The 57,671-nt window shown below is 48.6% G+C and carries 52 protein-coding genes, 1 pseudogene and 1 riboswitch (2 of these 54 only partly in view); of the genes and pseudogenes, 24 read left to right on the forward strand and 29 right to left on the reverse strand.

The features are described from left to right. The 3 genes from ASL14_RS09765 to ASL14_RS09775 form a co-directional block, all read left to right on the forward strand. A protein-coding gene (locus ASL14_RS09765; RefSeq protein ID WP_134911434.1) for a GntP family permease crosses the window boundary here: on the forward strand, positions 1 to 849 show its 3' portion. The gene continues 513 nt to the left of window position 1, outside the view; only the last 849 of its 1,362 coding nucleotides appear in the window; its start codon lies beyond the left edge, outside the window; it ends in the stop codon at positions 847 to 849. A gap of 41 nt (positions 850 to 890) precedes the next feature. Continuing rightward, positions 891 to 2,444 carry a gluconokinase gene (gntK, locus tag ASL14_RS09770; protein ID WP_134911435.1) on the forward strand — a complete coding sequence of 518 codons (1,554 nt, stop codon included), beginning with the start codon at positions 891 to 893 and terminating at the stop codon, positions 2,442 to 2,444. A 109-nt stretch (positions 2,445 to 2,553) separates the two neighbouring features. Beyond that, positions 2,554 to 2,736, forward strand: coding sequence for a hypothetical protein (locus ASL14_RS09775; protein WP_044646279.1), 183 nt, complete (start codon positions 2,554 to 2,556; stop codon positions 2,734 to 2,736). Between the two features lie 169 nt (positions 2,737 to 2,905). On the opposite strand, the gene ASL14_RS27985 is transcribed toward ASL14_RS09775, so the two are convergent. The 3 genes from ASL14_RS27985 to ASL14_RS09785 form a co-directional block, all read right to left on the reverse strand. After that, complete coding sequence (locus ASL14_RS27985) at positions 2,906 to 3,004, reverse strand: YjcZ family sporulation protein (protein ID WP_412177974.1); 99 nt, start codon at positions 3,002 to 3,004, stop codon at positions 2,906 to 2,908. Between the two features lie 139 nt (positions 3,005 to 3,143). Beyond that, positions 3,144 to 3,959: a serine/threonine protein kinase gene (locus tag ASL14_RS09780; protein ID WP_134911436.1), complete on the reverse strand. Its 816-nt coding sequence runs from the start codon at positions 3,957 to 3,959 to the stop codon at positions 3,144 to 3,146. A 175-nt stretch (positions 3,960 to 4,134) separates the two neighbouring features. Further along, positions 4,135 to 4,992, reverse strand: a complete 858-nt coding sequence (locus ASL14_RS09785) for a MerR family transcriptional regulator (RefSeq protein WP_134911437.1) — start codon at positions 4,990 to 4,992, stop codon at positions 4,135 to 4,137. Positions 4,993 to 5,672: 680 nt separating this feature from the next. On the opposite strand from ASL14_RS09785, the gene ASL14_RS09790 reads away from it, so the two are divergent. Further along, a complete protein-coding gene (locus ASL14_RS09790) occupies positions 5,673 to 6,629 on the forward strand; it encodes an L-lactate dehydrogenase (protein WP_134911438.1) in 957 nt (318 codons plus the stop codon). Between the two features lie 633 nt (positions 6,630 to 7,262). Here the strand turns inward: ASL14_RS09790 and ASL14_RS09795 are convergent. From ASL14_RS09795 to ASL14_RS09815, 5 genes and pseudogenes are all read right to left on the reverse strand, one after another. Beyond that, on the reverse strand, positions 7,263 to 7,991 hold the full coding sequence (locus ASL14_RS09795) for an ABC transporter permease (protein ID WP_134911439.1): 729 nt from the start codon (positions 7,989 to 7,991) through the stop codon (positions 7,263 to 7,265). Next, the gene (locus tag ASL14_RS09800) at positions 7,991 to 8,707 is read right to left on the reverse strand and encodes an ABC transporter permease (protein WP_134911440.1); all 717 of its coding nucleotides are present in this window, start codon (positions 8,705 to 8,707) and stop codon (positions 7,991 to 7,993) included. Before ASL14_RS09800 ends, ASL14_RS09795 begins: the two co-directional genes overlap by 1 nt. Beyond that, positions 8,704 to 9,621 (reverse strand): ABC transporter ATP-binding protein, encoded by a 918-nt coding sequence (locus ASL14_RS09805; RefSeq protein ID WP_134911441.1) that lies wholly within the window; start codon positions 9,619 to 9,621, stop codon positions 8,704 to 8,706. The genes ASL14_RS09800 and ASL14_RS09805 overlap by 4 nt, the downstream gene beginning before the upstream one ends. Positions 9,622 to 9,680: 59 nt before the next feature. Continuing rightward, positions 9,681 to 11,110: pseudogene (locus ASL14_RS09810) on the reverse strand (sensor histidine kinase). After that, entirely contained in the window at positions 11,110 to 11,784 is a 675-nt protein-coding gene (locus ASL14_RS09815; protein ID WP_134911442.1) for a response regulator transcription factor, read from the reverse strand. Before ASL14_RS09815 ends, ASL14_RS09810 begins: the two are co-directional and overlap by 1 nt. 152 nt (positions 11,785 to 11,936) lie before the next feature. Here ASL14_RS09815 and ASL14_RS09820 point away from each other — a divergent pair, with 152 nt between their 5' ends. Further along, complete coding sequence (locus tag ASL14_RS09820) at positions 11,937 to 13,700, forward strand: alpha-glycosidase (RefSeq protein ID WP_134911443.1); 1,764 nt, start codon at positions 11,937 to 11,939, stop codon at positions 13,698 to 13,700. 138 nt (positions 13,701 to 13,838) lie between these two features. Then, entirely contained in the window at positions 13,839 to 15,215 is a 1,377-nt protein-coding gene (locus tag ASL14_RS09825; protein WP_134911444.1) for a tetratricopeptide repeat protein, read from the forward strand. A 79-nt stretch (positions 15,216 to 15,294) separates the two neighbouring features. Here the strand turns inward: ASL14_RS09825 and ASL14_RS27345 are convergent, their stop codons facing one another. Beyond that, positions 15,295 to 15,447: a hypothetical protein gene (locus ASL14_RS27345; protein WP_187644946.1), complete on the reverse strand. Its 153-nt coding sequence runs from the start codon at positions 15,445 to 15,447 to the stop codon at positions 15,295 to 15,297. Positions 15,448 to 15,854: 407 nt separating this feature from the next. Between ASL14_RS27345 and ASL14_RS09830 the strand changes: the two genes are divergently transcribed. The 3 genes from ASL14_RS09830 to ASL14_RS09840 all read left to right on the forward strand — a co-directional run bounded on the left by ASL14_RS09830 (position 15,855) and on the right by ASL14_RS09840 (position 18,103). Continuing rightward, positions 15,855 to 16,295: an alpha/beta hydrolase gene (locus ASL14_RS09830; RefSeq protein ID WP_223264277.1), complete on the forward strand. Its 441-nt coding sequence runs from the start codon at positions 15,855 to 15,857 to the stop codon at positions 16,293 to 16,295. 62 nt (positions 16,296 to 16,357) lie between these two features. Then, positions 16,358 to 16,741 (forward strand): MerR family transcriptional regulator, encoded by a 384-nt coding sequence (locus tag ASL14_RS09835; RefSeq protein ID WP_134911445.1) that lies wholly within the window; start codon positions 16,358 to 16,360, stop codon positions 16,739 to 16,741. Between the two features lie 258 nt (positions 16,742 to 16,999). Then, positions 17,000 to 18,103 (forward strand): WG repeat-containing protein, encoded by a 1,104-nt coding sequence (locus tag ASL14_RS09840; RefSeq protein WP_134911446.1) that lies wholly within the window; start codon positions 17,000 to 17,002, stop codon positions 18,101 to 18,103. A gap of 71 nt (positions 18,104 to 18,174) precedes the next feature. Here ASL14_RS09840 and ASL14_RS09845 read toward each other — a convergent pair whose 3' ends face one another. The 3 genes from ASL14_RS09845 to ASL14_RS09855 all read right to left on the reverse strand — a co-directional run bounded on the left by ASL14_RS09845 (position 18,175) and on the right by ASL14_RS09855 (position 20,549). Then, positions 18,175 to 18,498 carry a hypothetical protein gene (locus ASL14_RS09845; protein WP_223264278.1) on the reverse strand — a complete coding sequence of 108 codons (324 nt, stop codon included), beginning with the start codon at positions 18,496 to 18,498 and terminating at the stop codon, positions 18,175 to 18,177. A 366-nt stretch (positions 18,499 to 18,864) separates the two neighbouring features. Further along, the gene (locus ASL14_RS09850; protein ID WP_044646264.1) at positions 18,865 to 19,530 is read right to left on the reverse strand and encodes a methionine ABC transporter permease; all 666 of its coding nucleotides are present in this window, start codon (positions 19,528 to 19,530) and stop codon (positions 18,865 to 18,867) included. After that, complete coding sequence (locus ASL14_RS09855; protein WP_134911447.1) at positions 19,527 to 20,549, reverse strand: methionine ABC transporter ATP-binding protein; 1,023 nt, start codon at positions 20,547 to 20,549, stop codon at positions 19,527 to 19,529. The genes ASL14_RS09850 and ASL14_RS09855 overlap by 4 nt, the downstream gene beginning before the upstream one ends. A gap of 383 nt (positions 20,550 to 20,932) precedes the next feature. Between ASL14_RS09855 and pdaA the strand changes: the two genes are divergently transcribed. Both pdaA and ASL14_RS09865 read left to right on the forward strand, forming a co-directional pair. Continuing rightward, entirely contained in the window at positions 20,933 to 21,730 is a 798-nt protein-coding gene (gene pdaA / locus ASL14_RS09860; protein ID WP_134911448.1) for a delta-lactam-biosynthetic de-N-acetylase, read from the forward strand. Between the two features lie 127 nt (positions 21,731 to 21,857). Continuing rightward, positions 21,858 to 22,172 (forward strand): hypothetical protein, encoded by a 315-nt coding sequence (locus ASL14_RS09865; protein WP_420873697.1) that lies wholly within the window; start codon positions 21,858 to 21,860, stop codon positions 22,170 to 22,172. Here the strand turns inward: ASL14_RS09865 and ASL14_RS09870 are convergent. Continuing rightward, on the reverse strand, positions 22,136 to 23,836 hold the full coding sequence (locus tag ASL14_RS09870) for a glycoside hydrolase family 13 protein (protein ID WP_134911449.1): 1,701 nt from the start codon (positions 23,834 to 23,836) through the stop codon (positions 22,136 to 22,138). The genes ASL14_RS09865 and ASL14_RS09870 overlap by 37 nt on opposite strands. Positions 23,837 to 24,055: 219 nt before the next feature. Here ASL14_RS09870 and ASL14_RS09875 point away from each other — a divergent pair, with 219 nt between their 5' ends. Next, positions 24,056 to 25,147: a hypothetical protein gene (locus tag ASL14_RS09875; RefSeq protein WP_134911450.1), complete on the forward strand. Its 1,092-nt coding sequence runs from the start codon at positions 24,056 to 24,058 to the stop codon at positions 25,145 to 25,147. Between the two features lie 265 nt (positions 25,148 to 25,412). Here ASL14_RS09875 and ASL14_RS09880 read toward each other — a convergent pair whose 3' ends face one another. From ASL14_RS09880 to ASL14_RS09905, 6 genes are all read right to left on the reverse strand, one after another. Beyond that, positions 25,413 to 26,201, reverse strand: a complete 789-nt coding sequence (locus tag ASL14_RS09880; RefSeq protein WP_134911451.1) for an SDR family oxidoreductase — start codon at positions 26,199 to 26,201, stop codon at positions 25,413 to 25,415. A gap of 17 nt (positions 26,202 to 26,218) precedes the next feature. Further along, positions 26,219 to 27,376, reverse strand: coding sequence for an SMP-30/gluconolactonase/LRE family protein (locus ASL14_RS09885; protein WP_134911452.1), 1,158 nt, complete (start codon positions 27,374 to 27,376; stop codon positions 26,219 to 26,221). 31 nt (positions 27,377 to 27,407) lie between these two features. Continuing rightward, positions 27,408 to 28,421, reverse strand: a complete 1,014-nt coding sequence (locus ASL14_RS09890; RefSeq protein WP_134911453.1) for a zinc-dependent alcohol dehydrogenase family protein — start codon at positions 28,419 to 28,421, stop codon at positions 27,408 to 27,410. A 398-nt stretch (positions 28,422 to 28,819) separates the two neighbouring features. After that, the gene (locus ASL14_RS09895) at positions 28,820 to 29,881 is read right to left on the reverse strand and encodes an EAL domain-containing protein (RefSeq protein ID WP_134911454.1); all 1,062 of its coding nucleotides are present in this window, start codon (positions 29,879 to 29,881) and stop codon (positions 28,820 to 28,822) included. A 271-nt stretch (positions 29,882 to 30,152) separates the two neighbouring features. Then, on the reverse strand, positions 30,153 to 32,258 hold the full coding sequence (locus ASL14_RS09900; RefSeq protein WP_134911455.1) for a bifunctional 2',3'-cyclic-nucleotide 2'-phosphodiesterase/3'-nucleotidase: 2,106 nt from the start codon (positions 32,256 to 32,258) through the stop codon (positions 30,153 to 30,155). A gap of 222 nt (positions 32,259 to 32,480) precedes the next feature. Continuing rightward, the gene (locus ASL14_RS09905) at positions 32,481 to 32,915 is read right to left on the reverse strand and encodes a pyridoxamine 5'-phosphate oxidase family protein (protein ID WP_134911456.1); all 435 of its coding nucleotides are present in this window, start codon (positions 32,913 to 32,915) and stop codon (positions 32,481 to 32,483) included. Between the two features lie 266 nt (positions 32,916 to 33,181). Continuing rightward, positions 33,182 to 33,291, forward strand: a riboswitch (TPP riboswitch). 193 nt (positions 33,292 to 33,484) lie between these two features. On the opposite strand from ASL14_RS09905, the gene ASL14_RS09910 reads away from it, so the two are divergent. The 5 genes from ASL14_RS09910 to ASL14_RS09930 all read left to right on the forward strand — a co-directional run bounded on the left by ASL14_RS09910 (position 33,485) and on the right by ASL14_RS09930 (position 37,732). Next, complete coding sequence (locus ASL14_RS09910; RefSeq protein ID WP_134911457.1) at positions 33,485 to 34,531, forward strand: ABC transporter substrate-binding protein; 1,047 nt, start codon at positions 33,485 to 33,487, stop codon at positions 34,529 to 34,531. 269 nt (positions 34,532 to 34,800) lie between these two features. Continuing rightward, positions 34,801 to 35,094 (forward strand): MTH1187 family thiamine-binding protein, encoded by a 294-nt coding sequence (locus ASL14_RS09915; protein ID WP_134911458.1) that lies wholly within the window; start codon positions 34,801 to 34,803, stop codon positions 35,092 to 35,094. Next, complete coding sequence (locus ASL14_RS09920) at positions 35,091 to 35,867, forward strand: ABC transporter permease (protein WP_134911459.1); 777 nt, start codon at positions 35,091 to 35,093, stop codon at positions 35,865 to 35,867. Before ASL14_RS09915 ends, ASL14_RS09920 begins: the two co-directional genes overlap by 4 nt. 63 nt (positions 35,868 to 35,930) lie before the next feature. After that, a complete protein-coding gene (locus tag ASL14_RS09925; RefSeq protein ID WP_134911460.1) occupies positions 35,931 to 36,887 on the forward strand; it encodes an ABC transporter ATP-binding protein in 957 nt (318 codons plus the stop codon). Next, positions 36,884 to 37,732 carry a TatD family hydrolase gene (locus tag ASL14_RS09930; protein ID WP_134911461.1) on the forward strand — a complete coding sequence of 283 codons (849 nt, stop codon included), beginning with the start codon at positions 36,884 to 36,886 and terminating at the stop codon, positions 37,730 to 37,732. The genes ASL14_RS09925 and ASL14_RS09930 overlap by 4 nt, the downstream gene beginning before the upstream one ends. Before the next feature lie 182 nt (positions 37,733 to 37,914). Here ASL14_RS09930 and nfsA read toward each other — a convergent pair whose 3' ends face one another. The 5 genes from nfsA to ASL14_RS09955 form a co-directional block, all read right to left on the reverse strand. Continuing rightward, positions 37,915 to 38,658, reverse strand: a complete 744-nt coding sequence (nfsA, locus tag ASL14_RS09935) for an oxygen-insensitive NADPH nitroreductase (protein WP_134911462.1) — start codon at positions 38,656 to 38,658, stop codon at positions 37,915 to 37,917. Between the two features lie 291 nt (positions 38,659 to 38,949). Beyond that, positions 38,950 to 41,406: a heavy metal translocating P-type ATPase gene (locus ASL14_RS09940; protein WP_134911463.1), complete on the reverse strand. Its 2,457-nt coding sequence runs from the start codon at positions 41,404 to 41,406 to the stop codon at positions 38,950 to 38,952. Between the two features lie 114 nt (positions 41,407 to 41,520). After that, positions 41,521 to 41,721: a copper ion binding protein gene (locus tag ASL14_RS09945; protein WP_025683234.1), complete on the reverse strand. Its 201-nt coding sequence runs from the start codon at positions 41,719 to 41,721 to the stop codon at positions 41,521 to 41,523. 58 nt (positions 41,722 to 41,779) lie between these two features. After that, entirely contained in the window at positions 41,780 to 42,130 is a 351-nt protein-coding gene (locus ASL14_RS09950; RefSeq protein ID WP_044646242.1) for a metal-sensitive transcriptional regulator, read from the reverse strand. 115 nt (positions 42,131 to 42,245) lie between these two features. Then, positions 42,246 to 43,475 (reverse strand): multidrug effflux MFS transporter, encoded by a 1,230-nt coding sequence (locus ASL14_RS09955; RefSeq protein ID WP_134911464.1) that lies wholly within the window; start codon positions 43,473 to 43,475, stop codon positions 42,246 to 42,248. Between the two features lie 202 nt (positions 43,476 to 43,677). Between ASL14_RS09955 and ASL14_RS09960 the strand changes: the two genes are divergently transcribed. From ASL14_RS09960 to ASL14_RS09980, 5 genes are all read left to right on the forward strand, one after another. Then, a complete protein-coding gene (locus ASL14_RS09960) occupies positions 43,678 to 44,271 on the forward strand; it encodes a DUF5317 domain-containing protein (RefSeq protein ID WP_134911465.1) in 594 nt (197 codons plus the stop codon). Between the two features lie 283 nt (positions 44,272 to 44,554). Then, positions 44,555 to 46,405, forward strand: a complete 1,851-nt coding sequence (locus ASL14_RS09965; protein WP_134911466.1) for a bifunctional diguanylate cyclase/phosphohydrolase — start codon at positions 44,555 to 44,557, stop codon at positions 46,403 to 46,405. Between the two features lie 226 nt (positions 46,406 to 46,631). Next, on the forward strand, positions 46,632 to 48,350 hold the full coding sequence (locus tag ASL14_RS09970) for a copper resistance CopC/CopD family protein (protein WP_134911467.1): 1,719 nt from the start codon (positions 46,632 to 46,634) through the stop codon (positions 48,348 to 48,350). A gap of 29 nt (positions 48,351 to 48,379) precedes the next feature. Continuing rightward, entirely contained in the window at positions 48,380 to 49,129 is a 750-nt protein-coding gene (locus ASL14_RS09975; RefSeq protein WP_134911468.1) for a YcnI family copper-binding membrane protein, read from the forward strand. Positions 49,130 to 49,599: 470 nt separating this feature from the next. Beyond that, positions 49,600 to 50,847 (forward strand): stalk domain-containing protein, encoded by a 1,248-nt coding sequence (locus ASL14_RS09980; protein ID WP_134911469.1) that lies wholly within the window; start codon positions 49,600 to 49,602, stop codon positions 50,845 to 50,847. A gap of 109 nt (positions 50,848 to 50,956) precedes the next feature. Here ASL14_RS09980 and ASL14_RS09985 read toward each other — a convergent pair whose 3' ends face one another. Then, positions 50,957 to 51,340, reverse strand: coding sequence for a winged helix-turn-helix transcriptional regulator (locus tag ASL14_RS09985; RefSeq protein WP_134911470.1), 384 nt, complete (start codon positions 51,338 to 51,340; stop codon positions 50,957 to 50,959). A 187-nt stretch (positions 51,341 to 51,527) separates the two neighbouring features. On the opposite strand from ASL14_RS09985, the gene ASL14_RS09990 reads away from it, so the two are divergent. Then, entirely contained in the window at positions 51,528 to 52,202 is a 675-nt protein-coding gene (locus tag ASL14_RS09990) for an NAD(P)H-dependent oxidoreductase (RefSeq protein WP_134911471.1), read from the forward strand. A gap of 201 nt (positions 52,203 to 52,403) precedes the next feature. Next, a complete protein-coding gene (locus ASL14_RS09995) occupies positions 52,404 to 53,555 on the forward strand; it encodes a response regulator (protein ID WP_134911472.1) in 1,152 nt (383 codons plus the stop codon). A 96-nt stretch (positions 53,556 to 53,651) separates the two neighbouring features. Here the strand turns inward: ASL14_RS09995 and ASL14_RS10000 are convergent, their stop codons facing one another. From ASL14_RS10000 to ASL14_RS10005, 4 genes are all read right to left on the reverse strand, one after another. Then, entirely contained in the window at positions 53,652 to 56,207 is a 2,556-nt protein-coding gene (locus ASL14_RS10000) for a hybrid sensor histidine kinase/response regulator (protein WP_223264279.1), read from the reverse strand. A gap of 176 nt (positions 56,208 to 56,383) precedes the next feature. After that, positions 56,384 to 56,722 carry a hypothetical protein gene (locus ASL14_RS27995; protein ID WP_223264280.1) on the reverse strand — a complete coding sequence of 113 codons (339 nt, stop codon included), beginning with the start codon at positions 56,720 to 56,722 and terminating at the stop codon, positions 56,384 to 56,386. After that, positions 56,719 to 56,859 carry a hypothetical protein gene (locus ASL14_RS27350; RefSeq protein WP_187644977.1) on the reverse strand — a complete coding sequence of 47 codons (141 nt, stop codon included), beginning with the start codon at positions 56,857 to 56,859 and terminating at the stop codon, positions 56,719 to 56,721. The genes ASL14_RS27995 and ASL14_RS27350 overlap by 4 nt, the downstream gene beginning before the upstream one ends. A gap of 41 nt (positions 56,860 to 56,900) precedes the next feature. Further along, positions 56,901 to 57,671 carry the 3' portion of a DUF445 domain-containing protein gene (locus ASL14_RS10005; RefSeq protein ID WP_134911473.1) on the reverse strand. Its footprint extends 486 nt past the window's final position, so the window shows 771 of its 1,257 coding nt (coding positions 487–1,257); the start codon falls outside the window, past its right edge; its stop codon occupies positions 56,901 to 56,903.

A 57,671-nucleotide genomic window follows, 5' to 3' on the forward strand; every position in this document is an offset into this window, starting at 1 on the left:
ATGATCGCGATTGAAGCCTTTAACGCCAATATCGGACGCACGATAGGGTATGCGCTCATCGTCGGTATTCCTTCCGCTATTATTGCAGGTCCGGTCTTCGGTGCCTGGATTGGCAAAAAAATTATGGTCAGACCCTCCGAGAAGCTGGACGAGCAGTTCACCAATACAACAGGACGGCCGTTGCCGCCTTTTTGGATTACCTTGTTTACTATTTTGCTGCCTGTTATCCTGATGCTCAGCGGATCGGTCGCTGAAATTGTGGACCCGTCCAATACGCATCCACTTACGGTATTTTTCAAATTTATCGGTGATGAGGTTATGGCGTTACTGATTGCGGCTGTATTTTCGTTTTTCTCACTTGGTTACGCACGCGGCTTGAAGAAAGAGGATTTATCCCGTTTTACCAGTGAATGTCTGGCACCCACAGCCTCTATTATTTTAATCATCGGCAGTGGGGGCGCATTTAAAACCGTATTGATCGACAGCGGCGTAGGTCAGGCCATTGCAGCGGTGGCTACGGGGGCGCATATGAATGTAATCGTGTTTGCTTTTCTGGTCGCTGCGCTCATTCGTGTGGCCACCGGGTCCGCTACGGTTGCGATGACGACAGGCTCCGGTATTGTCGCACCTGTGCTGGCACTTACACCCGGCGTGAATATCGAGCTGGTTGTCCTTGCTACAGGGGCGGGATCGCTGATCCTTTCGCATGTGAATGACGCCGGTTTTTGGATGATCAAAGAATTTTTCAACATGACGGTTCCCCAGACTCTCAAATCATGGACCGCGATGGAAACCATCCTCTCCCTGGTCGCCTTCGGTTTGATTATGCTGCTGAGTGTGTTAATTTAACGATAATGAGCTAATAACGGTAAGTGAAGGGGAGATTGAATATGACAGACACTCGGTATATGATCGGCGTTGATATCGGTACGACCAGTACCAAGGCGGTGCTTTTCGAAGAAAACGGCAATATTGCTGCCCAGCATCATGTAGGCTATCCGCTGCACACACCTGAGCCGGATGCGGCGGAACAGAACCCGGAGGATATTTTCAAAGCCGTCGTGACAACGGTGCAGGAGGTCATGAAACAAAGCGGAGTAGCAGCCGAGCATGTGTTGTTCGTCTCCTTCAGTTCGGCCATGCACAGCGTTCTGGCGGTGGATAAGAACGGCAAGCCGCTGACCGCCTCCATCACATGGGCAGATAACCGCAGCGCTAAATGGGCTGAAGCGCTCAAGCATGAATACAACGGACATGACATTTACTTGCGCACCGGGACACCCGTTCATCCCATGTCGCCGCTGACGAAGCTGATGTGGATTACACGGGATTTGCCGGATATTGCGGCACAAACGTACAAATATATTTCTATCAAGGAATACGTATTTGTCCGGTTGTTCCAGCAATATGTCGTGGATCATTCGATTGCCTCCGCTACCGGCCTCATGAATTTGGAGCAACTGGATTGGGACGAGGAAGCACTGCGTATTGCCGGTGTGACGAAGGAGCAGTTGTCTGAGCTGGTGCCTACGACTCATGTCCTGAAGGGACTGGATGCGACCTATGCGCATGACATGGGCTTGCTGGAGACGACTCCTTTTGTCATCGGAGCCAGTGACGGTGTCTTGTCCAACCTTGGTGTGAATGCCATCAAACCGGGAGTTGTCGCTGTCACGATCGGTACCAGCGGAGCCATCCGCACTGTGGTCGATAAGCCGTTGACCGATGCCAAGGGACGCTTTTTCTGCTACGCATTGACCGAAAAGCTGTGGGTGATCGGCGGCCCGGTGAACAATGGCGGCATCGTTTTCCGCTGGATTCGCGATGAATTTGCAGCCTCCGAGGTGGAAACCGCCAAACGATTAGGGCTTGATCCGTACCATGTGCTGACCCAAATCGCGGAACAGGTACGCCCCGGCTCGGACGGCCTGCTCTTTCTCCCGTATCTGTCCGGAGAACGTGCACCCCTGTGGGACCCGAATGCCCGCGGCTCCTTCTTCGGCTTGTCCCTGCGTCACAAAAAAGAGCACATGATCCGCGCCGCTCTGGAGGGTGTGCTGTTCAACCTGTACACGGTTATGCTGGCCATGGAAGAGGTCATCGACAGACCTTCGGTCATTCACGCCACTGGCGGATTCGCACGCTCGGAGCTGTGGCGACAGCTTATGGCGGATATTTTCGATCAGGAGGTCATTATCCCGGAAAGTCTGGAAAGCTCCTGTCTTGGCGCAGCTATTTTGGGCTTGTACGCACTGGGACGAATTGATTCGCTGGACGCTGTATCCGATATGATCGGCACCACTCACCAGCATAAGCCCGTGGCGGAGCATGTGGATATTTACCGTGATTTACTGCCAATCTATATCCGCATTTCGCGTAAATTTGAAGAGGAATTCAAGGATATTGCCGAGTTTCAGGCCAAATCCTTAAAACCTTTAAATTAGTGGAACCCATTCCAACACCGCTGCGTATTACCGTTTCATAAGAACCTGTCTATGTCAGAAAATGATCTAAAAAAATCAGTCGGACAGGATTAAGAAGGAGGATTAGACGATGCTCAAAAAATTATTGCACCGCCTGCTACATTCCACCTCTCATTCTCATAAGCGGAAATACAGTAGCTCGGACCGTTATTACGAACGTAAACGCCGCTCTTCATCCGATTTAGGATACAAGAACAGCCATAACGGGCACCAATATTACAAGGACAAACGCCGTCATTACTCCAGTTCGTAAGTAAAGAACTGCGACGAATGAAACCAGGCATAGGAAGGAAGCCAGTGGCTCCTTCAAACCCTATAAAGCGAAGACCCTTCTCATCAAGGGCCTTCGCTTTATTGTTGTGCGCCCGGCGCTATGCAGGGCAACATCTCTGCATTTTACAGGAAACCGTCTATTAACAAAATTACAGAAATAGAGTTTTGGAGATAATTACCAGCAAAATAAACAGAACCAGAATCGCTCCTACAGAGGTCCAAGCTCCGCCGTACCCCATACCACCCATTCCACACATATGACTCATTTACAACACTCCTTTCGCTCATTTACAGGATCATTGTATGTAGATATGGTCAGATGCGTAAGGGGGGCATTCCCCCATTTTTGCGGCGAATGCCCGTATTTTTATGGACGATCTTTATGGACTAGCCCTCCTGCTGCACCAACGCCTTCTCCAGCTCCAGCATAAACTGGCGACTATGTTCATACCTGGGGCCAATCTGAAAAAGACGTTCCAGCAGATGGCGTACAGGTGGACTCAGCTTCAATTCTTCCTGCCAGCTTCCCGGCGGTTGATCCGGTTGAGGCTCGTAACTGCTGTACAGCATAAAAAGCATCAAATGCCCGACATCGTACAAATCGCTGTAGATAGCGACATCCTGCCGTTCGGCTGCACGCTTTTCCAGCATAGATTCGGTAAATACATCTTCCTGCTGCTCGCCCATCGCCAGTGCAAGGCCAAAGTCGATCAGGTACGGTTTCCCTTCGCGGTGGATCACATTGGGAATGCGGATATCCCGATGGATGTAGCCCTGTTCATGCACATGCAGAACCCGCTCCATCAGCTCTAAGGTGTAGACAATACATTCCTGTTCGGTAAAAGAACGCCCCTGTTCAAATATAAGCTCCTCCAACGTCATGCCGGAGATATATTCCATGACCAGGTACATTCCATTCCGATGCTCCACACTTTCGAGCAGCCTCGGGATATAGAGATGTTCCATTTGTCGCATAATGTCGGCCTCACGCTGCAACAGTTGAACACCCTTCGCCCGCTTGCTCGGTCTGGGTAGCTTGACCGCCACCTCCTGCCCGCTGTGCTTGTCCAAACAGAGGTAGGTCAGACCATAGCTACCCATACCCAGCAGCGACAAGATATGATAACGTCCACCCAGCAGATCGCCGGGCTGTTTCGGGTAATCTATCCAAGATTCATAAACATTCCGTAACCAAGTAAACATTCTAATATCCCTTTCCTATACACGCTGCGGCATGTTATATATGCGACTTGCTCTTGTCTTCTTATACACCCGCCCGCTGCCCTATATCCATACACTCCGGTCTATTCCGCTATTATACCATCCACAATAAGACCATCAGAACCGGGTAGGTCTGATGGTCTTATCATTATCATGCCTATGCCTCTCTACGTCTGCGTGGTGCCAAACCGAGCCAGGACAGCAGCGAACCGCGGGACTTTCGCTGTCTGCCCTGATAGGTACGCAAATTGGTGATTAACTGCCGATCCCGTTCCTCTTCCACCCGTTCTTTCATCCAGCGCTTTTGGTCCTCCAACTGATTGGAAAGGCTGGTGTTCTTCTCCACCAACCGGCTATGCTCCACTTCCAGCTCTTCCAAACGAATCCTCATCTCCAGTAGAGCGCTCTGCACCATAATTTGCATCTCCGTCAGTGCTTGGGACTCTATAGGCTCCTGCGTTTGTATCTGTACGTGTGTTTGTTCCAGTTCTTCTTTTTCCCTCTCCCTTGTTTGCTCCAGCCTGTGCTCAATCGTTAACGCCAAGGTATGCGTCTGTTGTTCCTGCGGTTGTAGCTGCATCGGGCCTTCTGACTGTTCCTGTACGCTAACTTCATCCTCTAATCCTGCCGATTCAAGAGTAGCGGCGGCTTGCGCCTGTATCACAGACTCATCTCTGCCCTCTGCCGCAGCCAATATTTCCTCCCAGGTTGCAGCCAGCGACTCACCATCCGATACGGATGGCAGGCGGATGCCTGCATCCTCGATTTGGAAAGGTGCGGTTACCCTCTCAAGCACCACCTGAACCGCCTGCTCCATCGTCAAATGCTCCTCACGCAACGCCCCTCGCATCACCTTTAAGCACTCTACATCCTCTGGACTGAACATTCTCGATTGGTTGGTGGAACGCGGGAACACATAGCCCTGCTCCTCCAGCGCTGCCGCATATTTACGAAGGGTACTGGCCCCGATTCCCAACTGCTTTGCTGCTTCCGTCGTCGATCTGCTTTCTTCCATTGATCATTACCTCCCTGGATGGTATGGAAAGAAATAAGCTTGTATATGTACAATTCGCGGAATCAAATGGAAACCCTTTGGCAAAAATGTTCTAATATTGCGGACTGCTAGGAACCTTTGTCATAAGCGAATATTTTATAAAAATGCATGAAGCGACTTCATATTGCCATATAAGCTTGGCTTAAAGGTTTCCTATTGTGCCACTGCGCAGTCGGATGGTGCCTCCGAAGGGCGCTTTCCTACGGAAAGCTTTTTAAGCGACCGCTTCGCTTGTACAGCAGCATTTAAAATCTGACAAAGTATGTGGTAGCTCGCCTATTTCCCATTCGATAGGGTGTCCTTTTTAGAAACGTCACATAAATGTCACGCTTCCATGATCCTATGGCATTATTTCTACCATCATCGCGCCGTAAAGCACAATCAATGCGGATACCGCCTCAAAAAGAAGCTTCTCACTCCCTGCAATACATACCTGCAAAAATACTGCGTATTCCACGTATCTTCTATATTACAGCCTATACATGTGCCTCTGGTGATCGTTATTTTTATATTTTTCGGAATGAAGGCAAAACGATGGATATTTCCAAAAGATCAGCAATATGTTATGTTATGTAACGTAAAATAGGTTTCAGACATAATTTGTAGCATATTACGTTCGCTGGAACGAGGAGGAAACATAAATGAAGGGGAAGGCAAGGAAAGTAGCTATTGTCGGCGCAGGGATGGTCGGTTCGAGCTGTGCCTACTCAATGGTCAATCAGTCCATTTGTGACGAAATTATGATGATTGACCGCACATATGATCGAGCTTTGGCCCATGCACTGGATCTGTCCCATTGTATGGATTTTACATCTACACGTACCAAGGTACACGCAGGAACGTATGCAGATTGCACGGATATGGATGTTGTCATTATCACGGCCGGGGCTAACCCCAAACCAGGTCAAGATCGTTTGTCTGTACTGGATGATGCGGTGATCATTACGCGCGAAATTGTAACGGCGATTATGGAGAGCGGCTTCGACGGCATCTTCGTCATTGCGGCTAATCCTGTCGACATTGTGACCTATCTCGTACAAAGCATATCCGGTCTACCACGCAACAAGGTAATCGGCACTGGCACCTCCATTGACTCGTCCCGGCTTAAAACGCTGCTTTCCGAGGTATTTTCCATAGATCCACGCAGCGTACAGGGGTATGCTCTTGGCGAACACGGCGATTCGCAATTCGTCGCATGGTCACACGTGACCATTGGCGGCAAGCCGATCCTGCATATTCTGCGCCAGCATAAGGAGCGTTTCAGCCACGTCGATCTGGATGACATCGCCCGCAAAACGAAGGATGCAGGCTGGGAGATTTTCACCCGCAAAGGGGCTACTTATTTCGGTATTGCCAATGCGCTGGCGTACATTACCCGTTCCATTTTAAATGATGACGGTAAAATTATAGCGGTTTCTGCCGTATTGGATGGCGAGTACGGGCACACGAATGTCTGCACAGGTGTTCCGGCGATCATCGGCAGCAAAGGAATTCAGGAGGTCATCGAGCTAGAGCTAAGCCCGGAAGAACAAGCCAAGTTCGACGCCTCCTGCCGCTTCATCAGCGATAATATCCGTGCCATGTCGGGCTTAGTTTAAAATGTGTCATACGCCGGATTGAAATGTATTATCGTATTTTATCAATCCGGCGCGATGTATACTTCAAAAAAACTCCACTTATCAAATACACTATCTTCATTCTAAAAGCTGTAGAGAAAATAAATCATCCGAAAATTCTAATCAATCTATGAGTGCCCTCTTAAAAAGTATAAAACTGAATACCGCTGAAAAAGGCTTTGTGGCCATCTACTCTGACGCAATGAAGGAAGGTGCTGATCTTGTAAGCTACAGCCCGACTGGAGATATTATAGGTGTGCAGAAACTAGAATAATGGTCAAAGTTGCCACACTCCTTCAAAGCGAGGTGTAATTATGATTTATTTAGTTTTTCACCAACTGAACCCCCTTGTCCCCACTCTGCTCATCTGAACAAATATTGCTACCTTTAAATCTAACCTGGACGCATGGGCGATGTACGGTATTATTTATGCCCTGATGACCTATGCCGCATTTAGAATAACTTCCCGAGCTGGAAACTGACTGATCTTTATGTACCCATGCTGAAATGTGACCCGGAAGAATGATAACTTTAAAACAAATGACCCATAAGAGGGTCATTTGTTTTAATAGAGCCCTTGAAAAAACAGATAGAGCTGAATCCTCATATTCCGTCCTATATTTCTTTACGTCGGAATACCGTCAGGCCCGCAATCCCAAACACAACAAAGCTACCCAGGACAACCGTAATCAGCGTATCGGCTGGTACGATGAAAGCCCCGAAGCTGTCTCTTCCGGTAGGCATCATCGCCAGCACAGGCTGTACCCACGGATAAAACGGTCCATAGGTCTGTGAGTTGGCGACCAGAATATTGGGCACTGTGAAAACAAAGTTCAAGGCGAGCGGCGCGGCAAAGCTGGACCACAGGAAAGACACCATTAGCTGTAACGCAGCCAGCGGCAGACAGGCTACCCAGCCTGCGAGCAGACTTTGGGCGATGACTGACCAAGGGATCGGCCCATTCATGTCTCGCACAGCTCCAACACCCAGCAGCGCTCCCCCGAACAATAGTTGAGTCAGCCCCACCAAAGCCATAATCATCGTCAGCTTGGCTGCGTAGAGACTGGTGCGGGATAATGGCAACGACAGCAGTTGCTTCCAGCCGCCGCCCCCATGCTCGAATCGGCAGACCATGGATGCAAATACGGCGGTCAGCATCGGCATGAACAGCAGCGCATGCACTGTGAGCATGCTAGAGAGTAGTGCCAGCCAATTTCCTCCGGGGTTCGACAGCAGTCCGATCAGGACGGCAATCGCCGGGCTGACGAGCGCGAGCAACCAGACGGGCGACTTGGCTATTTTCAAACGTTCGACAGAAAGCAGTCGTACATATCCTCCGAACATTACGCCACATCCTTTCTGCTAAAATGAGCCGCCGTCAGCAGACTGAGAAGCACACCCGTTCCGCAGCCGATGGACGCAAACATCCACGCTTGAGGCGCAACCCATGCGAATTGCGGCCAAGCCAGCGGAAACCATTCAGATAGCTGGGAAGCAAACAAGCTGCCGATCCCTAGCGTAATGCCCAGTGTTACAGGCAGCGCCTGATTATGAAACGTGACCGTTAGCCACAATAGCAGTACGAGCATGGGCAGTGTTCCTCCCAAGGGCCAAAACCCGATCCGCAGCAATTCTCCTATTGGAGCAGGCTCTCCCCCGAAGCCAAGTATCATCCCCAGTCCCCATGTTCCAACGGTAAGGAGCAGGCAGGATACACACAGCATCCCGATAGCCAGCGTCAGCTTGGCCATATAGACACTGAATCTGGAGATAGGCAAGGCCAATAGCTGCTTCCAGGAGTTGGACGAATGCTCCACATTCGCCAGCATGGAAGCGACCATCGTGGCCCCTAACACCAGCGCAAGGGGAACGAAAATAGCAATGTTATCCATCAGGGCTTCCCACAGATGACCCTTGCTGCGCGGAATCAGATAATCATAACGAAGCCCGAAATTCAGTGCCTGCATCGCCACCAGCCCAAGGGGTCCTAGAAACACCAGAAACCAGATACCCTTTCTGCGCGCTTTGAGCAGATCCGCAGTCAACGCTCGCAGCATCATAGGGAAGCCCCTCCTTTGCCGACGACCTGCATGAACATATCCTCCAGGGATTTGCGGCGTTCCTCTACACGGTATATAGCATGCGTATTTTCGACCAGCCTTCTGACCAGTAGCGCCACAGCCGCATCATTCATATTTTCAAAATCCAGAGCAGCCCCGTCCCTCACCGAATGATAACCCTGCTCACGTGCAATGAGCTGGGCTGTTTCCGGGTCGGACGTGACGATGCGAATGCCCCCTGCGGATTCCTGACGGAGATTGTGAATCGTATTCTGGAAAACCAGTTCTCCTTCGCGGATAATTCCCACCGTATTCGCCATATGCTCCACTTCGCTCAGCAGATGGCTGGATACCAGCACGGTGATTCCTCGTTCCTTGGGCATCGCCTGAATCAATGCGCGCATTTCCTGAATGCCCTCCGGGTCCAAACCATTTGTAGGCTCGTCCAAAATAAGTAATTCCGGATTGCCTAGCAGCGCGGCGGCGATACCAAGCCGTTGCTTCATCCCCAGCGAGTATTCCTTGACCGGGCGTTTGGCATGCTTGGTCAGTCGAACGACTTCCAGCACTTCCGCAATGTTCTCTTTGGGCACATTTAAAATGCGACGAATGGCCTCCAGATTTTCCACTGCGTTCAAATGACCGTAATACGAAGGGTATTCGACCAGCGAGCCGACTTTACGCAAAATATCCAGCTTATGTCTGCGGATATCCTTACCGAATATGCGGATCGTTCCTCTTGTCGGGCGAATGAGTCCAAGTAACATGCGAATGGTTGTCGTTTTCCCGGCTCCATTCGGACCGAGAAAGCCGTAAATATCTCCCCGCCCTATTTTCAGATCCAGCTGATTGACCGCAGGGCGGCCTTTGTATATTTTGCTGAGACTGTTCGTTTCAATAATGTATTCGTTCAAGTTCCTCACCTCGACACTTATCGTAACGTGCCAAGTTTAAAGCCAAGGGAACTCTTAGTTTAAGTTTTGTTTAAGAAACGGATTTGTGTCCCGGCCGATGAACTGACAATATCCCTCTCCAGATTCATTTCACGGGCCAGTAATTCTGTAATCGCCAAGCCAATCCCGGATCCTTTTTCACTGGATTGCTGCTCCATTCCCGGTCCTTTATCCGCAATGACTAATGCCTCTTTCCCGTTAAGTTCCTCTACATGGATACCAATATATCGGCCTGAGGCAGCATGGCGAACTACATTTTGAAAGAGATTGTCCAGCAAACGGCGGAAGCCCTGCTCGTCGACCTTCCACACGATACTATGCTCAGGCAAGTCGATATCCACCTCCAAATCTTCCTTCTCCCAAACCGGATACCAGCTGGCCGCACATTCCCGCACCAGCCGCAGGATATCACGCGGTTCGTTATTCAATGTATATTTGCCGCTGGAAAGAAGATTATAGGCGAGCAGGTTGTCGATCAGGCTTCCGAGGTCTTTTAACTTGTTTTCCATCAGTGTAATAGACTGCCTTCCCCTGTTACTCAGGTTTTCGTCGTCCAATGAGTACAGATGGCTGCGCACGACGGTAAGCGGTGTCCGGATATCGTGTGACAGATCGGCGACCAGCCTTTTTCGCAATTCTTCCTCTTGGCGCTCACGTCCTCGACTCTCGGCCAGTTGCTCAACCATCTGGTTGAACGCTTCCTCCAGCTTGCCGATTTCATCCGGTCGTCCGGTGCTGACGAAAATGGGTAATCCATCCTCTCCCCTCTGCGACATGGCTGCCTGAAGCCGCACCAGTCTGCGCCGAATGCCTCCAAAAAACAGGAGAGATACGAATATAAATGCTGCGAGTATCAGTAAAATAAAAAAGAGATAGTACAGTGCCATGCTATTGTCCGTACGCGACTGATCAAAAAACGAACGAGGAACTTTCAATACCATATAGCCCTGATCGGCGTTCTTCTGGCCACCACCAATAAATGCGACTACAGTAAACGGCCCCTGATAGCTTGCTTGTTTCATGAATGTAATAGCTTGCATCGCGTCCCAATGCTCTGGAAGGTCTGGTTGTGTCGGCAACTCCAGCCTTGTTTTCCCCGCTGCATCCACCCAAAATATCTGTGAATCGGGAAACGTATTTCCCTGTATTTTTTTAAATGGGTTGAGATTTGCTCCGGGGTGGCTCCTTTTAAGGCTACAGCTTCACGATGCCAGCTATCTTCGGTCCGTGAACTGGAGAGATAATGTGAATTTGCAGGCTTCATATCCGTAACCCAAGCAGACAAGACACTACTTACAATTAACGTAGCAGGTAACATAATCGGCAATAGCATCATAGCAACCACAATAATGACCAGATAGCGGAACAACAGTGAACTGCGAAACCGACCTCCCTGACCTGGCCTGGAGCTGCGACGCAACCTCGCCCAACTCTTGCGCGTCCTGCTCATTATGCTTTCACCCGATAGCCTACGCCACGGATCGTCTCAATGATGCGGGGAGTGGCAGGATCAACCTCCAGCTTTTCGCGCAGATGTCGAATGTGGACCATTAAGGTTTTGTCCCCGTCGATATACGGATCGCCCCACACGGCTTCATACATTTGCTCCTTCGTCATAATCTGGCCCAAATGCCGCAGCAAATAAGCAAAAATATGATATTGCTTGCCTGTCAGCGCAATTTCTTCCCCGGTATCACGGTTCACAATACGGTTATCGGGAGGGTACACTGTCAGATGTCCCAACTGCAAGGATTCCTCGGGCACCGTACCTGATCGACGCAGCAAAACCTCCATACGTGCAATCAGCTCGTCCGGGTGAAAGGGCTTCGTCACATAATCGTCGGCAAAATCCAGCCCTTGCAGCTTATCGTCAATGGAGGTTCGGGCGGACAGCATAAGAATCGGAAGCTCCGGCCGCTCCTTCTTGAGCCTTTTTCCAATCGTAAATCCATCCAGACCGGGCAGCATCACATCCAGAATCACAAGCTGGCATGTATGGGATGCTTCCACAGCTCCATCCCCGCTGCGCAGCCACACCACAGCGTAATTCCGCTCTTCCAAATACCGATGCATCCAAGCGCCGATATCCTGATCGTCCTCGATGTATAACACATTTGTTTTCATTCACGCACACCTACTTATCGTTTTTCTTTTATAGTAATGGGCATTATAGCATTGATGGTACATAACCCGCATAAAAAGGTTAATAACTACCTTATACGACATATGCTATATGATTTCAAATTCTACTGCTTGCAAAATAGGAGGAATACCATATGCTGCTGGAAGCGATATACCATCATCCGAAGCGCAATTGGGCTTTTGGTTATGATGATGCAACCCTATTTTTACGGCTTCGTGTGAAGAAAAATGACCTGACCGCCGTACACGCTCTAACCGGAGACAAATACGACTGGGATCGCACCCGACAGCTCATTCCGATGTCCAAATTCGCCACCGACGGCAGATTTGATTACTACCAATGTACCGTAAAGCCCACTCACCGCCGGCTGAAATATGGATTTTTGCTGGAAGACGAAGAAGAACAACTATGGATGAACGAGAACGACTTTACCACCCAAGAACCTCAAAATGCAGACAGCCTGTTCCAATACCCGTTTTTGAATCCAATTGATATTCTCAAACCACCTGCATGGGTGAAGGATGCGGTTTTTTATCAGATTTTCCCGGAACGCTTCGCAAACGGTGACCCCTCTATTAGCCCGGAAGGTGCCGAGGCATGGGGCGACACGCCGCGAACCGACAATTTTTTCGGCGGCGATCTACAGGGGATCATAGATCATCTGGACCACCTGAACGAGTTGGGGATTAACGCCCTGTATATGACTCCTGTGTTCAAGGCGACGACCAATCATAAATACGATACTGAGGATTATATGGAGGTGGACCCGCATTTTGGGGACAAGGAGACGTTAAAAAAACTGGTGGATGCCTGCCACGACCGGGGAATCCGGGTACTGTTCGATGCAGTGTTTAACCATTCGGGACGTACCTTTAAGCCGTTCGTGGACGTACTGGAAAAAGGCGAAGCCTCCCCTTACAAGGACTGGTTCCACGTACATAGCTTCCCGCTGGAAGTCGTTGATGATACACCGACCTACGATACCTTCGGGCTGGAGCCGATGATGCCCAAGCTGAACACCGAGCATCCCGAGGTGAAAAAGTACCTGCTGGATGTGGCAAAATATTGGATCGAAGAGATCGGCATCGACGGGTGGCGGCTGGATGTGGCAGATGAGGTGGATCACGCCTTTTGGCGGGAGTTCCGCACCACGGTCAAACAGGCTAACCCGGATGCGTACATTCTGGGTGAAATGTGGAATGAATCGTCTGAATGGCTACAGGGCGACCAGTTTGATGCGACGATGAATTATCCGTTCACTTACGCGGTGAATGATTTTTTCGTCAAAAAAGAAACCGATGCCCAAAGCTTCGCCTTTGCCATCGGACGGCAGTTGGCCCGCTATCCGCAGCAGGCATCCGAGGTTGCCTTCAATCTGCTGGATAGCCACGACACGCCGCGCCTCCTGACGCTGTGTGGCGATGACAAGCGGCTGATGCGGCTGGCCGCTCTGTTCCAGTTCACGTACATGGGCGCGCCCTGCATCTATTACGGTGATGAAATCGGTCTGGATGGAGATGCCGATCCAGGCTGTCGCAAGTGCATGGAGTGGGACCCTGACAAGCAGGACCGCGAGCTGTTCGACTTTTACCGCAAGCTGATTGCGCTGCGTAAGGAGCACCCGGCGCTGCGTGCCGCGGGAAGCCTCACTTTTCTGGAGGCAGAGCCGGAGGGCACATCCCTCGCCTACGAACGCAGCAGCGAGGAAGAGGTGCTGCTCGTGCTGCTTAACCGTTCCGGTAAGAGCCACGTGTTTGAGCTGGACATTCCCGAGCAGGAATGGGAATTGGCTTTTGGCGAAAGCCAGTGGTCCGCAGGAGCGAAAGGCTTCCGCGCCGAGCTTCCACCCTACGGCTACGCCGTGCTGAAGGCAGCGCCTGCGAAGCGGGTGGAATAGACGCTCTCCTTTTAATAAACGGAGTAGTCTCATCCCTTGAGGCTACTCCTATCTACATACAAACATTCCCAAAACGGTGGTATAATATGTTCAGATAAACGCTGATTTAGCATCCGGATTGTGAAAGGGGTGGTTCATTTGGAACATACAACCACGATACGCACAGAGCTGGAGCAATTCATGGCACGAGAAGACCTAAGCATTATCCAATTTTGCGAAATGGCGGATGTAGAAACGGAAACAGTCCATGCTATTTTGGGCAAAAAAATGCCATTCTCGGTAGAGCAACTGGATCGGGTTACATACGGTATGCGACTGAATCCAGGCCATTTTTATGAGCATTACATCGAAGAATATCTGGTCGAATCCTTACCTGATTGTCGTCACATTAAACCTTTTTTATACCGATGTGAAGAACTGGGCAAGCTGGAGTGTATTCGGCAAACCAGCTACTTATGGTTGGATAACACGAATTACGCCCCTCTGTTGTTCGAAGTAGCTGAGGATTTTTTTATACATGACAAACATGCCGCCGCAGCCCTGCTCTACAAAAATATCGTCAAAAGGGAGGGAGGCCGACGTTCAGAACGACTGGCCTTGTGCCAGTATCGCCTGTTTATTCTTGGGCTGGGACCCGATAAAGAACAAAACGTCGATGCTGCTAACCGGGTTTTTCCACTTTTGGATCAGCTTGATGATATAGACCGACTTGACGCATTAAGAGAACTGGCGATTGCCTATATCCAAAGGAAATTGTGGGATTTAGCCAAGGACCTGGCTCAGGATATGGACGATGAGGCTAATTTTCAATACCTTCTTATGCACCAGCCCAATATGGTTAATCAGGAACCACTCAAAAAGCCACAAAGACCGATGTTCTTTTATATGGCCTACTCTAACTATCTTCGTGCGAATATTTGCGAGGCCCAGGGAGACTACAAGCAAGCCCTACAATATACGTACGCGTATGCTGATCTAAGCTGGGTGAAGGAGACGGATGAGGAAACACAATACTGGCTGAACAAATGCAAAGAATGGGCACGCTCCAGTATATGTTTATATAAAATGCTAACCGGAGATGTAAGCGCTATTTTGGATTATGTTACATGCATTGAGGCTTCACAAACGGAGCTAATACCGGGTTTATTTAAAATCGTCAGAGCTGCCAATCAGCAGGATATCAAGGTAGATTATTTTCTTAAAAAGTTCGAAACAGACATTACAGCCTTTATGGCGCGGGAAAAAGCTATCGTTACGTATACGCACAAGATCACGCCAGATTTATATATTCTATTTCTGCATGAGCTGGCTCACTATTATTTAAGCAGAGGAGCCTTTGACCTTGGCTTTAGCTATTTAATCGACGGCTTGGACAAATCCCTGGAAGTCGACAATAAATCGTATACGATCAAATGTATAGGGCTATATGAACGTTTTCGCTTATTTGCTTCCCGTGAGACTGATGCAGAGTATAAGAGGTTAATGACCGGAATGTACTTGAAAGATGATGAATAGCATGCTTTCAGGCTAAACTCAAACAACGCGCGCTGATTATGTACTGGTACGCGTTGTTTGCATAGCTTTTTTTATCTGATTACTTATTTTGAATATCTGTTCTTACGACCCCGACATCAGAAGCATTGATAGAAATGGGGTTGCCACCTTGTCCTGTCTGAGCTGAAGAAGATTGTTTGACGTCTACCGAAATTCTTTTATTTTTAAAACCGCTTCGTCTCTTTCTTCCCAAAACAATTACCTCCTTAAAATACATTGATTTTCCTTTAAATCTCTCATTTGCGAGTCCCCTGTTCAGACGGATATAAACCATCCTTGAGTCGATCTCAACTGCGAAGAGATATGTTATATGAATATGCTAGAGTAGGAGAAGTTGTATCGGCGAATAGCAGATCATAGAGAAAAGAGGCTACGGATTGAAAAATATTAGGTGATTGACCTTGTAGTATACTTCAACGTTTATGCTTGATCTAAAGGATGGAGGTCTTACATCATGAGGACACTTGAGATCGCTGTGCTGCTGCATGGAACTATGAATCATTTTCGCTTGCAAATGCTTCCGACCTATCTTGTTGCATGGATACTTATCATCGGATTCATCCTTAGAATTACCAGGAACCCATCTAAAGTGCGCATGTATTGCCTGCCTTCTCCCTCCCTGAACCGACGGGGAAATATGCCATTGGCACCATTTCGCAGCATTTGACCGATCAAAGCCGTGACGAAACCCTCAGTGCGACACCGGGCGACAAGCGGGAATTGATGATCAATGTCTGGTATCCTGTTGATCCCGATGTAGCAAAGCAAAAGCCGAAAGAGCCTTACCCTGCTGAGCTGGGAGAAGCCATCAGTCTTGTGTTCGGGATACCGAAGCAACTGTTCAGTTACCTCACAACGATTCCTACACACGTCGTCCAAGGTGCAGAAATATCAAACGCTGAGGCAAAATATCCGGTGCTGCTGTTCTCACCCGGTATCCGTTCTACCCGATTTCAGAGCATGACGGCTGTGGAGGAGCTGGTGAGTCATGGCTATATTGTAGTGTCTTTCGATCCCACATATACGAAAAAGAGATCATAGCTGTTTCTGATATAAAAAGTAGCAATTTTACTAGAAAATCGGAGGTTCAGGCATGGGAGGGAATGACACGGGGCGAGCTGTCACAGCGTACCGGATTGAGCATGGCAACCATTCGTTATTACGAGAATAATGGTGTTTTGCCTGCTCCCAAGCGGGCTGCGAATGGATACCGCATATATACGGATGACTATCTGGTAAAGATCAAGTTTATTAAAGATGCCAAATCCTTAGGATATTCACTTAAGGAAATACAAGAAACGCTCCAACTGCTCAGTCAGGAGATGGACGAAACCACATTGAGGGAAATTGTTCAAAAAAAGATTGTTGAGATTGAAGCCCATATAGACACGCTGCATACCCTGCAATCGTTACTGTTGGGCTTGCTTAAAACCCCTCAGACCGATATCCAAAACTATTTGAAATCATTTCATATCCCTGATAAATAGGAGTTCCGGATTCCAACAACATGCGAACAGGCTGCCTACAAGCAGCCTGTTTGTGCACGTTATTTTCTAAGCATAGAAGCCGTAAAAACACATCAACTCTTTTCATCCGGCACTAACACGAGATCGAATTACCGTTCACATCATATTTTTAAGCAGTCTAATATAAAAAACACAGTATAAAGAAACTTATTTACAAATTGTTCGTCTATATCCATGGAATTATTTTCTATAAAATGGAACCCATGAAGGAGCATTGAAATGAAAAAAAAGGTAGCATTAGCTTTACTACTGTTATGTACTGCATTCACAACGACCAGCACAGGCTTCGCATCTAGCAACACGCCAACTCTTGAAGTTTCTCAAACACCTCTCGATTATAGTATGGTTATACCTGAAAGTGACGGGAACTTTCATGATGGCTTGCTATTTGCGGAACAATCCAACGGCTCGCTCGTGTACTATAACGCGAAAGGGAAAGAAGCCTTTACCCTTCCCGACTATATTTCACCTGTCAGCGATTTTAACGAGCAACGTGCGATGGTTAAAAACAATAAAACGAATTTGTACGGCTTCATTAACACGAAAGGACAACTGGCTATTCCTTGCCAATATACAGATGCAGGTAATTTCTCCGAAGGCTTGGCCCACGTAATAACAGCAGATAACAAAAGCGATTTCCTCATCGACCGAACAGGAAAGACCGTTACCCGTTTGACGCAAAAATATAGTTCAGATTATCATTTCACATATGGCTTGGCTTTGGTATACAATCCAAAAGGCGATAAAATCGGGTTTATCAATAAAAAAGGACAATTAGCTATTCCTTATCACTATGCCACTTCCCGTGGATTTTACGAAGGGCTGGCTCTGGTTAAAAGCAGTAAAGGAATGTATGGGTACATTGATACGACAGGGAAAGTTGTTATTCCTCTGCAATATAAATCCGGGGGCGATTTCTCCGAAGGGCTGGCTGCCGTGCAAAACACCAAAGGTCAGTGGGGCTTTATCAATAAGCTGGGAAAGAACGTTATTCCTTTTCGGTATACGGATGCAAATTATTTTAGCGAAGGTTTAGCCGCTGTTTATAATCAAAACGGCAAAGTCGGTTTCATTGATCCCAAAGGAAAATTGGTCATTGGTTATCAGAAATATACCCGAGCCGAGTCTTTCAAGGAAGGCATTGCCCTCGTGGGTGTTGGAACGAATTCTGACGGTAAGTTCGGCTACATTGACCGCCAAGGCAAGCTGCTGACCAAACTTCAATATTTGAATATATCCTCTTCTTTTGCAAATGGCTACGCCGTGGCATCGAAAGAACAGGGTATTGCATTTCTCCTTACCAAGCACTTACCTTCAAAGTAAATCTTATAACTCAAAGGTGCGGAAAGCATAAAGCCGCGCCTTTGAGTTGTTTACTGCTGCTTTCAGCCTAATTAATCGTGCGTATAAAATTTTACTCCTGGCAGGTCTGCCGCCTTCCACGACCAATTGATCGTTTTACTGTTAAAATTAGAAGTGCCTGCCTGTGCAACCTGTACTTCTTTCAATGCTGTAATGGATGAACCTTTAGGTCTGACCACCACCACGTGACCATGACCTGTCTCTTTTTTGATACCGATTGTTGGATAACCGAGGTTGGCCCTTTTTTGAGCGTCGCTGAATGTGACAGCATACCAACCGGGAGCTTTTTTATTACTCAATGCATCTGCCATTTCATTAGCTAAACCACCAGGCAGGGCGGCCGACATCTTCTTCATTACATCTTGTGCAAATTCGTTACAATGAGTAACACCCCCTTAGGTAAATAATTGGATTCAACATTTAAAGAGTCAATTGCTGCTGCATAGGTTTTGGCGGTTCTCTCCATATTTGTTTCCCCCTAAAATAGTATTGAAGAGATGCGATGGAGTCGCTGTACATCGGAATGGCTCCACATTCATTGGATGTCAGCATCATTTCCCCTCCACTAATATAAGTAACTACAGTCCTTCCCTAACAACCGCAAGTCAAAATATAAGAACGATCTTTGCTTCTCTCCACGTGCCGGGCTTTGTCGTCCGCGACGAAAAAACCCGCCAATATTGGCGGGTTCACAACTAAAATCCATAAATTCATTATAAAAATCAACCCCTGCGCACTTTACGGGACAATAGGTTACCCAAGGACTGAACAACTTGTACAAATACAACAAGAATTACGACGGTAATGAGCGTAACGACCGTATCGAACCGCTGATAACCATACGATATCGCCAGATCGCCAATCCCGCCCCCTCCGACTGCGCCTGCCATGGCAGTGGCTCCAATCAAGCCGATTGCGGCTGTCGTTAACGACAGAATGAGGGAGCTGAACGCTTCGGGGAGCAAGAAGTAACGAATAACCTGAAAAGGGGTCGCTCCCATCGCGTCGGCTGCCTCCAATATGCCTGGATTAACCTCCAACAGCGAATTCTCGACCAGTCTGCCGATATATGGCGCAATATAGAAAATCAATGGTACAATCGCCGCGCTGGTTCCAATCGATGTATTCACAATCAGACGCGTCAACGGAATGATCGCTACCAGCAATATGATAAACGGCAAGGAACGAACAATATTAATGATCGGATTAAAAATGCCATAAAACCATTTGCTCTCCAAAATCCCGCCCGGACGGGTAATGACCAGCAAGATACCGATAGGTATACCGATTAATGCGCCAATAAACAGCGAGATACTGACCATGAGCAAGGATTGATATAAAGCTTCCCACAGTTGATCCCAGGTTATAGAGGTTCCTGTAATCATCATATGGCCTTCACCTCCTGAATGTTGACCCCTTTACTCTTGATAAAATCAACAGCCTGCTGGACAGCATGCTCCTCCCCGCGCACCTGGATTGTCATATAGCCAATGGTCGTCTCTTGTATTTCCGTCATATTGGCAAACAAAATATTGACATAGACCTCATGGTGCCGTATCAATTCATGGACCACCGGCTCGGAAGCAGCCTGTCCGATAAATTCCAGCTTGTAAATCCGCTGTGCTTCTTGCTGTTCGAACGTTTGCAGTACACTATCCGGCACCGTATCGTGAATAACCGTACGCACAAAGCTTTGCGTTGTCGGGTGCTGTGGCTGTCCGAATACCTCCAGCACATTGCCTTGCTCGATGATTTCACCCTTTTCCATCACAGCCACCTTGTTGCAAATCCGCTGAATGACTGACATCTCATGCGTGATGATCAGAATGGTGATCTTGTATTCCTTGTTGATTTTACGAAGCAAATCCAGAATCGACTGCGTGGTCTGCGGATCAAGTGCCGAAGTGGCCTCATCACAGAGCAGAATGGAAGGGTTGCTTGCCAGCGCCCGCGCAATGCCGACACGCTGCTTCTGTCCGCCGGACAGCTCACTCGGATAGCTGTTCGCCTTATCGGACAAGCCTGTGAACTCCAGCAACTCTTTTACCCGTTGCTCAATCTCCCGTTTGTTGCGCTTGAGCAGCACTAGCGGAATCGCAATATTGTCGAACACCGTTTTCGACTCCAACAGATTGAAATGCTGAAAAATCATTCCGATCTTCTTCCTTACCTTCCGAAGCCCCGATGTCGAATAAGTATTCAACCGCTCTCCTTCGACAAGAACTTCCCCGGTGGTGACCTCTTCGAGACGGTTAACCAACCGGATCAGCGTACTTTTACCTGCGCCGCTGAATCCGATAAAGCCAAAGATATCACCTTTATCCACTTTGATATTTATATTTTTTAACGCTTCTATGCTTAAGCCTTTTCTTACATAGGTTTTGGATACATTTTTGAGTTCAATCATTACTGGGAGCCCCTTCCGTTCCGACCTCTATTAATTTGTCTTCCAGACCTGTCAATGCGGATTCTGCCAACTCTAGCAACAAACGTACAGGTCAATTTTTGCTTATATCCAAATCCGAGTAATGAAGTATGTTTTAAAAAGTATACTACTTGGAATTAATATTCATGTCAATATGAGTTTTTTAATACACATTATCATTTACGTTCCTCTTCTATGAATTAATATCATACATATCTCATTAAAAAACCAGGTTTTAAGATTAGAGGGAATTAAAGCCACTCTTCCCATTAATTCATATTGCATAAAAAAGAACCGTTTTGCAGAATCTATGGAATATGCATACACACCTTACCCGAACGGGACGGAGAAACGGAGGAACATAGATGAAGCGAATATTTGCCTTATGGTTATGCACTGCGATGGTTGGCATGTTGGTAGTTACGAGTCAACCCGCACTAGCTACGCAGGCTGTTGACGGACAGCCTTATCATTTTGGATTTAAAAAAAGCAAAGGAGGCGAGCTGCCTTCCATCGCGCAAGAGGGCTTTATGCACCTGATCGAAAGACAGGGAGGCATCTTTCTGGGAGATACGACCAAAAAAGAACTGTATCTCACCTTTGACAACGGCTATGAAAATGGATTTACCCCCAGAGTGCTGGATGTATTGAAGGCTAAAAAAGTCCCGGCTGCCTTCTTTGTGACCGGGCATTTTGTAAAAGACCAGCCTGCCTTGATGCGCCGTATGGCCAGCGAAGGTCATATCATCGGGAACCATTCGTGGAGCCATCCTGATATGAGTACAATTTCTTCGGCACAGATCCGGTCGGAACTAGATAAGGTACGAAGCGCGTCGGCCGAATTGACCGGACAAAAAGAAATGAAATACGTCCGACCGCCACGCGGCATTTTTAGCGAAAAAGCCTTGACTTCCTGCCGGGAAGCCGGATATACAAGCGTATTCTGGTCTGTGGCTTACAAGGACTGGGATACGAATATCCAGCAAGGTACAGACTATGCCTATCGTCAGGTCATGAATCAGCTCCACCCCGGAGCGGTCATTCTGCTCCATTCCGTGTCCAAGGACAATGCCGAAGCGCTTGGTTCTATCATTGACGAAGCTCGCAAGCAAGGGTATGAATTCAAAAGTCTGGACGACCTTAAGGTCAAACATTACCACTAGAGAAGCATCTTAATCCGGTAAGTCTTGTATGTACTAGCCCGATCCCACTGCCTGGTATAGACAGTGGGATCGGGCTTTTTACTTTACGCTCAAAGAAGGGTTTGGATATAATAGATCGGACAAATATTTGGAGGACGCCTCGGCCCGCCCGATCCGCGACATGCTGCCTGTGCTTCCTGAACGTTTTCATTCCTATGCCCTGATTGGCGGGAACGGTTCACTGATAACTGTGACTCATGTAAAAGCCTTCTTGCCGGAAGTGGCGGAAGCCCTGCTTGCACTCCTGGAGGAACATCAAACCACCTATCTGATCGACAGCGATCGGGATTATGCCTATACAGGCGCAGCCAATCACCCTATACTCAACAATCTGGATATCGGCAAGCGGGCGCAAAAACTGCACGCCTATTCCAAGCTTAACTTATACACTCTGGCTTCATAAGGACGCAGCTTCAGGGCGTTCAGATTCTCCCCTTTTACCGACTCGTAGTTGGACAGAAGCAGCTCTGCTTTGGCGGCAGGATAGCCCTCCTCCTCAGGCCAGTGGAATACCGGGTTACGACCAAAAAAGTTCAAAATAACTAGCAGCTGCTCCTTCTCCAACGTGCGGGTAAACACATACAGCTCGGTATCCAGCGGCAGCAGCAGCTTATATTCACCATAAACGATTACCTCAAGCTGTTTACGCAGGGCAATCAGCTTGCGATAATAGTGAAAAATCGAATCCGGGTTATGTCTTTCCGCTTCAACGTGGATATGCGTGTAATTATCGTTGATTTTCATCCACGGCTCTCCATCGGTAAACCCGGCCGCACGCCCTCCATTCCACTGCATGGGTGTCCGCGCATTATCCCGGCTTTTTCTCCAAATTGCCGCCATAATCTGCTCTTCCGGTTCGCCCAGCTTCCGCTGCTGCTCATAATAATTCAATGTCTCCACGTCCCGGTAATCATCAATCGACGAATACGCGATATTCGTCATGCCGATTTCCTCGCCCTGATAAATGTACGGCGTACCTTCAAGCATATGTGTGAAGGTTGCCAGCATTTTGGCCGACTCCACTCGGTACTGTCCATCATTCCCGAATCGCGAGAGGGCGCGCGGCTGATCATGGTTGTTCAGATAATTCGCATTCCACCCCTCCTGATGAAGCACCGTCTGCCATCGACTCATAATTTTTTTTAACTCTACCAGTGTCCACGGCTTGGATTTCCATTTTTCTGTTCCCTGTCCCTGGGCATCTATAAACATGTGTTCAAACTGGAAAACCATATTCAGCTCATGCCGCTGATCTCCCACATAATCGAGTGCCTGTTCAGGACCCAAACCCGATGTTTCACCGACGGTCATTAAGGGGTACCGCTCCAGTACTCTTTCATTCAGCATGCGAAGAAGCACATGCACTTGTTCCAAATTGGAAAAGAGCTGATAGGCCCGTACCAATGTCCGTTTCTCGGGATTATCGGCATCCGGCAGCCCTTCGGCTTTGACAATATGGGCTATGGCGTCAAACCGGAAGCCATCGACTCCCTTTTTCAGCCACCATTCCACCATGCGGTACAATTCAGCGACCACTTCTTCATTGTTCCAGTTAAGATCCGGCTGATGCTCGGAATACAGATGCATGTAATATTCGTCTGTAAGCTTGTCATATTTCCACACAGAACCGGAAAAATACGATTCCCAATTGTTTGGATATCCGCCATTTTTGCCTGTTCGCCATATGTAGTAGTCCCGTTTCGGATTATCCTTGGACGAGCGTGATTCCGTAAACCACGGATGCTCATCCGATGTATGATTTAAAACCATATCCATCATAATTTTAATGCCTCGTTCATGCGCCTTGTGAAGGAGTTTATCAAAGTCTTCCATTGTTCCGAACTCATCCATAATGGCATAATAATCGCTAATATCGTAGCCGTTATCATGATTGGGTGATTTATACACCGGACAAATCCAGATGACATCAATGCCCATCTCACTCAGATAGTCCAGCCTGGACAGAATGCCTCGCAAATCTCCTTTTCCGTCTCCGTCCGAATCCTGAAAGCTAATCGGATAAATCTGATACACAACGGCTTCCTTCCACCATATCTTTTTAGGCATGTTTCCCTCCTGTAGCTTCTCTGTACATCCAATAGCATATGCTCTTAACATACACGCAATACCTGCTGGCGAATCGTTTGTATAATGGGGAGAAGGGAGATTGAAAAAACATTTTTAAAAACAGGTTGTAAAAGTTACTCCGGCGTTACCTATAAATATGAACCACCCTATCTATGAACCAGAAGCGGTCCCATTCTCTAAATCAAAGGAGGAAGTCACATGAACCATCGCCTTAAAGAACCAAAGGATCTGATTGTGGAGTCGGCTGTGATCCCACCGAATATCAATGTGGATGTGGAATCAGCCACCGAAGGAGGAAAGCGCCGCCTGATGCTTAGCGATAACCCGGAGACGCTCACCCCCGTGACTGTACCTGCCCGGCAAGCTACCCTGTGGCATGATGTGGTGCGCACGACAAGCCGGACGGTCAAGCATCGCATTTTCGGCTGGCATTACAACAAAATCGGCGGACCCGTCAAACTGGGCATCACCGTAGAGAATAAAAGCGATGCTGCGCTGGAAGTACGTCATATCGAGCGAGCTCTTGAGATTGCGCCTGAGGATGGTAACTGGATTATGGATGTCGGGCAGTCGATTGCCAAAAGCTGTTTGGCAGGTACGATGAAGCGCTTGAAGCCAGTAGACCGTCATAAATTTGGCAAAGGCACAGCGCTGCTGGAAGAATTCGAACTTCCCGAGGGGTCCCTTGCCGGATTCACCTATGACTTCACCGTAGAATATGCCGAAGGCCACGGTACGCTGGATTATGTCATTCGCACTGTGGTCAGCAAGGATATACAGACCGACCTGCGCGGGATTCATGCGGAGCCGCTACCACCCGTACCGCCGCCGCAGGCACATCCGCGCGGTGCATGGTCCTTTTCCGAAACGAACGCGCAGATGCCGGAATACGTGGTCGGGCAAAGTGCCAACTACCGGACATGTGCCACCAAAAAACTGGACGGTAAGACTCCCGCCGATCTGCTGTTTACCGGGACCCGCAGCGAGTTGGGCCCTGCACTTGATAACCGCGGACAATTCGGTGTTATCTATAACGCAACCATTCCCATCGTTAACGATGATGACGAGGAACGTACGGTCCGCATCTACGCCAATCCGCGTGGCGGAGCGTTCGCCGGGTCTGTGCGTGTGGATGATCGTGTATATGGTATCCCTCTGCTACGAGATAATACCAAGGTATGCCGATTGGCTGATATCAGCGTCCCTCCCGGCAGATCCAGCTATAATCTCAGCTTCATGGTCGCCGGCAGTGCAACTACGCCGCTAGGTCTGTACGTTATTACACTATAGCTGTGCTCACGATGACTGGATGAGCGAACGTGGGGCCAAAATTTTCACAGGATATGGTCTGCGCTATAGTAAATGGAGCTGTCACGCTTCGTCATTAATGTAAAAAAGCGCGAGTGCAAGGGTTATTCCCCCTGTAGCTCGCGCTTTTTGGTTCATGCTCACCCAATTGAGCAGGTTATGGTCAAGCGAAGGCACGTAGTCCTCTTCGCCGCCATACCGGCATCGGCGATGACCATACCCGGTTTGTGTCAGAATAAATATCGCTCTATTTGAACCGCTGGACCTGCCTCGAAGGCATAATGGTCAACTCTGGAATATTGACATGCTCCGGCTGCTCCAGTGCATAAAGGGCAGCTTCTGCAACATCATCGGGATGCAGCGGCAAAACGCTCGAAGCAAACGCCCGAATTTCCTGCTCGGGATATCCGGCCACCTGCGAAAATTCCGTCGCCACCGCCCCGGGGTGAATCGCAGTTACACGAATTCCTTGTGTACTGGTCTCCAAACGCAATGCGGAGGCTATGGCGCTAACGCCGTACTTGGTAGCGCTGTATAGTCCTCCTCCGGCAACCACTTCCTTCGCTGCAATAGAGGAAACAATGACAACATCCCCCTTGGCCTGTTCCTTCATTGGCTGAAGTCCGTACTTCAATGTCAGGACAAGACCGTGCACATTCGTCTTGTAAAGCTCCTCCCATCTTTCCAGATCCACTTCTGCCAGTGGGCTTCGATACCCGAAGCCGGCATTGGCAACGATAATGTCAAGCCGCCCCCAGCGTTCAAGAATGGCGTGGACCGCCTGCTGTACGTCTTCCGCTTTTTGGATATCGGCAGGTATTGCCATGACCTCGTACAATTCCTCTTGGTGCAAGTCGCGAACCAGTTCGTCCAATCGCTCCTGACGGCGTGCCAATACAGCTACATACGCGCCTCGCTCTGCCAGTTTTTTTGCAATCGATGCCCCAATGCCGCTACTTGCGCCTGTTACCAAAGCTACTTTCCCGGCCAGGCTTTCCTTCGCTTTCCAGGATAATTTCAACTCATCCAATATCATGTTAAACCCTCCCAAGCTTATTTGGTTAAAAGCACGCGATGAACACCCTGGCTGCCTCCAGGAGCTGTACCTATATATAAATATCCGTCATGGTTTACAACCGTGGTTACCCCATAAACCGAGCCTTCAGGATCATGCCAGCTTCCGATGAGTTTACCCTGCGGATTAAGCTCCACAGCAAGCCCATGCTTCACAGGTGCGCTTGCACCGCTGAGCAGCGATTGAGGCAATTTGGCCATCATTCCAGCCAGCCACGGGCTTCCATGCATCTGATCTACAAAGGGAATACGTGTCGTGAAGAGACCGACCCAGAAATGGCCTTGATCATCACGCGTAATGTTATCCGGAAAACCGGCGAGATTATCCGCAAAAATATCCGAAGTCCCCTTCTTCGGCCCTTTGAGCCAGTATCTGGTCAATTGGTAGTGATACGACTCTGCCACAAGCACAAAATCTTCGTCCGCAGACAAGGCAACCCCGTTCGCAAAATAAAGGCCTTCCAACAGAACTGTCGTCTGCTTGGTCGCCGGATCATATTTCAGCAAACGTCCATGTGGCTTGTTCTCGGCGATTTCTTTGAAGACTACACTGCCATAATTGGAGGTGTCAGAAAAATAAATGGTACCATCTTTGGCAATATCCAGCTCGTTGGCCAAATAGATCGGTGTGCCGTCGACTTGATCGGCCAACACCGTCACGTTTCCGGAAGGATCTACCGATAGCAGCCCCTTCTTAACATCCGTAACGATCAGATTTCCACTTGCGTCAAACATAAGTCCATTGGGCGTTCCTTTGGTATCTGCATATAGCTGGGCCTTTTGCGGATTGCCCTTTGTATCAAAGGCAACCTTATAAATTTCCCCGTCGGAGTCTCCAGTATATAAACTTCCTTCCTTGTCAAAGGTGATAAATTCCGGAAACTTAGGGGCATCTGTAACAAGCTCTGCGGAGCTGAGTTTATTGTTTTGTTGCCATGGACCCGCTTGTTCAAAAGAGGGGGCCGAAGGTGCAAGCCATTTTGCAGGCTGGACAGGGGAAGGGATGAGCATAAAAATAACCACTCCCAGAAGGATTACCGCCAGCAGCGATAATCCGGTTCTGCGTACCCATTTACGCGGTTTCTTATTCTTTCTTCCTTGAGAATCTTTGACAGACAAATCAGGTTTACTGGGCATTAGAGTGCCTCCTATGTGATGTGAATTATATTTATATTTGAACGACGATTTTACCGAAATACTGTTTTCCTTCAGCCAAAAGTGCGAAGGCTTCGCCGATTCGGCTGAGCGGGAATACCCGGTCGACGACAGGATGTAAACGATGGCGGGAAATGGCACGATTCATGTTTTCGAAATGTTCCCGGTTACCGACTTGGCTGCCGCGAATCGTCGCAGCCTTCTGCAAAATGCTGGTGACATCGAACTCAGGAATGGTCAAGCCCGATAAGAATCCGACCATGCTCACAGTCCCTCCGGTACGAAGTGCATTGATGGATTGCGCCATTGTTGCCGCTCCCCCTACATCCAGGACATGGTCGACTCCGCCGCCTGTCAGCTCCAGGGCCACCTTATCCCACTCGGGAACTTCCGAATAGTTGATTGTCTGCCATGCGCCGAGAGCTTTTGCCCGTTCCAGCTTGTCATTGCTGCTCGATGTGATAATTACCCGTGCTCCCGCCATCAGAGAGAATTGAAGCCCAAAGATGGAAACACCGCCTGTTCCTTGCAAGAGCACCGTATCCCCCGCTCGCAGCCCGCCGGATTCCATCAGCATGCTCCATGCGGTTAATGCCGCAATCGGCAAGGTGGAAGCCTCCTCCCAAGAAAGGTGATCCGGAATGGCGACGACCCCTTCTTCATGCAGAACGATATATTCAGCCGCCACTCCACTGAGCGGGCCTCCCAGACTGTCCTTTAATACCTCCGCTCTCGTGCTCCCGCCAATGAATTTCTGTTGTAAATTTCCTGCTACCCTTTGTCCAATCTGAAATTTTGTCACCCCTTCGCCCACAGCTACAATTTCACCCGCTCCATCGGATAACGGAATGAAGGGAAATTGAATGCCGATCGGCATTACTCCATTGAGAATTACCAAATCCCGGTAATTTAGGGACGCTGCCCTTATGCGGATCAGAACTTCCAGCCGTCCCGGCACCGGTATGTCAAGTTCCGTCAAGGTTAACTCTTCAAAGCCAAAACCGTTTTTCAGTTGCACTGCTTTCATTTTGGTTGTCCTCCCTGTAATGTTAAACTTTTTACCTAGTATGGATACGGTGTATTACACAAGAAACACTGTTTCTTATATAATACACTGTATCCAATTGTATTCAAGACGTCAATCTTTACTTTAAAAATAAAAACGGTCGTAAACTGCCTCCGGGCTTTTAACGTTCCTTACCAAGTAAAATTGGAGACTGGGTGGCTTCGCTTGTCCAGAACTTGCTCAGGTGGGCAAGCATGACCAAAAAACGCGAGTTGCAGGGGTGAAATAACCTCTGCACTCGCGTTTTTTTACATTAATGGTGATATAAGCGCTGTCCAATAGAATTGGAATTTGCTTATGCGACAGCCTTATTTAAGCTCCAATTTTTATAAACTACGTCTCCTTAAATTTGTTCCTGACTATATTACGCTACTAAGCATAAAATTGGGGGGCGGACTCGACTCCGGCTTGCCAAACAAATAACCCTGCGCCAGGGACACACCTGCTTCACGACAAAATTCAAAATCCTCCATCTGTTCAACGCCTTCAGCCAGTACCTGGCCGCCAAAACGAGAAGCCGATTCCACGATCCCTGTAATTTGTCGCTTCTGATCACTGTTGCGATAACAGCCATCAATTAAACTGCGATCAATTTTGACATAATCCGGCTGGAGACAGTTCATCAGCTCTGTCGTAGAATAACCTGCCCCCACATCGTCCAGGGCAACCGAAACTCCTCGATTGCGATATTGATCAAAGATATGATGCAAAAAATTAAGGTCGTCTATCTCTTCCGTTTCTACGACCTCAAACACAAAATCCTTCCTATTCATGGATAACCGATCAATCGTCTCAAAAGTGTGATTCAAGCAATAAGCCGGATTATAAATGGTGGAAGGGAGAAAGTTAATAAAACGTTTAATTCCCGCTGAAAGACATGTTGCACTTTTTTCAATAGCGGAAATACGAGCCGAGCGATCCAGATGAGCATGCAAGCCAGCTTCACGGGCGATTTCAAACAGCCGGAAAGGCTGAAAAGGTCTCTCTGCATGTGACGGACGCAGCAAAAACTCAAACCCGATAATATTCAGCTTGTGGTCAACAATAGGCTGCATATGGCTGGAAAAGCTTTGATCCGCAATAATGTCCATGACATTCGGATGCTTGATTCGGGCTTGCAGTTGGCTGAATGGAAGCCAATCCTCATACCCTTCGACATGAAACGTTCCGGTCACCACAACCTCCATATGTAACAACCATTCCTTCGGCAGAAGAGCCAGTCTGTCCATCCATTGCTCCAGCTCTAAAGGACTGTCATAGCGAAACGCAATGTCGTCCTCGCTCCCTTGTTCCTGTTTCATTTGTTCCGACAGCATACCCAAGTTGTCCAACGCTTGAGTAAGCGATACCCTGGAATGCCTGATTTTTAGCAACCCCTGGTCCTTAATAGGTAATATGATGCTGCAATTGCTGCAAGTCATAATGGTCCTCCTCGGAACAATTTTCCGGTTTTTTCACCATTATATCACAAATAACTAGAACAAAAGTACTATGTAATTATGTGTTTTCACAAAAAATAAGGTTATTTCCGGCTACAACCTAGGACTTAAGTGTATATTCGACAAAAAATCAAAGTCTTTCGTACCATTTATAAATTCAAGAACTTTATCCGTGGAAACAAAAAGCAGCAAATCTCTCAGCTACAGAGACTTGCTGCTTTATTCGTTTTAAATGGAAGCCCAAAAACAGAACTTATTTGGAAGCCTTTGGCTTGGTTGTTTTAGCTGGTTTAACCACCGCAGGTTTGGTTGCTTTTACGGCAGGCTTCGCTGTTGCTTTCGCTGGAGTCACGGTTTCCTTTACAGGTGTCGTTGCTGCATTGGGCTTCGCGCCAGCTTTAAGACTATATTTAGCAAAGCCGTCAGCCGCGCTGCCGAGGAATGAAATTTGCTGGTTTCCGGCAAGCACGTCTTTGGCATCAGGCGAGGATTCGAAGGTAATCTTTGCCTCACCGAAAGGAGCAATAGACCAGTTGCCATCCGCAGCCGGATTAATCGTTCCGTTCGTACGGATGTAATCAATAACGACCTGGCGGCTTTCGTCCGGTGCTGCCATCACAATGCGTTCGCCATCCGGATTTGCCAGTTTGGATGAGGAAGCACGATAGTTGTTGGTCGCTACGATAAATTTCTGCGCAGGATCAATTGCTTTCCCGTTGTATTGTAAATCCTTGATACGATGAGCAGAAGGATCAATAACGGTTCCCTTGGCATCATATCGTGCAGGCTGAGTCACATCAACCTGGTAATTCACACCGTCAATGACATCAAAATTGTAGGTAGGGAAATCTTTGTTAATCAGCGATTGTTCCTCGGTTTTCTTTGGATCGATACGGTTGAACTGGCCCGCAGACCATTCCAGCCATTCCTGAATTTCAGCACCGGTAACTTCTACGGCCTGAACCGTGTTCGGGTACACGTACAGATCGGACACGTTTTTAATGGCTATCGTGCCTTCAGGAATGCTGGTATAATACTCGGCACCGTTTCGACCACCAGCCTTGAATGGGGCGCCAGCCGACAATACGGGAAGATTTTCGTATTCGGTCCCTTTAAGATGGTTTTGTACATACCATTTTTGTGCATTCGTCACAATCTGAATGGATGGGTCATCCTGCACTAATGCAAAATAACTGTTGATCGGTGCGGTCGTGGTTCCCACCGGTTGACGAACATAATCCAATGTTCCTTTATGTTCGTCCTGGACCGCCTCTGTCAGTTTGAATTCGGGTTTGATCTGTTGCACCGCTGGATTGGTAGTATTCACAACCGGGCGCACTTCCGACTGAGAGTTGGTTACATTCCACACGCGGTTTTTCTTTTCAAGGCTCAGGTCAATAATGCCCAGCTCCTTGCCCCATGAGGAAGCTTCTACAGCCGGTACGCCATTAATGGTTCCTTTATCCAGGTCTACACCGCCCATTCCTTTAAAATCAGGGCCGGGGAAAGATTTATGCGCGTGTCCAAATAAAATAGCGTTAATTCCGTCTACCTTGCTCAAATATTTAACGGCATTCTCCATCAATGGAGTTTGCGGTACATCCTCATAACCTGTGTGTGCCAGCACAATAATAATTTCAGCACCCTCGGTTTTCATTTGAGGAATAAACTTTTTCGCCGTTTCCACAATATCCTTGGTAACGACTTTGCCCTTCAAATTACTTTCATCCCACTGCGTAATTTGTGGTGTTACCAAGCCAATCACGCCCACTTTGAGTGAATGAACTTCACCCTTTTCATCCGTCACTTCTTTATCCAGAATGCGATAAGGGGTAAAATAATTTTTAGTACCTTGGCCCCCATCATCGTAATACACGTTCGCATTTACGTAAGGGAAATCAGCTCCCTTGAGCGATCTTTCCAAAAAGTCGAGACCATAGTTAAATTCGTGGTTCCCCACCGTAGCCGCATCATAGTCCATCAAGTTCATCATCTTGTAGACCGGATGGACACCGCCTTCTTTCTCGAAGGTTTTGCTTCTGGCCATATAATCACCCAGTGGATTGCCCTGCAACAAGTCGCCGTTATCGAACAACAGGCTGTTTCTCTTTTCACTGCGCGCCTGCTGGATCAGTCCGGCTGTGCTAATCAAGCCATATTCGTTCGTTTCCTTGTCCGCATAGTAATCGTAATTCATCAAGGCCGCATGAATATCCGTTGTTTCCATGATCCGCAAATTCACTGTAGCGCTATCCTTGGATTCGCTGGCAGCCCAAGACGGAGCGGCTGAAAACACCAGCATACTACAGGCTACGACGGCTGCTGTAAACCCTTTAAACCATTTTTTATGAAATAACAAAATATATCCCTCCTCATTAAGGTGTAGGCCTCATACACATACTTTTGCACATATATGTAAGTTTAGAACCCACCATTTCTATTTTAATCCAACGCGGGACAAAAGAGTAGTCATTTACCCTATTTATTTATGAAAAAATAATTAATTTTTCGCAAACATAAAAACCAGCAAGCCTCCCAAAAAACTCGGAGAATTGCTGGTTTTCTCATACTCTATCCGTTTCTATTTTTCCCACACCTGACGTCCGGTTTGCTTGCCCACATACTCAATTCGAGTCGGATTTACATCCAGAATGACATAATCGGGGTCATCCGGGCCAGAAAACCATTCCTTCAACGAATCATTCCACACTTGTTTGCGCAATCCCTCGTCAGCCGTTACACGGACAGTCGCCTCAACCTCTACGACTTCCTTTGTACCGCCAACCTCATAGCCCAGCAGCAGATAAGCGTTTGGGTTGTCCTTGAGCTCCTCCACCTTATGTGTTTTGCGATCTGTCGCCAGATGGATGTTCAACCCTTCGTTAAAAAGAGCCATATAGCGTACCTTCGGCTTGCCGCCCTCTACCGTACCCAACGAGCAAAATTTGTTGTTATCCAAAGCCTTTACAATGGCTTGTTCCAGTTGGCTGCGATCCAATGTTTCCGTTTTACCCACGGTACAACAACTCCTTTTCGCAAATTAGAATTCCTTTGAAGGCCTATGCCATGATCCAACACCAGCTCATCAAACCATACCTGCGTAGCTATTCTGAAAAACAACTTTAAGCGATTGAATCATGGTCATTTTCAGAACAAAGCTCACAGTAAAAGTGTACCCTGTCGTTTGGAAAATGAACCGCCACTTCTTCCTATATGCTGGACAGACCCGCCTTCTAGGCATATAATCGTCGTAGTAAACCCGAATGAATAACCCATTCGACTATACAATGCCAGGGGTGCTGGAATAGGCCGGCTGAGAGTGTGTCCCAAGACACTGACCCTTACAACCTGATCTGGGTAATGCCAGCGTAGGAATGCTTAAGCAAGATGCGCCTTTTCTTTGACCAGGCCCATCCCTTACTTTGGTATATACATGCGCAAGCGTCCCGGAACATCGGGGCGCTTTTTTTGTTGAAGATGATGTTGTTGGAACAGATAGCGTCCGGCAGAAGTTATTTTTGTGAAATGGGAAACATAAGCTGTCTGATCCGACGGATTACGGGTAATAAAGGAGAGAACTCAACGATGAAGCGCATGAAAATGTTAAGCCTCGGGCTGATCAGCCTGTGGTTAATGGCCCTGACCCTGACCGCCTGCGGCGGAAGCTCCCCCTCTGCCCCACAAGGCGAGACTCCTGCCGCCAACACCCAATCATCCTCCCCGACAAAGGGACTCAAGGACGTTAAAGTCGTGCTCGACTGGACGCCAAATACGAATCATACGGGCCTCTATGTCGCCAAGGACAAAGGATTTTATGAAAAAGCAGGCTTGAATGTCCAGATCGTTCAACCCGGCTCAGGCGGAGCCGATCAAATGGTTGCTTCCAATGCTGTACCTTTTGGTATCAGCTATCAGGAGGGCGTCACACAGGCTCGTACGCAAGGGGTACCGCTCGTATCCATCGCTGCGGTCATTCAGCATAATACATCAGGCTTCGCAGCCCCGGTTGACCGCGGGATTAAGAGCCCGAAGGATTTTGAAGGTAAAACCTACGGCGGCTGGGGTTCGCCCGTAGAAGAAGCGGTCATGAAATCCATCATGGACGCAGACAAAGGTGATGTAAGCAAGGTGAAGATCATCAACATGGGCAATGCCGATTATTTTACAGCCGTGAAGCGGGATATCGACTTTGCCTGGATTTTCTACGCATGGACCGGGATTGAAGCCCAACTACGGGGTGAGCCACTGGATATGCTGTATGTAAAAGATTATTCCAAAAGCCTGGATTACTATACACCTGTCATCGTGAGCAACGAACAGACCATTAAAAATGATCCTGAGCTGGTCAAGTCCTTCATGGACGCAACCGCTCAAGGCTATGAATATACCATCGCTCACCCGGAAGAAGCCGCAGATATCTTGACCAAAGCGGTTCCGGAGCTGGATAAAAAGCTGGTGCTCGCCAGCCAAAAATGGCTAAGCCCACGTTATCAGGACGATGCCACCCAATGGGGCGTACAAAAAGCGGAGGTATGGAAAAACTACTCCGACTGGATGTATGAGCGCAAGCTGCTCAGCAAACCCTTGGAAGTCGATAAAGCCTTTACCAACGACTTCCTGCCCAAGCGTTAATCATTTTGTTAAAACGCTAAATGTGTAAAAATTCCACACCAACAAAACCCGATAATATGTTGCTTTTAAGGTGGTTGGCAGCGCAGCGGTTCATTTGAATCTGAAGAAGCGCAGCGTTCGCCTTTGCCGTGGGATTCTCACCTTTTAAACTATTCAAAGAATCCCACGGCAACAGCGATCGTAAGATCAAATGAAACGCGAAGCGGTCTCCCCCCTTAAACCACCATATTTCCCTAAAAACACTCCAAATAAAGGACAGGTGAATTCACATGGCTAACACACTGCTCAGTATTCAAGTGATTCCTAAAACCCCCAATAACGAGGACTCTTACGCATATGTAGATAAGGCGATTGAAGTTATTCAGCGCTCTGGTGTCAAACATCAGGTGAACCCATTGGACACAACCATGGAAGGTGAGCTGGATGAGCTGCTGAAAGTGGTTAAGGACATGCACGAGGCACTGACAGAAGCGGGCAGTCCAAGTGTCATTTCACAGATCAAAATCGCACATAACCCGCAGGGTATCAGCATGGATAAGCTGACCGAGAAATATCGCCCATGAACCCGAAAGGCAAAAACGCATCCTGGTGGAAAAGCGTATGGCCGCCCCTTGTGGCGGTCCTCTTCTTTTTAGCGGCCTGGCAGGGAGCGGTTTCCTATTGGCATGTGGAATCATGGATACTGCCTGCTCCGTCCCTGATCGTGCAGGAAGGAATGGCCCAATCGGTGCTGATTAGCGCACATACCTGGGCTACCGTTCGCTTAACGCTGGCAGGATTTGCTATCGGTACAGCGACAGGGCTATTGATCGCTATCGTTCTTCATACCATCCCTTTTCTCAAATCGGCTCTGTACCCGCTGCTCATTCTTAGTCAAAACATTCCGACCATCGCTCTCGGTCCGTTGCTGATGGTGTGGTTTGGTTTTGGCGTTTTGCCCAAGCTGATGGTGATTACACTGGTCTGCTTTTTCCCCGTGGCTGTAGCGGCCATGGACGGGCTGACACGGACGGACCGCACGATGATGAGCTATATGCGCATGTCGGGCGCAGGCCGCATGGCTATTTTTATGAAGCTGGAGTTACCACATTCCCTGCCGCAAGTATTTTCGGGCATCAAGATTGCCGCCACCTACAGCGTGATGGGCGCAATCATTGCTGAATGGATCGGAGCCAGTGAAGGAATTGGATATTATATGAATCTGCAAAAATCAGCCTACCGTACGGATCTGATTTTTGCCGCCATTGGCATCATTGTTACACTCAGTTTGCTAATGTTCGTAGCTATTCTACTGCTGGAAAAATGGCTGGTACGCTGGAAACCCGATCAGGAATAGCTTCCAAATGATATGACCAGCATACGCTGGAAACCCATGATACCAAAGAAAGGACGTGTGCGTATGAGTCTGCATCCGACTGACTTATCACCGCAAAATATGGCTGATGAACAACAAGTCCAAGGGACCGTGGAACAGCAGGAGCGTTCCTCCACTCCTCCAGCTCTGGAACTGGACGGCATCAGCCTGGCCTTCCGTGAAAAGCGAAGCTCACTGCCTGTATTGAAGGATGTATCCTTGACCGTCAAACCCGGGGAATTCGTCTCCCTGATCGGTCCGTCCGGCAGCGGCAAAAGTACGTTGTTTCACATCATCGGCGGGCTGCTCAAGCCCCAGCAAGGACACATCCGTATGCACGGACAGGACGTGACCGGTGAGCGTGGGCATATCAGCTATATGCCGCAGCAGCCCGCGCTTTTTCCGTGGCGTACCACGCTGGACAATGTGCTGCTCGGGCAGGAAAACGCGCCGCGGAAAGATACAGCGGCGCAGCCCCGGCACGCCAGCGAACGCGAACGCCGTGAGGATGCCCTGCGATGGCTGGAGCAGGTCGGGCTTGGCCCATTCGCAAAGGCATATCCGCATACGCTCTCTGGCGGCATGCAGCAGCGGGCGGCTTTCCTGCGTGCGCTACTCAGTCCGCAAGAGCTGATGCTGCTGGATGAGCCGTTCAGCGCACTGGATGCGCTGACGCGTGGAGACATGCAGCAATGGCTCCTGCGGATGTGGGAAAAGAACCGCCGCTCCGTGCTGTTCATTACCCACAGCATTGAGGAAGCGTTGCTGCTCTCCGACCGCATCTACGTACTGTCGGCACGACCCGCTTCGGTGATACATGTCGTAGACGTTCCCTTCCCCCGTCCTCGCAGGGAAGAAATCACCCTCGACCCGCGCTTTATCGAATGGAAGCGGAAAATGACAGGCTGGATGCGCGAGGAAAAGCACAGACTGGAAGGCGACACGGGCAACCCTGAAGGCGTCCGTGAGGATGCTTCAGGTGACGAGGTAAAGCCGTTATGAATGACTTGAAGAACATGAAACTGGACATGAGAACACCATCGGCAGCACCCGCGCCGCTCATCGACGCGCATATTCATGTGGATAGCTATCCGCCTGAGCAGCAGGAGCTATTGCTCGCTTCGCTTGCTGATAGCAGCGTCGAAGCCGTCATAGCCGTGTCCATGCAACTTGCCTCCAGCCGGGCCAATTTGCGTTTGTCTGAGCGTTTTCCCGGGCTGGTACGACCCGCCTTTGGCTTTCATCCCGAACAACCTCTTCCATCACAAGCTGAGCTTGATCTGTTGTTCGACTGGATGGACAAGCATGTAGAGCATATGGTTGCCGTAGGCGAAGTCGGCTTGCCCTACTATAATCGGCTGGAAGCCTTGGAGAGAGGCGTTTCCTTTGACCTTGCTCCTTACATAGAACTGCTGGAACGTTTTGTCCGATTTGCGGGAAAACATAACAAGCCGATTGTGCTGCATGCTGTTTACGAGGACGCGGACATTGCCTGCGATTTACTGGAACGCCACGGCGTCACACAGGCGCATTTCCATTGGTTTAAAGGCTCTGCCGCCACGACTGAACGCATGGCCCGTAACGGCTATTATGTCTCCCTCACACCGGATCTCTTGTATGAGGACGAAATCCGAAATTTGGCAACACAGTATCCATCCGGTCAGGTGATGGCGGAAACGGACGGCCCTTGGCCCTTTGAAGGGCCTTTTGCCGGACAACAGACCCATCCGTGCATGACCGCCGAAGTCATTCGGGCGTACAGCAAGCTGACAGGTCAAAATGAAACTGTCGTTCGGCAATTATTTTATGACAATACGAGACGCTTTTACGCACTTTCTTCTTTATAAAGTCATATCAGCTATTCCCTGAAAAGATAAGATATACGAGCCAGCTTACAACAAAAGCAAAGAACCTCCTATTACGCGGACTTCATCATGCGCAAAAAGGAGGTTCTTTGTATTTTTCAAACATACCTACGGCTTTATGCCATTTATATGTTGCTGCGTTATTTTTATCGCCTACCCAACCTTTATTGCTTCAAAAATCCCTTTTGCTCCAAAAAAGACTTCATCTGCAAACGTGTAGGCTCGGTCAGTCTTGCTGCCATCTGCTCTGACCATGGGGTAGACCGCTGGCCACCTGTGCGTTCCTTCAAATATTCAGCCGATGTGTGATCATACAGATCCACAGCTTTCATCGTCTGATTTTTGTCGTAGCCGTTCATATGCAAAACACCGGACAGTGGAAGACGTGGACGTAAGCCCTCTTCCTGATCCGGTACACCAATACACATACCGAACACCGGATATACCAGCTCAGGCAATCCCAACAGCTCGGATACCTCGGCTATTTTTGTACGGATACCCCCGATGTAGACAATGCCCAAACCGAGCGATTCGGCGGCTACCGCTGCATTCTGTGCAGCTAACGCGGCATCAATGGTCGCAACCGTGTAATTTTCGACGGAACCTTCATAGGAGGACTTGCCCGGTTGATGATGAACCGTGACCTGCTTCAAGCGGTACAAATCTGCACACCACACGAGGAACGCCGGGCATTGCTCAACGTAAGCCTGACCACCTGCCAACTCAGCCAGCTTTGTTTTCAAAGAAGGCTCTGTAACGGCAATGACGGTATAAGCCTGTACATTGCTGGACGAGGAAGCCATCTGGCCTGCTGCCACAATAGCAGCGAGCTGCTCGTCAGTAACGGCATCTGACTTGAATTTTCGTACAGACCGATGATTCATCAACAAGGAAATCGTATCATTCATGACTGCTTCACTCCTAATCCATAATATAAGCTTTTTATCTGTGTCAAACTGTGCATATACGAAGAGGTTTCTGCATGTTTGCATGGCACTACTACAAGTATTATGAAACTTTCGGGAATGATAAGCAACCCGACAGGATGAAGGGTGACAGCATTGATAAAAAAAGCTGAACATAGCAAAAAAGGCAAGCACCCAGGAGATTAAATCCCTGCGTACTTGCCTGATGAACAACTGATCACGCTTTATCGTGATGTCTGCTGTTCGTATCCCGTCTCTGGTAAACAAATCGGATTACAGCTTCACCCGTTGGAGACGCAGTGCATTCAGCACAACCGAAACAGAGCTAAATGCCATGGCCGCTCCCGCAAGCCACGGGGCAAGGAAGCCCAATGCTGCAATCGGGATGCCAATCACGTTATAACCTAACGCCCAAAACAGATTTTGCCGTATATTCGTCATCGTGCGGCGGCTCATTTCGATCGCATCGGGAATGCTGTTCAGGTTGCCGCGCATGAGCGTAATATCCGCAGCTTCCATCGCCACATCCGTACCTGTGCCCATGGCCATCCCGATATTAGCGGTAGCCAGCGCGGGCGCATCATTAATGCCATCCCCGACCATAGCTACGATCAGACCCTGCTCCTGAAGGCGTTTTACTTCTTCCGCCTTGCCCTCTGGCAACACTTCAGCCAGCACCCGATCAATTCCGGCCTCGGCAGCCACAGCCTGCGCGGTCCGTTCATTGTCACCCGTAATCATGATGACCTCAATGTTCATTGCACGCAGACGGGCAACCGCCTCCCGTGACGTTTCCTTGATCGTATCCGCCACGGCTACCAGTCCAGCATAGGAACCGTCTACCGCAATCAGCATTGCTGTTTTGCCCGCGTTCTCCAGCTCATGCATATGCTGCTCAGCCGATTCGCCGACCGTGATGCCCTCACGACTCATCAGCCGACGTGTACCTGCCAGCACTTGCTTGCCTTCCACATGAGCCTTCACGCCATAGCCCGGAATATTTTCAAAATCTGTCGGCTCCACTAGCTCAATGCCGCGATCCGCAATGCCCCTTACAATGGCTTCCGCCAGTGGATGCTCCGAGCTTTTTTCCGCCGCAGCCAACAACCGCAGCAAATCCGTTTCGCCCAAGCTCCCTTCTCCGACCACAACATCCGTCAGCTCAGGCTTGCCGTTTGTGACCGTGCCCGTTTTGTCCAGCACCACGGCATTGACCGAACGAGTCATCTCCAGATGCTCGCCGCCCTTGAACAGAATGCCGTATTCAGCGGCGCGTCCCGATCCCGCCATGATAGACGTTGGCGTAGCCAATCCGAGCGCACAAGGGCAAGCAATGACAAGCACCGCAATCATTTTCTCCAGGGAGCCTGCAAAATCAGCCGGAGTCACAAGGAAAAACCAGACGATAAAGGCCAATGCAGCTATAGCTACAACGATTGGAACAAATATTCCTGATATTTGGTCAGCAATCCGCTGAATCGGAGCCTTGGAATTTTGCGCATCTTCCACGACCTTAATAATACGTGCTAACGCCGTATCTCCACCGACACGCTCAGCCTGGATACGAAGCACACCGTTTTTATTGAGCGTAGCTCCTGTGACCACAGAACCCGCCTCTTTTTCCACCGGAAGGCTTTCGCCACTCAGCATGGATTCATCCACCGCCGAGCGTCCGTCCACCACCACACCGTCTACAGGGATTTTCTCGCCGGGACGTACAATAAAAATGTCCTTCACGCGAACCTGCTCAATCGGTATATCAAGCTCTTGCCCATCACGTACTACACGCGCTGTCGTCGCCTGAAGACTCATGAGACTCTTGATCGCCTCGGACGAACGGCCCTTGGCTACTGCCTCAAACCATTTACCGACGAGAATAAGCGTAATCAGAACCGCGCTTGTTTCATAGTACAGTTCAGGCATTTTCATAACAGCCATACCGCCCATGCCATCCATCACGGTCGACGGACGCAAGGTGAGATAGAGGCTGTAAAAATAAGCCGAAGACGTGCCCAGAGCAACCAATACATCCATATTGGAACTGCCATTGCGCAGCGCCTTGTATGCTCCTACGTAAAACTGCCAACCAATCACAAACTGTATCGGCGTAGCCAGTGCGAACTGGAACCAAGGGTTCAAAAACAAGCTCGGTACATACATCCATGAGGTAAATGAAAAATGAGTGACCATCGCCCATAACAGCGGAAGTGACAGTACCGCAGATACGATCCACTTCCATTTTTTACGATTCAAATCCTTGCTGCGCACGTCTGCGATGTTATCCTCGGCACTCTGCGGGATGGCTCCATAGCCAAGCTGCTCAATCTTGCTCACCAGATCACTGACCGCAATACTCCCCGCCGCATATTCCACATGCGCTGTTTCCATCGCCAAATTCACCGTAGCGCCCGTCACACCCGGCATCCGGTTCAGACCCTTTTCAATCCGGGTCGCGCAGGCTGCGCATGTCATGCCCGTCACATTCAGATTGGCTTCCTCACTCACGGTTCCAAAGCCAAGCGAAGCAATTTTATCACGAAAATCCGGAATGTCGGCCTGCTTCGGATCATACGATATCGACGCCTGCTCCAGAGCCAGATTCACATTAGCCTGCGCCACGCCGTCTATTCGATTCAATCCCTTTTCAATACGGCTGGCACAGGCAGCACAGGACATCCCTGTAATATGAAGCGTTGTCTGCTTGTCACCGTCGGTCACACGGTTTTCCATGGTTACTCTCCTCCTACATACCCCCATGGGGTATATTCATGTTCAAAAGAAAAAGCCTCTTCATGGAAGCTTTTCCTTTAAAACGAATTTTTTTACACGCTACATATCCTTAACTTAAACGACGTCGTAGCCTTGGTCCTCGATTGCGGTTTTCAGAGCTTCAACGTTCAGCTTGGACTCATCGTATTCTACAGCCACTTGTTTCGCTTCAAGACTGACCTTGCCGGAAGCGCCGACTTTCTCCAAAGCTCCTTCTACTGCTTTCACGCAATGATTGCAGCTCATGCCCTCTACGTTCAACGTTACTTGTGCCATTTCTGTTTCCTCCTCCGGGGTACTTTATGTACCCGATTTATGTGTATGGGTATTGCTCTTAACGGATCAGCTTCTTGACCGTAACCAGCAGCTCGTCGATCACTTCCGGCTCTCCGGCCTGCATGCGCTCAATGACACAGCTTTTCATATGCCCTTCCAGCAGCAGCTTGCCGACACCATTCAGGGCGGACTGAACAGCCGCAATCTGGTTCAGCACATCGTCACAATAGGTATCCTTCTCGATCAAGCCCTTGATTCCCCGAACCTGACCTTCAATACGGTTCAACCGGGATGTAAGACTGTTCTTGAATTCCGCCGAGTGATGGCTTTTTCTGATGGTCTTTTCCCCTTCTGCTCCGCAATGAGCCTCATGGACTTCAGCGTTGGAAACAGGTTGCTCTTCAGCCATACATCAGCCTCCTGTGTTGTGTTATGCATTCATGCATTGTTAATATACTCCTAGCATAATATACCCCCACGGGGTATGTCAACCTTCCGGAAAAATGTCACCTGTTCGCCTTATTTCAAGCTTTCGTGCGCGCTTCCTTGGCAAGTACCATAAAGCTTAACAACGCACCAACTTCCGCTATAGCGATGACGATAGCCATTGGTATAGGCGTTGTTCCACTGCCCAGACCCACCAGCGGCGAAGCGATAGAGCCAAGCAACAGAGGCAGCAAGCCGAGCATGGCGGACGCACTGCCTGCGGAGCGCTGCTGGCTTTGCATCGCGAGTGAGGTGGTGGTTGTACTCACGATCCCGACACAGGATACAACAAAGAACAGCGGAACTAGAACAGCAAATAGTTGACCACCGGTAAAGGCCACCGTAAGCAGGCTAATTCCCGCTACAGCCGCAATCAACAACCCCGACAAGAGCAACTGCCGTTCGCTGAAACGGCCGACAAGCCTCCCGGTCAATTGGGAAAACAGTACAATCCCCAAACCATTCACCGCGAAAATAATACTGTATGTCTGAGGTGAAACCCCGAAAATATCCTGAAGCACGAACGGCGAGCCAGCGATGTACGCAAACATGGCTCCTGTAATGAGCGCCTGCGAGAAGGCGTATCCCATAAAGCGCCGATCCGTAAAAAGATGACCGAGTGTACGAAGCGTCTGCTTCAAACCACCCGATGAACGGCGGCTGACAGGCAGTGTTTCCGGTAGCCCCAACACGACGGCAATTAACATAGCCACCCCGACTACGCAAAGCACCATAAACACACCACGCCAGGATACAAAATTCAACAGAACACCGCCCAGCACAGGAGCAGCAATCGGAGCCACACCGTTCACCAGCATGAGCAGTGAAAAGAAGCGCGTCAGCTCTCTGCCCGAATATAGATCACGCGCAACGGCTCTGGAGATAACGATCCCCGCAGACCCAGTAAGACCCTGAATAAAGCGTAGCCCGATAAGCACGCCGATATTCGGCGCAAACACACATAACAGCGAAGCAGCGGCGTACAGGACAAGCGATACGACCAGCGGCCCTCTACGTCCTCTTACATCACTCAGCGGACCCGCAACGATCTGCCCGACTGCCAGACCCAACAGACAGGCGGTCAGACTGAGCTGGGCCAGCGAAGTCGTTGTATGCAAATTGTTGGCTAATGTAGGCAATGACGGCAAATACATATCTATGGACAAGGGTCCGAAAGCGCTCAACGCTCCCAGAACAAAGGCAATCCATAAAATCCGGGATTTGGTCATATCTGCGGCAACCATTACCGTATTGGAAAACCGGTTCATAATAACAATCATCCTTTTCTGAAAATATGAAATATCACTTCAACATATTATGATAACATTCATTTTACGCTGCTTCGATCATTTACACGCTAATCCGCAATTTTTTTTCGAAACTGCTACATATCAGGCAGGAATTTACCAATTTAAGGTCGAATCATACCTTAACCAAAACAAAAAAATTTGCGAAAGCTGGAGAATAACTATGGTCTATGATGGAGTGCTGCTTGGTCTCATTGTAGGTCTGTTCAGAGGGGGCTGGCGACAGGGTTTAATCCGTTTCAGCCAAATACACCTCATAGCTGGCTGGATGTTCCCTGTGCTGCTGCTGGTGCAGTTCATTATTTTTTATGCTCAGGAAAAATGGGCTTGGCTCGCGTCCATCAACGGGTATCTGTTTATGGGCATCTATGCGGTTGGATTGATTTTTCTCTGGTTGAACAGGCACCACAAGGGATTCAAGCTTATTTTAATCGGAGTCCTGTTGAATTTTGTCGTCATGGCGGTAAATGGCGGCAGGATGCCGGTCTCGTTGAGCGCTTCTGAGGTACTAGGCCCCTATTATACAGATATGCTTAAATCTGGAAGTGTTATCTCGAAGCATTACATGATGGATACGACTACGCGTTTATCTTTTTTGGGTGATATTATTCCACTCTCCAAGCCCTATCCCCGTACGCAGGTGATCAGTATTGGAGATGTCGTCATGAACTTTGGGATGTTTCTGTTTATTCAAAGTGTCATGGTCGTGAACAAGAAGAAGACCACCCAACAAGAAACCCATCCCCGCCACGCCTAGTGTGCGCCTTATTCCAAGGAAGGGAGTGAACCCTATGAAAAATTTGAAATATTCCCGTGTGATTATCAACGCTATTATCGTCGCTTCTGTCGTAATCGCTTTGACTTCCGGTTACAAAATCGGAGGCTAATTACCGATAAGGAAAAGGGAAGCACAGGCTCAACAAAACAGGCTGGATTCCGGCCTGTTTTTTCATGTGAAATTTTCGATTACAAAATTGTAAATTATCCCATTTACCCCCTGGTAGCTTTGACATCAAGATACGACAAGGCAGGAGAATGAAATGATGAGTATAATAAAAAAGCTGCAAGAACGGGTTAGCGCGACGGGATTATACGTTTTTCTCATATGTATGGCAGGCTTGACCGTCCTCTTGTATACGAACCATTGGTCCTTTATGCATTATTCGCCTACAGAGTGGGTCACGATCTACTCCCTGTTGGGAGCAGTTCTGATTTTGGAGCATTTTACCTTCCAGCTGCCGCCAGCCAGTAACAAGCAATCGATGGATTCCTCCGTGTATCTCGCTTGTATTTTTGTACATGGCACTGAAATCGCTATTCTCATTTTATTGCTCAATGTACTCATTGCCGCAATCCGGTATAGAGAACTGTCCTGGTGGAAGCATGCCGCCAATTTTTCCATCTATGCGCTTTCAATTTTCCTGTCTTCTACCGTCTTTGGGCTAAGCGGCGGAACGCAGGGGGGCTTGAACGAAGAGCATTTTACTTCCTACCTGCTGGCGCTGTTCTGCTACTTTGCGGTGAATACCGTTACACTGGGTCTCTACTTTTATATTGCTTACAAAGGCTCTCTCAATGAGCTAAAAAAGGCTTTTCTCGCTGAATCCCTGCTTGTTTACTTATGCACACTCATCCTGTCTCTCGTACTGACCACACTGATTTATCATAACGGTATTTTGGGGCTTCTGTTGTTCCTTGCGCTAAGTATGCTTCTATCCCACGCGTTCAAGCAGTTGTTTACGATGTATCGGGAAATTGAAGAAAAAGCCAACATGGACCGCAGAACAGGGCTGTACAATCACAGTTATTTTGAAAATGCACTCGAAACCGAGCTGAATATAGCCAGAACCCAGAATACCCCCCTCAGCCTTGCCCTTATTGATATTGATGATTTTAAAAAATACAACGATCACTTCGGTCACCTGAGAGGCGATCAACTGTTGGGATTCCTCGGAGAGACTCTCAAAAAGGAAACTTCCGGCTCCAATATTATCGTATCCCGCTATGGCGGAGAGGAGTTCACTCTGCTTATGCCCGACTATACCGCGGAGCAAGCTTACGAAATAGTCAATGCCATCCGAAAAAGGCTGAATGATTCCCGCTACGAGGGCGTCGAAATCTTTCCGCATGGCTGCTTGTCCTTCTCCGCAGGTATTGTGCAGAGCCGCGTCGACATCTATGACAGATCACAATTGGTCGATCTGGCAGATAAAGCCTTGTATTACGCCAAAAAGCAGGGGAAAAATATCGTTCATACACACGGTAGCCTGAATGAGGTGGAACGCGAAGTCGATCTCGGACAGGATATTCGTGATATTGAGCAGCAACTTAATTTGTTTTTGTACAAGGATATTAATACCTTCAAGCATTCCAAGCGAGTGTTCAAGTACGCAGTAGACATGAGCGAAGCGCTTCAGCTCGGACAGGAAGACAAGCGGTGCTTTATACTAGGTGCCCTCATTCATGACATCGGAAAGCTGGAAATCCCCTGGAATATTCTGAATAAAAAAGAGAAGCTGACCGACGAGGAATGGAGGATGGTGAAAGCGCATGTCACTTGGGGCAGAAGAATTGTAGAGGCCAACGAGCGGTTCATGGATCTGGTTCCTTTTGTGGAGCTTCATCATGAACGCTATGACGGAGGCGGCTATCCATTCGGCTTCAAGGGTGAGCAAATTCCCCGGCTGTGCCGGATGCTGACGATTATTGACTCCTTCGATGCCATGACCACCGAACGTCCCTACCAACCCACCAAAACGTTTGATGAGGCCATTAAGGAACTGCGTGACTGCTCTGGTAGCCAATTCGATCCGGAGCTAACGGCTATTTTTATCCACTATGTCCAGCATAAGCAGCCCGCTTTCATGGATTCCATAGAAGCAGACCACTAATTCCCATAGGCTTGCCCCTTTACCCCTACCGTTAAAATCGTCCAGATTTCAACAACGGCAGGGGTTTTCATATTATTTCAAATTTCATATAAATGTCATAATTCGCTTCATCTATTCCTGCCAAATGCACTATGATTAAAGGTATGAATGTAGATTTGACCGTATGAGATGTCACACTTTGGGACATCCTCGCTTCAAGTAATCGAGAGAAGGTGAATTCACGGGCATGTTGCACCTGTTAAGACCAGCCCGCGCGGCTTGTCTTCTGCTGCTGTGTCTACCGTTACTTTTACTGTTTCCTCACTTATCATGGGCTCATGCATTTATCGTTGAATCCAGTCCGACTGAAAATCAGGTTTTGGACAAGCCGCCTTCCCAGGTAAAAATCACCTTCAATGAGAATTTGCAGTCTGCTTTTATGTCGATGAAAGTGACCGATGAAACAGGAAAACGGGTCGATACAGGTAAAGCGCGGCTTAATCCTGAACATGAAGACACGATGGAAATCAAGCTGATTTCGGGGATGAAAAGTGGAATTTACACCGTCAATTGGAGAGCCCTATCGGCGGACGGACATCCGGTCAATGGAGTGATTCCATTTCAAGTCGGCAGCGGTTCCAATGCGTATACGGATCCGGTTGCCGCCTCCGAAGGCTCGGGAGCTTCGCGGCCTGACTTAATCGCTACCCGCTGGTTGCTGTATATTGGACAGTCGCTGCTTTTGGGAGCACTCTGTTTCCGACTGTTCATCCTACCGGGTGTGAATCGAAGTCGAGAAGCGAGTGAACAGCAGGAGCTTGATAAACGGGCCTCCATCCCATTACCCCGCTGGACCCCGCTGCTGTGGAGTGGCTATGGCATAACGTCTGTTTCCATCCTGATTAGCCTGCCGCTTCAGGCATCCTGGGATGCAGGAGTTTCCATAGGGGAGGGCTTTTCGCTTTCAATTCTTGGAGAAGCCCTTCAGTTCACAGGCGCAGGGCAAATCTGGTTCATCCAGATGATTCTCGTGCTGCTCCTGAGCGTTGCGCTGATTTACGCGCTGGATCACAGCATCTCTGACCGCCAGCGCCGTCTCTGGGGTTATGGCTCCGTCGTCATGACGTTGGGCCTTATGCTGTCCAAGGCCTTCACGGGCCATCCGGCGGCGGCGGCCCATCCGGCTCCAGCCATCGCGGCGGACTTCGTCCATCTGGCGGCGGCAGCCTTTTGGGTTGGCTCACTTGCCGTCATGGCAGTGTGCCTGCCTGTTGCCGGGCGAGAACTGCCCGAGTCTGAGCGGGCAGTTCTGCGGCAAGCGGCCCTGCGCCGCTTTGCCGGCTGGGGCATTGCCATGGTGGCGGCGCTGCTCGCCACCGGCATTTATGGAGCCGTGCTGTACGTCCCGGCTCCCTCCATGCTGCTGAACACGTCCTACGGACTCGTTCTGCTCGGAAAAGCAGCGCTGCTGCTGGTCATGCTGGCCTTCGCGGCCAGCCAATTCCGCAGCGCCCGGCAAGCGGCGGCAGCCAAGCGTGCCATCGGCGGCTTGCGCATCGAGCTGTCCGTTGGCCTGCTCGTGATGCTGTTGGCGGCGGTGCTTACCCACCTTTCGCCGGGTCAGGCACCTGCGGTACCGTTTGAGGAAACCCGCACCGCAGGCGAATACAGCATCTCGCTGGCGGTTAGCCCGAATACTGTGGACAGCAATGAATTTAAGGTAACCGTAAGGGATGCCAAGGGAGGTACCGTTCAGGGCATCCAACAGGTCACACTGACACTCGTCCCGGCAGACCCTGACAAAGCCCGGCAGGAATTTGTTCTCCCTGCACAACAACAGCAGCCATTCCTAACTCAGGAGCTGCTGACCGCCGAAGGAACATGGGCTGTACAGGTACATGCTCTGACCGCATCATTGGATGCAATTGACGCTGAATTTACTCTGCATGTAGGCGGAAAAAGATAATCATTATATTGTTTAAAGGAGCAAATGATATGAATACAACGATTCAAACGGTAAAATCCAGATTTTCCAGACTTGCGACCTCTATGGGTCTGATTGCAGCAGGTGCTTTACTTTTTGCAGGTATGGCCAGTGCCCACGTGACGGTCAAGCCCTCCGTTTCACAGCCTAACGCTTGGGAAACGTACACGCTGAAAGTGCCTGTCGAAAAAAACATTCCAACCACCAAAGTCGCTTTGAAAATCCCGAAAGAAGTCGTTTTCAAGCAGTATGAGCCTGTACCGGATTGGAAAGTAGCAACCGAAAAAGACAGCTCCGGCAAAGTAACCACCGTTACCTGGACGACCGACGAAGATGGCATCCAGGCGGGGCAATACCAGCGTTTCAGCTTCGTCGCACAAAATGCAGACCAGAATACTGAAGCCGCGTGGAACGCTTTCCAATATTACAGCGACGGAAGTATCGTGGAATGGACAGGCGATGAAGGAAGTAACAATCCGCATTCCATTACAAAAATCACGGCTGATGCCACATCCGAGGCTCCTGCGCCTGCCGCAGACAGCGGACACGATTCGGCTGGCACCGCAGCAGGCCATGCGAGCACAGACACGGCTAAGGATAGCAGCAACCCTGCATCCACTTCAAACAATGCCACCGAAGCCGCACCTGCCGCCGCTGCATCTGCAAGCTCTGGCGCACAAACGACAGCACTCGTTCTCTCGATCATCGCAGTCGTGCTTGGTGCAGTAGCCGTCGGTATTGCGCTTAAGCGCCGCAAGTAATCTTTGTTTGCAAGTGTATAGAAATTAGTTATATGAATATATGAATTATATGAGCGATATAAAAAAGCAAAAGCTGGCACCTGTATAAAAGGGTGTCAGCTTTTTTGTTCTATTCCTTATTAAACTTGAAATATTTATACAGCAATTACCCATCGACTAGTAAATTGAAATTTATTCTATTATATTTCTCCTCAACTGTTTTGGTTGAAAGAAAAGGAGCCCTTTTAGTTGCTCCATGTAGAAAATTAGGTATTAAAAATGATGAAATATATACACAGAAGGCCAACGGCCGAATTGATCATACTGATTTGATTAGTATGATATCCCGGAGAAAAAGATTCTACATAGAATTCGAAGCAGTGTATATCATTTTAACATTCACCTATCTATCATTTTTTTGGTAAAATGGTAGAAACCTCACGATTCTAACATGATAGCTTTGCAATCTATGATGCATAGGAGAGTATAAGATGAAAATCGTAAATAAGGCTCTGTTATCCAGCGCTATCTTTCTAAGTGCCGCAGCAGGTATCTATAGCCCGTCGGCGCAGGCGGATGCGGGACAGGTCAGCATTGTGCTGGACGGATATCCGCTGCCTTTCCCAGTACAGCCCGCAGTGATGAGCGGCACGACGATGGTTCCCTTCCGTGCCATTTCCGAAGCTCTCGGCATTACTGTGAAATGGGATCAGGCCAGCCAAAGCATTACTGCCACTAAAGCACAAGGCTCTGCGACCAAGCAGGTGGTTCTGAAAATGGGTAGCCGCAATGCTACGGTAGACGGACAGTCAGTGCAACTAACAGCCGCACCGCAAACCGTGCGCGGCAGCACGATGATTCCGTTAGGCTTCTTCGGACAGCAGTTTGGAGCCACGGTCAACTGGAATCAGGGAACGCGGACGGTATCCATTACATCGCCGCGTGAGCCTATGTATACGGTGGGATTTTACGCGCTATCTTCCTTCGACCAAAAATCCAAAATACCGGATTTTAACGCGGTAGCCTTCGGCTGGAGCCGAATTGATGCGAACGGACAATTTACGACTAGCGGCAAGGAATACAAATGGCCTCAAGCCGCCGACACCGTGACACCAGAGTCCATTGTACAGGAGGCAGACAGTCAGGGGACTTCCCCTTACCTGATGGTCTATTCTGGAGATGGCAATCACGAGCTGACCAAAGTTTTGGAAAATGCACAGCTTCAGGAGCAAACTATTTCCCAAATCGTTAGCACCGCCACCGACAAGCAGTTCAAGGGCATCACGCTGGATCTGGAGGGGCTGGGCTGGAGCGGCGATAAAGCCAAGGCGCGTTCAGACTACAACGCCTTCATCCAAAAGCTGTCGGCCAAAGCGCATCAGGCCGGACTCAAGCTCACCGTCGTCCTGCATCCGCTGAACAGCTCTTACTCAGGTTACGACTACAAGACGCTGGGTAATCTGGCGGACGATCTGATCATCATGGCCTATGACTACGGGCAAAAAGCAACGCCTGAACCACTCGATAAAGTGGACGAAGCCATAAAACTGGCCTTGAAGGAAACCTCGCGGGATAAGTTGATTTTAGGCATCTCTATGGGTAGCGAAAAAGACAGCACCGTCAACGCCAAGATCGGTCTGGCCAAACGTTATGACCTGAAAGGCATCGCCATCTGGCGACTGGGCATCATTGGAGAAACCGCCTGGACGCAAATGAACCAATCCATCGAGTTCAAATAAATAAATTTTCACAAGAACGTCTCTCCCTTATTCCGCCTGCTGATGAATTTCATGCGTCTTCCATGCGAAGCTCCATGAGTTCATCAGCGGGCTTTCCTCATTTCACACCTCAACCAGAAGGCTTCCCGCACTTGGAATTGGCCGCTGCGGGCTCACAGGTCTGTTCCCCATAGAAGACACCCCAGTCTCTCATAAAATCCAGCAACGGCCTCAACGTATCGCCCAACGGGGTAAGCGAGTATTCCACACGCGGCGGATTCTCGTTATAGATTTCGCGGTGTACGATACCATCACGTTCCAGCTCACGCAGCTGCAAGGTCAACATACGCTGCGTAATATTGGGCAAGGTCCGTCGAATTTCGTTATACCGGCGCGGTCCTGTGGTCAAATGATATAAAATGACCCCTTTCCATTTGCCGCCGATAACCCCTACGGTTTTCGCTACCGGACATCCAAAGTTCACGCTAACTGTATTTTCCATCTCTTGCGTCATGGTTTCCCCTTCTTTCTGCCGATTGTAGACCGAAGTCTCCAGACTTATGACAAGGAACAAATATGTGCGTACTTGTTCCTGCGAAAAACTTTTTATATGATGACTATACATTCGATATCAGCTCTCATTATAGTAGCAGAAAATAAATGGAGCACCAACTCAACCCAAACCGGAAGGAGTACACTTCATGTCTAATACATCAGCTAAAAAACAGGAAATTCTGGATGCCTTTCTGTTCAGACATGCTACCAAGGAATTTGATCCTGATCGCATCATACCGGAGGAAGATTTTCAATTTATTCTCGAAACCGGGCGACTTTCCCCAAGCTCCGTCGGCTTTGAGCCGTGGCGATTTGTGATTGTACAAAATCAGGCATTGAGAGAAAAGCTGGCTGCGGTTTCAAGTGGCGGGCAAAAACAGATTCCTGCGGCCAGCCATGTCGTCTTGATTTTAGCACGCAAGGATGTCCGTTATGACTCTCCTTATGTGGAGTATATGTATAAAGAGGTTAAAGGGATGTCTGAGGAAGACTTTGCCTCACTGCCGGGCCGATATAAAATTTTTCAGGGTGAAAATCAGCGCCTGCTGGAAAACGAACGTACGTTATTCGACTGGGCTTCCAAGCAGACTTATATCGCCTTGGGCAATATGATGACAGCGGCGGCTCAGATCGGCATTGATTCCTGCCCGATTGAGGGCTTTAACTACGATCAGGTGCATGCCATTTTAGAGGAAGAAGGACTGCTGGAGAATGGGCTGCTGGATATCTCGGTCATCGCTGCCTTTGGTTATCGGGCCCATGAGCCCAAGCGGGAAAAATCCAGACTGCCGTTGGAACAGGTCACACGCTGGATTCTGTAAATATACCTCCAATACTGTCAGTCAAGCTTAAGTATAGTAAACATCCTAACAGGCGGGCTTGCGATCATCCATCTTAACGATGGTCCATCGCAGCCCGCCTTTTTATTTAAAATTTTTTTCTTCTACAACCTTTTGTTTATAGCCGCGGCCAAGTTATCCTATATAATAAGATGTATCTGCCTAAAAAGGGGTAAAGCACACGTGGATAGATCAGAGAAATTGACAAGGATTGTTATTGTCGATGATGAAGAGTTAGCTTTGGATTATATGAAGCGTCTGCTTGGCAAGTTACAAGGCATACATATTGCAGGAGCTTTTACGAATCCGCTCGTGGCTAAGGACTATATTCTACTTGATAATATAGACATAGCCTTTTTGGATGTAAGGCTTCCAGAGATCAGTGGAATTGAATTAGCAAGTCAAATTTTGGAGCACAAACCCCATATTCAGATTGTATTTGTAACGGCTTACGATAAGTACGCTATCCAGGCCTTCGAGCTTAATGCGCTGGATTATCTGCTCAAACCGGTCACGACAGAACGTCTCATCAAAACCATGAATCGCATTCTGAAGCGTAACGATCAAGCTGCCTCCATACCTGAGGATCAGCCTCCCCTTCTTCATTTACAGGTTTTTCAACATGTCGTCTTCACATTACCGGACCAACAGCCCACTGTTCTTCAGTGGAGGACCAAAAAGGCTCAGGAGTTGTTTTTGTACCTGCTCCAAAATCATGACCAATGGGTTCGCAAATCAGCCTTGATTGAATTACTATGGCCGGAATATGAAGAAGATAAGGCCTACTCTCTTTTATATACTGCCGCTTATTACATTAGAAAAACGATAGCGCCGTATCATTCCTTTTTAGAGATTTCCAACACCAATGGCGGTTATATTTTGCATACGCAAAACGTAGTGCTAGATACAGAAAGATGGGAGTCCCTCCTGGCATCCGCTCCACCGATGAACAAGGAATCCATTCACTATTATGTTAAAATAATGGAATTATACAAAGGGGACTATTTACAGGAATATGATTTTTGGTGGGTTGAAAGTGAGCGCCAAAGACTGCATAAGATGTGGTTAACCACATCATTAAAAATGGCAGAATGTTATAGAGGGAACTCCCAGCCTGAAGAGGCGGTTTCTATTTATGAGGGCATCTGTAGTCGTCACCCCCAAGCAGAGGATGCCTACTGGGGACTAATGAAAACCTATGCTGATATGAACAAAAAAAACTTAGTTAACAAGTGGTATGATTTGTTATCATCCGTCTTATGGGAAGAACTTCATGAGAAGCCCAATGAACAAATTACGAATTGGTTTATAGAGTGGCAAATGGCACATGCCTAGTCTCACGGCTGAAGTCATTCTCCAGAACCCGTAGAACCCCATCAGACCGACGCTTGCTTCGCCTCGTTCTGTATGAGGTCCTACGGGATAGAGATATTAAGTTTCTTGCCTTTGTGCCCGGGGAACATGGAAGCTCACCGTTGTACCCTGATTGGAATGACTACTAATATACAGCCCCTTACCGAATACTTGCTTCAGACGTCGGTCCGTATTCCGTAATCCAATCCCGCTATACTGTTCTTGCTGAGGATCCAGCAGACGATCCAGCTCCTCCTGACTCATGCCCACACCGTCATCCATAATAGCTATTTCTGTGCCATCCTCCTGCTGCTGAATTCGAATGCACAATGTTCCTCCATCTATCCGATTCATGATACCATGCCTAATCGCATTTTCCGCAAGTGGCTGAATGGACAACGGCGGCAGAAGCAAGGACACCTGTTCGTCTACTTCCCATACAATATCTAGTCTATTCCCAAAACGCTCCTTCTCTATATAAAGATAAGATTTCAGGAGTGCAAGCTCGTATTCCAGTGATACGACTCTATCAAGATTTTGAGGATTGAAGCTTGATCTTAAATATTTACCGAACTCCTCAATAAGATTCACCATTCTGGCGTGATCCACATGACTTAAGGATGCAATGGTATTCAAGGTGTTAAACAAAAAATGAGGTTTGATTTGCGCCTGTAACCATGCAGCTTCCATCCACAGCCGCTCCCTTGCTGACTTTTTAACATCAGTCAAGGCACGGACCCTGGATTTCAATTCCATGGAATCCACAGGCTTCATAATATAATCGTTGGCCCCAGCATGAAATCCCGTATATAAGTCCTCCTGCTGACTACGTGCCGTCAACAGCAACACAGGCAGCTCGGAAATGCTAAAATATTCCCTCACACGCCGAGTTAACTCATAACCCGACATTTGGGGCATCATGACATCGGCTATAATTAAATCCCATTCCCGGTGATCCAACCTATGCAGGGCCTCCTGGGCACTGGTTACAGTGACAAGATCATAAGACTCCGATTCCGAGGCGAGAATGCCCTCTAACACCCTTAAATTAACCGGATCATCATCTACCGCGAGTATGGCCGACCGTGCAGAGCCTGCCGCAACCTGCATCACTGCTTCATTCTGCAAAGCTATAAAATCGGTATCTGCCGCTTCATCCATACGCACCTGCTCGTTATCTCGTAATTCGTCGGGTACAGGTGAGAGGTCAAGTGGTAGCGTGAAAGAAAAGGTTGAGCCTTGCCCAAGTTCAGAGCGTACACTCAGAGATCCCCCATGAAGCTCCACCAATTGCTTGCTGATGCTCAACCCTAGTCCAAGCCCATCCCCAATAACCGTCAAATGAGAATCTCCTTGTTCATATGGATGAAATATTCGCTTTTGCGTCTCCTTATCCATCCCAACGCCAGTGTCACGAACCTCAATACTGGCCATTTCGCCCTGGATGTGTGCGTGAACGGAAATGGTCCCCTCAGCAGTATGTTTAACCGCATTGTGAAGGAGATTGAACAGGATTTGGATTACCCGGTTTTCATCCGCTAATACATTCGGAAAATCAGCAGGGATGTTTACTACCATGTTTAGAGGTTTACCATCTGTCATGAATTGGAGCATATCCAACACACCCGAGGCTACAGCCTGGGGCTTCAAGCTTCCTTTTTCCAGAAAAATATCCTTTTCACGCAGACGTGTAACATCCAGCAAATCATTCAATAATAAGGACATACGGCGACCGACCGTAACGAGCAATTGCATGTTTCTCTTGTTGGGCTCGTCCAGGGCACCATTCTGATTCTCCAGCACGGTCTGTGCTATATTGATCATCCCATGCAGAGGATTTCGCAGCTCATGAGAGGTGTTGGCCAAAAATTCATTTTTTACCTGATCAGCGCGCTGCAGTCTCTCCGTCAGCCTTCTCAGCTCGGCGTTCGTATTAAAAAACCGTTTGAACCAATAGGACGCAAACGCCACAAAGGCCAGCACAATATCCCAAGGGTAATAAGGGAGGTCATTCGTTTTGAACACACCCCACAGTATGCTGGACGCGATGCTAAGGGATGCCAGCAACAGAAAAACAGCCTCTCTTTGCCCTTTGAATGTTCTAAGAAAAGCAACCGTGGGAACCGTAGCACATAGGGTAATGCCTGAGAATGCGATAAGAGCCAACAAAAATGCATAAAGGTTGGATGTAGATGCAAATAAAACCATGACCGCAAAACAACAGTGGGCTATAAAAACAATCTGAATGATGCGGGATCGAGCCAACAGAGACTGCGCCAGCTTCAGTACACACATGCCTATCCCAATATAGGAAAGTATGGTTATCTTTATCGAAAGACTCAAACTGATAGGGAACCAGTCTATTAAAAGCTTGTCATCGTCAGTCAGGATGGATATTACCGTGCAGACTACAATTCCCGCGAAATACAGAAGCGCCTTCTTTTGTGGATTCATAAAAAATATAACGACTACATATAACCCGTGAAGCAGTAAAATAATACATACCATGATTTGCATCAAGATCGCGAAGTTGGTTCGGCTATTCACAGCCTCTGCGCTTCCGAAAATGATAGGCTTCACAATCCCTCCACTGGAAGGAAAATCAAAATTGGATACTTGGATGACAATCTCCATGGCCTGCCTGTTCGTATCAAACATAGCAGAGAACGGAACGGTCGATCCTGTATGCTGTTCGACCTTGTTAGAGACCTGGCCGCTATGACTAACTAAACGGCCGTTGACAAATATGTTGGATGCCGTACTAATCCTCCCGATCCGAAGACCGTATAAAGTGTCCTCCGACCTGCCACTCAAATAAGCAGCCGATAGGTTCCAACCCCATATGCCTTATGATCCACAGGAGATACCGACTCACTCCATATTCCCGGTACCTGAATGGTCTGACGCTGCTTCTTCATAGATAAGGACTTCAGTTCAGCAGGGGAAGATAATGTTCCCGGATAAAACTCCCACTCACCATTTAATGGTATGGTCTTCATCTCCTGCAAATTCAGGCCCCTCAGATCCAGAATTCCCGCCTTGGCCCGTGGATAATCCTGATTGTGGTAATAATCAAACCACAGCATACGCAGGCCGATAATTACGATCAGGAATGACAGCGTAATTAAAAAAAATCTTCGCTTACTCATCCACTTGTCATCCGGTACCATACATCAACGTATCTCTGCCGGGCTCTCATTCGAACCAGCAGCATTGGATGGTGATTCAACACATAATTTACTGTGGCGTGCGGCTTACCCATCAACGCTTGAGCCTCAATTCTCATGCTTCCACAACCTTATCTGTAGCGTTTTCTTCTTTAATGAATCAACCGATCAGCATACGGATACCTGTCAGGACAATACCAATCAGGAAGCCTGTAACCGCGCCGTTAATACGTATCCACTGCAAGTCCTGCCCCAGCTTGTCCTCCATCAGAGCAATCAGGGAATCGTTATCCATTTTATCTACATTTTCGCGTACCAGATTACCAATCCGACTGTGGTTGGCTTCCACCAGTCCCGTAATACCTTCCACAATTCGCGAATTGATCTTGTCCAGCAGCTCGGTATTCCCTCTCAAATCAGCCAGCATCCGATCCAGTAGCGGCAAAATATAGGTCGTCACATAGCTGCCGTCTTCCATATAGTCCAATAAACGTACGCGCAGCTCTTCCATCTTATGAAGCACCGACGCATCGCCTTCCCAGGTACCCACGAGGTTGTTTTTCCAGCTGTTCAATCCTTCCTGAACCGTATCTTTCGCCGCCAGACGGGTCAGCTGTGTTTTCAGACCGTCCAGCACGGCCTGACGGCGCGGATGTTCTTCCCTTTGCAGCTCTGCAACCTGATCCAGCAGAAAATGGCGAATCATTTCACCCATGCGCTCTTCGTTCAGATAGCCAAGGAACGCGTTGAGGGCAAATTGCATCAGCCCGCTCACCTGCAAACCGCTGATAGCCTGCATCCCCAAGGTACCCAGCGTGTAGCCCGTTTCCGGCTTCAAAAGCCAGGATTCGGCCTGCTCCAGCGTGTAATCCAGCGCGCGGCGGTCATAGCCCTTCTCACTGGTTTGACGGGCAAGCGCCTCCAGTAGTGG

It is taken from the genome of Paenibacillus sp. IHB B 3084 (assembly GCF_001447315.1).
GTDB lineage: Bacteria > Bacillota > Bacilli > Paenibacillales > Paenibacillaceae > Paenibacillus.

What these genes read in the sequence shown, in the direction of transcription:
- ASL14_RS09780 (WP_134911436.1), bottom strand. Translation starts at nt 3,959, where the DNA reads ATGTTTACTTGGTTACGGAATGTTTATGAATCTTGGATAGATTACCCG.
- ASL14_RS09920 (WP_134911459.1), top strand. Translation starts at nt 35,091, where the DNA reads ATGAACCCGAAAGGCAAAAACGCATCCTGGTGGAAAAGCGTATGGCCG.
- ASL14_RS09790 (WP_134911438.1), top strand. Translation starts at nt 5,673, where the DNA reads ATGAAGGGGAAGGCAAGGAAAGTAGCTATTGTCGGCGCAGGGATGGTC.
- nfsA (WP_134911462.1), bottom strand. Translation starts at nt 38,658, where the DNA reads ATGAATGATACGATTTCCTTGTTGATGAATCATCGGTCTGTACGAAAA.
- ASL14_RS27995 (WP_223264280.1), bottom strand. Translation starts at nt 56,722, where the DNA reads ATGAGTAAGCGAAGATTTTTTTTAATTACGCTGTCATTCCTGATCGTA.
- ASL14_RS09930 (WP_134911461.1), top strand. Translation starts at nt 36,884, where the DNA reads ATGAATGACTTGAAGAACATGAAACTGGACATGAGAACACCATCGGCA.
- ASL14_RS09985 (WP_134911470.1), bottom strand. Translation starts at nt 51,340, where the DNA reads ATGACGCAAGAGATGGAAAATACAGTTAGCGTGAACTTTGGATGTCCG.
- ASL14_RS09815 (WP_134911442.1), bottom strand. Translation starts at nt 11,784, where the DNA reads ATGAAAACAAATGTGTTATACATCGAGGACGATCAGGATATCGGCGCT.
- ASL14_RS09835 (WP_134911445.1), top strand. Translation starts at nt 16,358, where the DNA reads ATGACACGGGGCGAGCTGTCACAGCGTACCGGATTGAGCATGGCAACC.
- ASL14_RS09850 (WP_044646264.1), bottom strand. Translation starts at nt 19,530, where the DNA reads ATGATGATTACAGGAACCTCTATAACCTGGGATCAACTGTGGGAAGCT.
- ASL14_RS09890 (WP_134911453.1), bottom strand. Translation starts at nt 28,421, where the DNA reads ATGAAAGCAGTGCAACTGAAAAACGGTTTTGGCTTTGAAGAGTTAACC.
- ASL14_RS09795 (WP_134911439.1), bottom strand. Translation starts at nt 7,991, where the DNA reads ATGTTCGGAGGATATGTACGACTGCTTTCTGTCGAACGTTTGAAAATA.
- ASL14_RS09910 (WP_134911457.1), top strand. Translation starts at nt 33,485, where the DNA reads ATGAAGCGCATGAAAATGTTAAGCCTCGGGCTGATCAGCCTGTGGTTA.
- ASL14_RS09800 (WP_134911440.1), bottom strand. Translation starts at nt 8,707, where the DNA reads ATGATGCTGCGAGCGTTGACTGCGGATCTGCTCAAAGCGCGCAGAAAG.
- ASL14_RS09925 (WP_134911460.1), top strand. Translation starts at nt 35,931, where the DNA reads ATGAGTCTGCATCCGACTGACTTATCACCGCAAAATATGGCTGATGAA.
- ASL14_RS09960 (WP_134911465.1), top strand. Translation starts at nt 43,678, where the DNA reads ATGGTCTATGATGGAGTGCTGCTTGGTCTCATTGTAGGTCTGTTCAGA.
- ASL14_RS09840 (WP_134911446.1), top strand. Translation starts at nt 17,000, where the DNA reads ATGAAAAAAAAGGTAGCATTAGCTTTACTACTGTTATGTACTGCATTC.
- ASL14_RS09980 (WP_134911469.1), top strand. Translation starts at nt 49,600, where the DNA reads ATGAAAATCGTAAATAAGGCTCTGTTATCCAGCGCTATCTTTCTAAGT.
- pdaA (WP_134911448.1), top strand. Translation starts at nt 20,933, where the DNA reads ATGAAGCGAATATTTGCCTTATGGTTATGCACTGCGATGGTTGGCATG.
- ASL14_RS09955 (WP_134911464.1), bottom strand. Translation starts at nt 43,475, where the DNA reads ATGAACCGGTTTTCCAATACGGTAATGGTTGCCGCAGATATGACCAAA.
- ASL14_RS09885 (WP_134911452.1), bottom strand. Translation starts at nt 27,376, where the DNA reads ATGCCCAGTAAACCTGATTTGTCTGTCAAAGATTCTCAAGGAAGAAAG.
- ASL14_RS27350 (WP_187644977.1), bottom strand. Translation starts at nt 56,859, where the DNA reads ATGAGAATTGAGGCTCAAGCGTTGATGGGTAAGCCGCACGCCACAGTA.
- ASL14_RS09950 (WP_044646242.1), bottom strand. Translation starts at nt 42,130, where the DNA reads ATGGCTGAAGAGCAACCTGTTTCCAACGCTGAAGTCCATGAGGCTCAT.
- ASL14_RS09915 (WP_134911458.1), top strand. Translation starts at nt 34,801, where the DNA reads ATGGCTAACACACTGCTCAGTATTCAAGTGATTCCTAAAACCCCCAAT.
- ASL14_RS09940 (WP_134911463.1), bottom strand. Translation starts at nt 41,406, where the DNA reads ATGGAAAACCGTGTGACCGACGGTGACAAGCAGACAACGCTTCATATT.
- ASL14_RS09965 (WP_134911466.1), top strand. Translation starts at nt 44,555, where the DNA reads ATGATGAGTATAATAAAAAAGCTGCAAGAACGGGTTAGCGCGACGGGA.
- ASL14_RS09820 (WP_134911443.1), top strand. Translation starts at nt 11,937, where the DNA reads ATGCTGCTGGAAGCGATATACCATCATCCGAAGCGCAATTGGGCTTTT.
- ASL14_RS09945 (WP_025683234.1), bottom strand. Translation starts at nt 41,721, where the DNA reads ATGGCACAAGTAACGTTGAACGTAGAGGGCATGAGCTGCAATCATTGC.
- ASL14_RS09975 (WP_134911468.1), top strand. Translation starts at nt 48,380, where the DNA reads ATGAATACAACGATTCAAACGGTAAAATCCAGATTTTCCAGACTTGCG.
- ASL14_RS09970 (WP_134911467.1), top strand. Translation starts at nt 46,632, where the DNA reads ATGTTGCACCTGTTAAGACCAGCCCGCGCGGCTTGTCTTCTGCTGCTG.
- ASL14_RS10000 (WP_223264279.1), bottom strand. Translation starts at nt 56,207, where the DNA reads ATGGAGATTGTCATCCAAGTATCCAATTTTGATTTTCCTTCCAGTGGA.
- gntK (WP_134911435.1), top strand. Translation starts at nt 891, where the DNA reads ATGACAGACACTCGGTATATGATCGGCGTTGATATCGGTACGACCAGT.
- ASL14_RS09845 (WP_223264278.1), bottom strand. Translation starts at nt 18,498, where the DNA reads ATGAAGAAGATGTCGGCCGCCCTGCCTGGTGGTTTAGCTAATGAAATG.
- ASL14_RS09775 (WP_044646279.1), top strand. Translation starts at nt 2,554, where the DNA reads ATGCTCAAAAAATTATTGCACCGCCTGCTACATTCCACCTCTCATTCT.
- ASL14_RS09870 (WP_134911449.1), bottom strand. Translation starts at nt 23,836, where the DNA reads ATGCCTAAAAAGATATGGTGGAAGGAAGCCGTTGTGTATCAGATTTAT.
- ASL14_RS09785 (WP_134911437.1), bottom strand. Translation starts at nt 4,992, where the DNA reads ATGGAAGAAAGCAGATCGACGACGGAAGCAGCAAAGCAGTTGGGAATC.
- ASL14_RS09895 (WP_134911454.1), bottom strand. Translation starts at nt 29,881, where the DNA reads ATGACTTGCAGCAATTGCAGCATCATATTACCTATTAAGGACCAGGGG.
- ASL14_RS09880 (WP_134911451.1), bottom strand. Translation starts at nt 26,201, where the DNA reads ATGATATTGGATGAGTTGAAATTATCCTGGAAAGCGAAGGAAAGCCTG.
- ASL14_RS27985 (WP_412177974.1), bottom strand. Translation starts at nt 3,004, where the DNA reads ATGGGTGGTATGGGGTACGGCGGAGCTTGGACCTCTGTAGGAGCGATT.
- ASL14_RS09875 (WP_134911450.1), top strand. Translation starts at nt 24,056, where the DNA reads ATGAACCATCGCCTTAAAGAACCAAAGGATCTGATTGTGGAGTCGGCT.
- ASL14_RS09855 (WP_134911447.1), bottom strand. Translation starts at nt 20,549, where the DNA reads ATGATTGAACTCAAAAATGTATCCAAAACCTATGTAAGAAAAGGCTTA.
- ASL14_RS09990 (WP_134911471.1), top strand. Translation starts at nt 51,528, where the DNA reads ATGTCTAATACATCAGCTAAAAAACAGGAAATTCTGGATGCCTTTCTG.